The sequence below is a fragment of the Burkholderia sp. BE12 genome, from assembly GCF_002959955.1.
Lineage (GTDB): Bacteria > Pseudomonadota > Gammaproteobacteria > Burkholderiales > Burkholderiaceae > Burkholderia.
The window spans coordinates 57,518-111,834 of sequence record NZ_PREY01000011.1 but is presented as its reverse complement, the minus strand read 5'-3'; the positions used below and the strand labels follow the sequence as shown (position 1 = coordinate 111,834).

Genomic DNA, 54,317 nt, shown 5'->3' with positions numbered 1-54,317 from the left:
TGCTCGCCGATTGAAGCCCCTGCTCGAAGCCGAGCACGAACCGCTCGTTGATCGCCTTCGACACCAGCACGACCTGCGAATCGGTCAGGCCGACTTCGCTGCGGCCGACCGAGACCTCGTCGAGGCCGAAGGTCTGCGCGACGCGCTTGCCGGTCACGCTGCCGAGCAGCCCGAGTGCCGCCGTCATCGCCCCCTGCTGGCCGACGTTGTTGCCCTGGTCCGTGCCGTGCCCGAACAGCAGCCACGACAGCTTTTCGTTGTCCGTGACGTTCGGCTCCGACACGAGCTTGACCGTCGCCGACTGGATCGTGCCCGTCACCTGCACGCCGGCCTCGACCTCCTGGTTGCGCCGCATCGCGAGGATGTTGACGCCCGGGTTCGACACGGGGCCGTTGAACGTGAAGAAGCCGTTCTCGACCGCGAGCTTGCGGCCGAACGTCGTGTACGTCGAGCCTTCGGTCACGCGCACGTTGCCGACCGCGCGCAACGGCACGCCCGGCGCGCTCATCACGGTGATCGTGCCGCGCAGCCCGAGATCCGCGCCGTGGCCCTTGAAGCGGAAGTTGTTGCCGAGGCCGACGTCGATGTTCGCGCGCGGCGCCAGCGACGGCGCCGGTTTGTTCTCGACCGGCTTCGGCTTCGCGACCGCGGTGCCGGTCGGCGTCTCGCCGCGCACCGTGCCGTCCGGCCGCACGATCACGACGTCGTCGGACAGGTGCGGCGCCGATTGCTCGGGCAGGTCGAACAGCGCACGGTCGACCACGAACTTGCCGTCGATCGACAGCGCGCCGCGCGGCCCGTCGTTCGCGACGGTGGCCTTGCCCGACAGCGACAGCTTGCGGTCCGGCGCCGCGAACAGTTCGAGCTTGTCCGCGACGATGCTGGCGGTCAGGTCGGGCGCCTCGCCGTCCAGGCGCACGCGGCCGAGCGCGCGCAGCGTGCCGTCGCCGCCGTGAAATTCGACCTGCTCGAATTCGACGAGGTTGTCCGACAGCTTCACGCGCACGATGCCGTCCTTCAGTTGCACGCCCTGATCGATGAGCGTCGCGGACAGGTCGTCGCCCGTCAGCGTTCCCGACAGGTTCGGTTTCACCGGCGTGCCGGAGACCGTCAGCTTCAGCGCCGCGCGCCCGCCGAGCAGGTAGCTCGGCCCGAACAGGTTGCCGGTGGTCTTCAGCGTGGGGATGTCGGCGTCGATGCGGCCCGACAGCGGACCGTCGTCGACGATGCCGAACACGCCGTCGCGCAGCGCGAACGGCACCGCGACGTTCGCGTCGAGCGTGCCGATCCGGCTCGCCTTCGCGAGCGCCGTCACATTGAGCCGGTTGCCGGGCGCGAAGCTCGCGCGTGCGGACAGATCGGTCAGGCCGAGCGATGCGATGCCGCGCCCGGTCTCGATCGTCACGTCGCCGCCGCGGCGCTTCACCTGCACGTACCCCGTCGCGTTCGCACCGAGCGAGAAATCCCAATCGGCATCGAGCACGACGTCGGTCCGCACCGGCGGCCGCTGGCCGGTCAGCGCCTGGCGAACCTCGAGGAAACGCGCGACCGATGCGCCGGTCACGGCGCCCGCCGAGCGCATCTGGCCGCGATCGAACACGAACGATTTCAGGTCGATCGACGCGCCTTCGAGCGTGAGCCGCGTCGCGCCGAGCGTCACGCGCCCGGCGCCGGCCGATATCGTCAGCGGCGCCTGCAGCGCGAGCGCCGGCGTGCCGCGATTCGCAAGCCGCGTGACGGTGCCGTTCCAGCTCATGCCGTCGCGGTTCTCGACCACGCCGCCGTTCGCCGCGAGCGTCAGGTCGATCACGCGGCCGCCGGCATTCCCGAGCGCCGATGCGTCGAGCGTGTGCTTCGCGCGCGTGCCGTCGAGGTTCGCGCGCAACGACTTCAGCTTGAACGAGCCGAGCGCGACGTCGGCCGCGTCGGTCGTGAACACGAGCGCGCCGTGCGCGCCGTCGCGGATGTCCGCGCGGCCCTGCGCCGAGCCGATCCGGTTCGAACCGACGACGACGTGCTCGGCCTTGTAGCTGGCCGTCACGTTCGGATGCGCGAAGCTGCCGGTCAGGTCGCCCTGCGCCTGCACGAGCCCTTCGACGCCGAAGCCGAGCCGGTCGAGCTGCGGCGCGTCGACGACGAAGCGCAGCCGGTCGCCGGGCGCGCCGAAGCTGCCGCGCAGGTCGACGTGATTGCCGGCAATCGACAGGTTCGCGTTGCTCGGCAGGATCCGCGAGCCGGCGAGCTGCACGACGCCGGCGCCGGTCAGCGGCACGCCGTCGTACAGGCTGTCGCCAAGCTTGAAGGTCGCCTTCGTCGAGACCTGCGGCGCGAACGCGCCCGATGCCGTCAGCGTGCCCGACACGCGCGTCTCGCCGCGCTTGGCCGGCGCCTTGACCGCCTTCGCAGGCGCCTTGCCGCCGCCCGCCTTCGGTGCGCTCATCGCGGCGAGCAGCAGCGGATCGAACGCCGTCAGCGTCGCCTTCGCGTCGTAGCTCGAATGCGCGTCGTGGCGGAACACGCCGGTCAGGTCGATGCGCCCCTTGCCGGCCGTCACGCGCGTGTCGGTCAGCACGGTCTGCTTCTGCGTCAGCGCGACCTTGGCGCGCGCGCCGAGCGCGAGCTTGGGGTCATTCAGGTCGAAATCGACGGTCGTCACGTCGCGCGCGAGCGTGACGCCAAGCGGGCCGCCGAGGCGCATCGGCCGCAGCTCGGCGACGAACGCGTTCAGGTCGAGGTTCGCGACCTTCAGGTCGAAGCGGCCCTTGCCGCCCGCGAGCGTGCCGCCGCCGGTCACGCTGCCGTCGCGGATCAGCTTCAGCGCGAGGCCGTCGATCCGTTGCGCGTGCGCGTCGAGATGCACGTTCGCGTGCGCGTCGATCAACGGCAGCAGATGGTCGCCGAGCGTGCCCGGCTTCGCGTTGACGATCGACACCGGGCCCGTCACCGCGAACCCCTTCGCCGGCGCCGAACCGGCCGGCGCGCTCACCGGCGCGAGTTCCGCGCGCACCGCGAGATCGGCCGCCGGGGCGCCGGGCGACAGCGCCTGCGGGTTCACGTGATCGAACGCGAGCGACGCGCGCGTGAGCGGCACGGCGCCGAACGGCGCGGCCTCGACGTGTGCGCGCCCGTTCAGCTTCATCCCGCTCGCATCGACCTCGGCGACGAGCGCCTCGAGCGAGCCCGACACGCGGGCCCGCGCATCGACCGCTTCGTCGGACAGCTTGCCTGCATAGGTGGCTTCGCCCGTCAGCGCGAACGGCTTCACGCCGTCGAGCTTCGCCCGCGCGGTCAGCGCGCCGTACGGCGTATCGACGCCGTCGAGCACGAGTTCATGGTGCCGGCCGTCGCTGCGGCCGTTCAGCGCGAGATGGTCGAGCTGCGTCGTCGATGCGCCTTCGTGAATGGCGAGGCGGTCGACGCGCAGGTCGTCGATCCGCACCTGCAGCGGCAGGCTCAGGTCCTGCGGCGTCGTACCGGGCGTCGACGGCCCCGGCGCGATCCGCACGTCGATCGTGCCGGCACGCAGATAGGCGACGGACAGCCGCCACGGCGCGCGCGTCAGTGCCCAGCGGCCGTCGAGCCGGTCGATGCGAACTTCGGTGCCGGTGCCGTCGGGGCTGGTCCATGCGAACCCGCGCAAGCGCACGCCGGTCGCGAGCGAGCCCCCCTCGAGCGTGCCCGCGAGCCGCGTGCCGAGCACCTTGCCGGCCGCCTGCCACGCGAGCCGCGTCCCGCGTTCGGTCGTCACCGCGCCCAGCACGAGCCCCGCCGCCAGCACGACGAGCAGCACGACCGTCGCGAGCGTCCACGCGACGACCCGCCACGCGCGGCCGCGGCGCGGCCCGCGCGGCGGCGTGTCGGGCGCGCCGTCGGGCGAATCCGGATCGTGAGGCGGCGGCGTGTCGTTCGGGTCCTTCGTCATGCGGTTCGTCGTGGATAGGACGGCAGGTTCAGAAAGCGATGCCGAGCGTCAAATACGGGCGCACGCTGTGATTGCGCAAGCCGTACGCGACGTCGACGTTGATCGGGCCGACCGGGCTGCGCCAGCGCGCACCGACACCCACGCCCGGGTAAAACACGCGCTCGCCCCATGCATCGGTCGCGGTACCGATGTCGAAGAACGTCGCGGCGCCCCAGTCGCGGTTGAACCAGTGCTGGTATTCGGCGGTGCCCGTCACCAGGTACTTGGTCGGCAGGACGGAGCCGTCGACGCTGTTGCCGATGCTCTGGTAGCCGTAGCCGCGCACCGAATTCGAGCCGCCCGCGCGGAACAGCAGCGACGCCGGCACGCCGGTCGAGCTGCCGCTCGTAAACACGCCGCCGAGCTCCGCGCGGAACACGAACAGGTCGCGCTTGCCGATCGGCAGGTACTGCTGCCCGCGCGCGTAGCCGCGGACGAAGGTTTCGTCGGCCAGCGCGCCCTTGACCGCGAAGCCGGCCTCCGCATGAATCAGGTTGCCCGAGCGCGGAAACAGCGGATCGTCGACGTTGCGGCGGGTCCACGCCCACTGCGGCACGAGCGCGCGGCTCGTGGTCGGCCCCGCGCCGTTCTGGTCGAGTCGGTCCTGGTAGTACATCAGCGAATACGAATAGTCGATGAACTGGCCGGTGCGCGCGCGCTGCACGCCGACCCGCGCGCTGTAGATGCGCGTGTCGGACACGTTGGTGTTCGTATACGACGCGAGCACGCTGTTGGTCCAGCCCTTCTCGCCGGGCGGCATCGACAGCTGGACCTGCCCGTACTGCTGGATCTGGTCGAGCCGGCCCGACACGGTCAGCGGCCATGCGGCGCCGAAGGTGTCGAGATACGTATAGGAACCCTGCACGTGCGGACCGGTATCGGTGGCGAAGCCGACGCCGCCGCGAATGTTGTTGTACGGGAACTCGCTGACCTTCACGTGCACGGGCGTGCGCTCGGGCTTCGACGTATCGTCGCCGACGTCGATCGCGACGCTCGCGTAGTACGGCGTGTTCTGCAACTGCCGCTGCAATTCGTTGATCCGCCGCACGTCGTAGATCTCGCCTTCCGACAGCGGATTGACGTTCGTGACGATCTTTTCCGGATAACGGCGCACGCCGTCGACGTCGACCTTGCCGATCGTAAACGTCGGGCCGCTGTCGAACGTGACCGCGAGCGTCGCACGCTGCGTGCGCGGATCGATGCGCGCCTCGGACGACACGATCTTCGCGCCGAGATAGCGGCGCGACTGCAGTTGCCGCAGCGCCGCACCCTTCGCGTCGTCCCAGTCGGACTGCGTGAACGGGTCGCCCGGCTTCATCGAGAACGCGAAACGGGTGGCGGTCTCCTGCTTCGGCTCCTCGGTTTCGACGGGCCCCTTGAACGTCAGGTCGACCGTCGACACGATGGTCTGCTTCCCCGGATCGACCGCGATGCGCACGTCGCGCTTGCCGTCGCGGGTGCGCACGTCGGTACGCACGACCGGCGAGAAATAGCCGGCCGTCGCGGCCAGGTCGCGGACCTGCTGCGGCGTGGCGGTCACGAGGAAGTCGAATTGATCGTCGCTGATGTCGTCGCGCTTGGCGAAGCGGGCGATATCGAGATGGGTCTTGAGGAGCTTGCGGATCGAGCGCGGCGCGTCGATGTCGACGTCGTACTTCGCGTGGGCCGGCAGCGCGAAGCACGCGGCCAGGCAACCCGCGAGGGCCGCCCGCGCGACGCGGGCCGCGGCGCCGGCGCGATCGCGGGCCGCGCGCGAGCCCGCGTCATGCGCCATGTGTGCTTGCTGGTTCGACTGCCCCGCCAAATATGACCTCGCCGTCCTGGATCGTTACGGTTTCGTGGAAAACCCTGTATTTGACCACAGGGCGCGGGCGTCGCAGCCAAACGATTGTGAAAGAATGCCAGCGCCCGACAGGGCCGCCGCCCCATGCCCGCCGGCACCGCCAGCGGATTCGACGCGCGATTGGCGCCGGCTGTTCCCCGCGATGCGGTAAAATCCCGCCATCGCGAATCCGGCGCATCGTGCGCCGCCCGAAACGGAAGATCCAGCCATGCCGTACCAGTCCGACGTCACGCAGTTCCTGAACCAGCTCAAGCAGCAGAAGCCGACGCTCGAGGAAGAGCAGCGCAAGGGCCGTTCCCTGCTGTGGGACAAGCAGCCGATCGATCTCGAAGAGCGCGCCGAGCAGCAGGAATCGCGCGTGAAGCAAACGTCGTACGTCTACTACCAGAACTTCTGACGACGTGAGCGCCGCCGACGAGGCCAGCGCCGCCCGGCAGGACGACGCGATCGCCGCGCCCGCGGGCGCCGATTCGACGCCCGACACGGTCGACGGTGTCGCGGCGTTCGCTCGCCTGTACGGCGAGCCGCTCTTCAAGCTGCCGCAGGATCTCTACATCCCGCCCGATGCGCTCGAAATCTTTCTCGAGACCTTCGAAGGCCCGCTCGACCTGCTGCTCTACCTGATCCGCAAGCAGAACTTCAACGTGCTCGACATCCCGATGGCGCAGGTCACCGCGCAATATCTGGGCTACGTCGACCAGATCCGCACGTCGAATCTCGAGCTGGCGGCCGAGTACCTGCTGATGGCCGCGATGCTGATCGAAATCAAGTCGCGGATGCTGCTGCCGGTCAAGAAGGCCGACACGGGCGAGGAGGCCGAGGATCCGCGTGCCGAACTCGTGCGCCGGCTGCTCGAGTACGAGCAGATGAAGCTCGCCGCGCAGCGGCTCGACCAGTTGCCGCAGCTCGGCCGCGATTTCCTGCGCGCCGAGGTGTATATCGAGCAAAGCGTCACGCCGCGCTTTCCCGACGTGAATTCGGACGATCTGCGCGCCGCGTGGGCCGACGTGCTCAAGCGCGCGAAGCTCGTCCAGCACCACAAGATCTCCCGCGAGGAGCTGTCGGTGCGCGAACACATGAGCCTGATCCTGCGCCGGCTGCAGAACGCGCGCTTCATGGAGTTCGCCGACCTGTTCGACACGTCGCGCGGCGTGCCGGTCGTCGTCGTGAACTTCATCGCGATGCTCGAACTCGCGCGCGAATCGCTGCTCGAGATCACGCAGGCCGAGCCGTTCGCACCGATCTACGTGCGCCTCGCGTACCTGCCCGCGTAAGAGCCGCCCCCGCCGCTTCCCGCTCCCCGGTTCGTTCGGACACTCACCGCTTCGCCGCGGCCGATGGCCGTCCGGCGGGTGTCCGGCACGCGTCAATAAAAAGTGAACGATCGTTCTTTTATCGATGCGTGCCGCGGCCAAATCCTCTACAATCCGCCGACGCCCGATGCGCCGCCCGCGCGCCGGCGTTCTCCGCTTCGACCCCGACGCCGCTGTTGCGGCGTCAACGCGCGCCTGCGCGAGGAACCCGCTACCCGATCATGAAAGTCATCAGCTCGATCCAGGAACTGCGCGACCAGCTGCGCGGACAGAACCGCACGGCGTTCGTGCCGACGATGGGCAACCTGCACGAAGGGCACCTGTCGCTGATGCGCCTCGCGCGCCAGCACGGCGACCCGGTCGTGGCGAGCATCTTCGTCAACCGGCTGCAATTCGGCCCGAACGAGGATTTCGACAAGTATCCGCGCACGCTCCAGGACGATATCGAGAAGCTGCAGCAGGAAAACGTGTACGTGCTGTTCGCGCCGACCGAGCGCGACATGTACCCCGAACCGCAGGAATACCGCGTGCTGCCGCCGGACGATCTCGGCGGGATTCTCGAAGGCGAATTCCGGCCCGGCTTCTTCACCGGCGTGTGCACGGTCGTGTCGAAGCTGATGGCCTGCGTGCAGCCGCGCGTCGCCGTGTTCGGCAAGAAGGACTACCAGCAGCTGATGATCGTGCGCCGGATGTGCCAGCAGCTCGCGCTGCCGGTCGACATCATCGCGGCCGAAACCGTGCGCGACGAGGACGGCCTCGCGCTGTCGTCGCGCAACCGCTACCTGTCGGTCGACGAGCGCAAGGAAGCGCCGGAGCTCGCGAAGACGCTGCAGCGCGTGCGCGACGGCGTGCTCGCCGGCGAGCACGATCTCGGCAAGCTCGAACAGCAGGCCCGCACGCACCTGGCTGATCGCGGCTGGGCGCCCGACTACCTGTCGATCCGCCGCCGCGCGAACCTGATCGCACCGAGCGCCGCCGAGCTCGAAGCCGGCGAGCCGCTCGTCGTGCTCGCCGCCGCGAAGCTCGGCGCGACGCGCCTCATCGACAACCTCGAAATCTGACGGGCGGCCCGCCCGCGCCTCTCACGACGCATCACGGAGACACCATGCAGCGCCACATGCTCAAATCGAAGATCCACCGTGCGGCGGTCACGCACTGCGAACTGCACTACGAAGGTTCGTGCGCGATCGACGAAGACCTGCTCGAAGCGGCGGGCCTGATCGAAAACGAACGGATCGACATCTGGAACATCAACAACGGCGAACGCTTCTCGACGTACGCGATCAAGGGCGAGCGCGGCAGCGGGATGATCTCGCTGAACGGCTCGGCCGCGCGCCGCGCACAGCTCGGCGACCTCGTGATCATCGCGGCGTTCGCGATGGTCGACGAAGCCGAACTGCAGGCCGGCTGGAAGCCGAAGCTCGTGTTCATCGACGACGGCAACAAGATCAAGGGCCACCGGGACCACGTCCCGACGCAGAACTGGACGTAAGCTGAGCGGCACGGCCGCGTGCCGTGGCGCACGGGCCGCCGCGCGGCACTCCCGCTCGCGACCGAAGGCACGGACGCCGTTCGCCACGGAATCCGTGCCTTTCTCTTTGCGTGTCACGCCGGGCCCGGGCGGCCGGGCGCTCAGGACGTCTTGGCGGCCTTGTCGGCCTTCGGCACGCGGCGCTCGGCCCATTCGACGATCGGCCGCCACTGTTCGAGATCCTTCTCGACCCGGCTTTTCGCGACATCCCACAGCGTCAGGCCGTGCGCGGCGATCTGCACGTAGTTCTGCGTGTCGCGCACGTAGCCGAGCACCGGCAGGCCGAGCCCTTCGACGAACCGGTGCAGCTGATCGGACGAGCGCGTGCGCGCATCGACCCGCATCCCGACGATCCCGACCTCGACGCTGCCCTTGCGCACGGCCTTCTCGCCGGCGAGGCGCTCCAGAAACTGCTGGGTCGCGAGAATATCGAACATCGACGGCTGCAGCGGCACGATCACCTTGTCGGCCAGTTGCAGCGCGACGTTGAGCCGCGTGCCGTGCAGGCCCGCCGGCGTATCGATCACCGCATATTCGAGGCCGCGCGGCGGCTTCGACGGCGCGTCCGGATCGAGATCCCACGCCTCGATCGCCGGCAGGCCCGCCGGCCGCAGGTCCAGCCACGCATGCGCGGACTGCTGCCGATCCAGGTCGGCCAGCGCGACCCACGCGCCCTGCGCCGCGAAATAGCCGGCTAGATTGGTGGACAGCGTGCTCTTGCCCACGCCGCCCTTCGGATTCGCCACCACGATGACCGTCATGAATTCCCCCGAAAATGCCGCGCGGCGCCGGCCGCATGGCAGGCGCCGCTCGATTGCGGATACAGGGAGCGATGATATCGGCAAAGGGGTGTCACCGGAACCGGTCGCGGCGAACCGCGGGCCGCTTTCGTGCGCTTCCTTCCCCTTTCCTTCACATTACGCGCGCTGGGCCGTGCCCTCCCGCGCGCCGATCGCGAGCGCGCCGCCGCCCAGCAGGGCCTGTACGGCCAGCGTGACGGCCCAGAACGCCGGATATTCCCAGCCGCCGTGCGGCGACGAGAAGCTCCAGCCGTTCGGCAGATGCGCGGCGAGCGCGCCGAGCATGAACGGCAGCAGCACCAGCGCGGCGATACGCACGCGGAACCCCGCGAGCAGCGCCAGGCCGCCCGCCAGCTCGACGAACGTGGTCAGGTACGCGAGCCACGACGGCAGGCCGATCGACGCGAAGAACTGCGCGGTGCCGGGCAGCGTGAAGACGAATATTTTCTGCGCGACGTGCGCGAGGTACAGCACGCCGAGGGCGACGCGCAGCAGCGTCGCGGCGAAATCATTCAGGCGGTTGGGGTTCATGACGGATTCCTTCGGGAGTGGACGGGGAATGGACGCACTCTATTCGAATCGATTCGACCGATAAACACGCCACGTCGATTAAATTGATTCCATTCAGGAACGAATAGAAGCAAAAAAAGGGCATGACCAATCATGCCCCGCATCCAGTTCAGTAACCGCTCTTGCCTTGCGTTGCGTCACCGCCGGACTGCGCGCCGCCCGGCGCAGACGAATCGCAGGCATACGCCGCCGCCGCGCCCAGCAGCGCCGCAAGCAGCATGCTCCACCACCATCGAGCCCTCATCGTCGCTCTCCTTCGGGCGGACCCCCGCCCTCCTCCGTTGTACGCGATCGGGCGAAAAAAGCGAGGGCGGACCGGCTCGCCGTCAACGAAACTCGGCGTACAGCGCGTCGAGGTCGAGATGCTCGGCGAACGTGTCGGCCAGCCGCTCGAGCGACGCCTCGCGCAGCGCCGGGTAGTCGATGCGGGCCGCCCCGTCGAGCCCCGCCCACGCGAGCAGCGCCGCGCATGCGTCGGGCGCGTCGAACAGCCCGTGCACATAGGTCGCGAGAATCTGGCCGTCGGCCGACATCGCGCCGTCGGGACGCACGCCATCCCGCGCGGCATCGGCATCCAGCGTCAGCGCGGGCGTCGCGAGCGCCGGCCCGCGCGTGTCGCCCATGTGGATCTCGTAGCCGCGTACGGCCGCGTCACCCGGCAGCGCGAGTTGCCCGGTCACGTTCTTCAGCGTCTTGTCGGGTTGCAGCGTCGTGTCGAAATCGAGCAGCCCGAACCCCGGCACGCTGCCGGGCGCGCCTTCGAGGCCGAGCGGATCGTCGAGCGTGCGGCCGAGCATCTGCATGCCGCCGCAGATGCCGATCACCTTGCCGCCGTAGCGCAGATGGCGCCGGATCAGCGCTTCCCAGCCCGCGTCGCGCAGCCACGCGAGGTCGCGCTGCACGCTCTTCGAACCGGGCAGGATCAGCAGGTCGGCGTCGGGCACGGGGCCGCTCTTCCAGTACGTGAATTCGACCTGAGGATGCGCGCGCAGCGGGTCGAAATCGGTGTGGTTGCTGATGCGCGGCAGCGCGGGCACGACGACGCGCAACACGCCGGCCTCGCCCCGCGCGGCGGCGCTGCGCGCCTGTGCGGGCAACATGTCCTCCGCGTCGAGCAGCAGCCCGTGCAGGTACGGCAGCACGCCGAACACCGGCTTGCCCGTCCGGGCACGCAGCCAGTCGAGCCCCGGTTCGAGCAGCTCGAGATCGCCGCGGAAGCGGTTGATCACGAAGCCGCGCACGCGCGCGCGCTCGCTGTCCGACAGGCATGCGAGCGTGCCGACCAGGTGCGCGAACACGCCGCCGCGATCGATGTCGGCGACGAGCACGACCGGGCAGTCGACGCGCTCCGCAAACCCCATGTTCGCGATGTCGCCGTCGCGCAGGTTGATCTCGGCCGGGCTGCCGGCGCCTTCGACGATCACCGTGTCGTACCCGGCGCGCAGGCGCGCATACGACTCGAGTACCGCCTCGAACGCGACCGGCTTGTAGTCGTGATACGCCCGCGCGTCGAGATTCATGCGCGCCTTGCCATGAATGATCACCTGCGCGCCGCGGTCGCTCGTCGGCTTCAGCAGCACCGGATTGAAATCCGTATGCGGCGCGACGCCGGCGGCCAGCGCCTGCAACGCCTGTGCGCGGCCGATCTCGCCGCCGTCGACCGTCACCGCGCTGTTGAGCGCCATGTTCTGCGGCTTGAATGGCGCCACGCGCGCGCCGCCGCGGCGCGCGAGGCGGCATAGGCCCGCGACGAGCGTGCTCTTGCCCGCGTCGGACGTCGTGCCCTGGATCATCAGCGTGCCGCGCGGCCGCGGCTCGGGTGCATTCATCGTGTCAAAGGTCGTCGCGAAGCAAAGGCGGCATTATCGCCCGCGGCGGGTCGCCCGCACCGTTACAATCACGCGATGATTCCGCACGACCTCACCTTCGTCCTCGGCGGCGCGCGCTCGGGCAAGAGCGCGCATGCCGAGCGGCTCGCCGCCGACAGCGGCCGCCCCGTCACCTACATCGCGACCGCGACCGCCGCCGATGCCGAATTCGCTCAGCGCATCGCGCATCATCGCGCGCGCCGGCCGGCCGACTGGGGGTTCGCCGACGCGCCCGTCGATCTCGCGGGCACGCTCACGCGGCTCGACGATCCGCACGCCTGCCTGCTCGTCGACTGCCTGACGCTGTGGCTCACGAACCTGCTGTGCCCCGCCGACGGCGAACCGCTCGACGACGCGCGGTACGCGGCGCACGTCGAACGGCTCGAGCACGCGTTGCGCGGCGCGCGCGCGAAGGTGATCGTCGTCAGCAACGAGATCGGGCTCGGCGTCGTGCCGCTCGGGTCGGTCACGCGCCGCTACGTCGACGAGCTCGGGCGCCTGAACCAGCGCATCGCCGCGCTTGCGACGCGCGTCACGCTGCTGGTTGCCGGGCTGCCGCTCGACCTCAAGGCGGGCACGCAGCCATGCTGATGCTGTCGTTGCCCGTCGTCGCGATGCTCGCGGTCGCGGCCGCGCTCGTCGACCGCGCAATCGGCGAGCCGGCCGGCTGGCATCCGCTCGTCGCGTTCGGCCGCGTCGCCGCGCGCATCGAAGCCGCGCTGAACACGGGCCGGCGCGGCCGCGTGGTCGGCGTCGCCGCGTGGCTCGCGGCGGTCGTGCCGCCGGTGGCCGTCGCGGCCTGGCTCGTCTGCGTGCTGCCGTGGCCGTTCGCGGCTGCGCTGCACGTCGCGCTGCTGTGGTTCGCGCTCGGCGCGAAGAGCCTCGCCGACCACGTCGCGCCGATCGCCGCCGCGCTGCTGCGGCGCGACCTCGACGCGGCGCGCGCGCTGACCGCGCGCATCGTGTCGCGCGACACCAGCAGCGCGGACGAAGGTGCGCTGTCGCGCGCCGCCGTCGAATCGGCGCTCGAGAACGGCAACGATGCAATCTTCGGCGCGCTCTTCTGGTTCGTCGTCGCGGGCGGTCCCGGCGCGTTGCTGTTCCGGCTCGCGAACACGCTCGACGCGATGTGGGGCTATCGCACGCCACGCTTCCTGACCTTCGGCTGGGCTGCCGCACGCATCGACGACGCGCTGAACTGGATTCCCGCGCGCCTCACCGCCGCGAGCTACGCGCTGCTCGGCGACACGGCCGCCGCGTGGCGCTGCTGGCGCACGCAGGCGCGCCACTGGGACAGCCCGAACGCGGGCCCCGTCATGGCCGCGGGCGCCGGCAGCCTGAACGTGCAGCTCGGCGGCCCGGCCGTCTATCACGGCGAGATCGAGGATCGCCCGGCGCTCGGCACCGGCGCCACGGCCACGGCCGTCCACGTCGTCGCCGCGCTGTCGCTCGTCACGCGCACGCTCGCCTTGTGGCTCGCGCTGCTGGTCGCGAGCGGCGCACTCGTCATGGCCACCCATCATGTCTGACTCATCCATCGCGCACGGCGGCAACCTGCATGAAGCCGCCCGCCGCCACGGCATTCCGTACGACGCGTGGCTCGATCTGTCGACCGGCATCAATCCGGCGGGCTTTCCGGTGCCGCCCGTCCCGGCCGACGCATGGCGCCGGCTGCCCGACGACGGCGACGGCCTCGCGGCCCGCGCCGCGCAGTACTACCACGCGCCCGATGCCGCGCACGTGCTGCCGGTCGCCGGCAGCCAGGCCGCGATCCGCGCGTTGCCCGGCTTGCTGCCGGCCGGCGACGCCGGCGTCGCGGCGCTCGCGTACGGCGAATACGCGCCCGCGTTCGCGCGCCACGGCCATCGCGTCGTCGCGCTTGACATCCGCGCCGACACGCTGCCCGCGACGCTGCGCCACGTCATCGTCGGGAATCCGAACAATCCGACCGCCGAATTCGTGCCGACCGGGCGCCTGCTCGGCTGGCATGCGCAACTGGCGGCACGCGGCGGCACGCTGATCGTCGACGAAGCGTTCGCCGATACGGGCGCCACGCCATCGCTCGCGCCGCGGGTCGATCATCCGGGGCTCGTCGTGCTGCGCTCGGTCGGCAAGTTCTTCGGGCTCGCCGGGATCCGCGCGGGCTTCGTGCTCGCGTGCCCCGACCAAATCGTCGCGTTGCGCGACAGGCTCGGCGCGTGGACGGTGAGCGGCCCCGCACGCCACGTCGTCGCCGCGGCGTTCGCCGATCGCGCGTGGCAAGCGGCCGCCCGCGAGCGGCTCGCGGCCGACGGCGAACGACTGGCCGCGCTGCTGCGCACGCACGGCTTCGCGGTTCGCGCGACGCCGCTCTTCAGCTGGACCGACGACCCGCGCGCCGCGGCGCTGCATGCGGCGCTCGCGACGCGCGGCATCTGGACGCGGCACTTCCCGATGCCGTCGAGCGTGCGCGTCGGCCTGCCGGGCAGCGAAGCCGAATGGCGGCGCCTCGGCGACGCGCTCGCGCATTGCGTGCCGCTGCTGCCGCGGGCCGCCGCATGAGTCCGCCCATGTTCCGCCGGCTCGCGCCGGCCGCGCTGCTGGCGGCGCTCGCTCGCGCGCCGCTCGTCCACGCCGACGTCACGACGCGCGACGACGCCGGCAATACGGTCACGCTGCCCGCGCCCGCGCAGCGGGTGATCAGCCTCGCGCCGCACGCGACCGAACTCGTCTACGCGGCCGGCGGTGGCGCGAAGCTCGTCGGCACCGTCACGTACAGCGACTACCCGGCCGCCGCGCAAGCGGTGCCGCGCGTCGGCGACAACAAGGCGCTCGATCTCGAACGAATCGCCGCGCTGAAGCCCGACCTGATCGTCGTCTGGCGGCACGGCAACGCCGAGCGGCAGACCGATGCGCTGCGCGCGCTGCACATCCCGCTGTTCTTCAGCGAGCCGAAGCATCTCGACGACGTGTCGTCGTCGCTGCGCCGGCTCGGCATGCTGCTCGGCACGCAACCGATCGCCGATGCCGCCGCGGCTGCCTTCACACGGGACCTCGCGACACTACGCGCACGCTACGCGGCACGCCCGCCCGTCACGCTGTTCTTCCAGGTGTGGGACCGCCCGCTGACGACGCTCAACGGCACGCACCTGATCGACGAAGTATTCGAACTCTGCGGCGGCCGCAACGTGTTCGCGTCGCTCAAGCCGCTCGCGCCGACCGTGACCGACGAGGCCGTGCTCGCGGCGAATCCGGAAGCGATCGTGACGACGAGTGCCGGCGCGACCCGTTCGAACGAACCGCTGCCGAGCCTCGCGCGCTGGCGCGCGTGGCCCGCGCTGACGGCCGTGGCGCGCCACAACCTGTTCGCGATCGACGGCGATCTGCTGACGCGGCCGTCGCCGCGGATCGTGCAGGGCGCGGCCGCGCTGTGCGAGGATCTGGATGCCGCGCGTGCGCGGCGGCCGGCGCGCTGATTTCCGGCGGCCGGCGCGTTCGTCGCGCACCGACGCCGGATGCGTCCGGCGCTCGAGACGGACCGATCGTGCGCAGCGTCGTCGTTCACCTGCGGACGCACGTACGCCTATGCATCCCAGTGCACGACTTCCCATGTTTGCGCGCCGTCGTGCGTGCGCAGCCAGACGGCCCCGCCCGTCGGCACGGGCCGCGACAGCAGCGTGTCGAGCGGCATGCGCAACACATGCGACGCGAATGCGCGGATCACGCCCGCATGCGTGACGACCCATTGCGAGCCGTCGAGCTCCGCAAGCGTATCGGCCTGCCGCGCCACGCGTTCGACGAATCGCGCCACGCTTTCTCCGCCGTGCGCGCATGCATGCATCAGGTCGGCCGCCCACGCATCGAGTGCCGCGCGGTCGATATCGTCCCAGCGCTGCATTTCCCACGCGCCGAAATCCATTTCCTGCCAGTCGGCATCGCGCCGCAGCGGCACGTCGAATGCCCGCGCGAGCCGTTCGGCAATCGACGCGCAACGCGTGAGCGGGCTCGTCCAGACCCGTTCGGGCATCGGTGCGCCCAGTGTCGACACATGCGCACGCACGGCCTGCGCGCCGCCCTCGGCCGAATCGGCGAGCGGCACGTTGCTGCGCCCATAGCAGATGCCGGGCTCGATGCCGACGGCCGGATGGCGGATCAGGACGATGTCCATCCGAGCACCACGAGATAGATCGCCAGTTCGCCCAGTTGCTGCGCGAAACCGAGACAGTCGCCGGTATAACCGCCGATCCGCTTCACGAAATAGCGGGCCAGCCCCGCGCGCACCAGGACGAGCGCCACGCATGCGGCAACGCCCATGCGCCAGTCGGGCCAGAACAGCCACGGCAGTCCGAACACCGCCGCGACGCACGCGGCACGTGCGCTCATCCGTTGCGCGACCGGCTTCGCCTTGCCTTCGGGCCGCACGTAGTCGAGCGACATCAGCAGGCTCACGGCCATCGTGCGGCTCGCCGCGTGCGCGGCGATCATCGTCCATGCGGCGCGCAACGGCAGCATCGACGTCAGCGCCTGCCATTTCAGCCCGAGCGCGATCACGAGCGCGACCGCGCCGAACGTGCCGATCCGCGAATCGTGCATGATGCGCAGCACGTCGTCGCGCGTGTAACCGCCGCCGAACGCATCGCAACTGTCGGCAAGGCCGTCTTCGTGGAATGCGCCGGTCGCGAGCAACGTCGCGGCCATCGACAGCCCGACCGCGATCGACGCGGGCAGCGCGCGCAGCGCAACGAGATAGACCAGCGCGCCCCATGCGCCCACGCATGCGCCGACGAGCGGGAAATAACGCGCGGCCTGGTCAAGGTCGCCGGCCGCGTAGCCGATCGAGCGCGGCATGGGCACGCGCGTGAAATAGCCGAGCGCGACGAAGAAGTAGCGCAGTTCGGCCCGCATGCCGCGCGTGCGCTCAGGCGTCACGATTGTCGACGCCGGCGGATTCGAAGCTCGCCATCTCGCCGAGGAACGCGGCCGCGGCGCGCACGAGCGGCAGCGCGAGCGCGGCGCCCGTGCCTTCGCCGAGCCGCAGATCGAGCGCGAGCAGCGGCTTCGCACCGAAATGCTCGAGCATGCGCCGGTGGCCGGCCTCGTGCGACGTATGCGAGAACACGCAGTAGTCGCGCACGCCGGGCGCGATGCGCTCGGCGACGAGCAGCGCGGCGGTCGCGATGAAGCCGTCGACCAAGATCGTCATCCGCTCGCTCGCGGCCGCGAGGTACGCGCCCGTCATCATCGCGATCTCGAAGCCGCCGAACGTCGCGAGCACGTCGAGCGGCGCAAGCGCATGCGAGTGCTTGACGAGCGCGCGGCCGAGCACCGCGCGCTTGTGCGCGAGGCCCTGGTCGTCGAGCCCCGTGCCGCGGCCGACGCAGGCATCGATCGGCACGTCGAGCAGGCGGCTCATCAGGCAGGCGGCCGACGACGTGTTCGCGATCCCCATCTCGCCGAAGCCGATCACGTTCGTGCCGAGCGACGCGTGCAGGCGGACGCGCGCCGCGCCGGCCTCGAGCGCCGTCATCGCTTCTTCACGCGTCATCGCGGGTTCCGCCGCGAAGTTGCGCGTGCCGCGCGCGACCGGCAGCGACACCAGCCGGTCCGACAGCGGCAGCGGCGACGCGACGCCCGCATCGACGATCTCGAGCGTGCTCTGCGCGACGCCCGAGAACGCGTTGATCGCCGCACCGCCGGCCAGGAAGTTCGCGACCATCTGCGCCGTCACCGCCTGCGGATAAGGACTGACGCCTTCGGCCGCGATGCCGTGGTCGCCCGCGAACACGATCGTCACGGGACGCTGCACGACCGGCCGCTCGGTGCGCTGGATCAGGCCGAGCTGCAGCGCGAGCGCCTCGAGCTGGCCGAGGCTGCCGGGCGGCTTGGTCTTGTGGTCGATCACATGTTGCAGGCGCGTGCGCAGCGCGTCGTCGAGCGGCGCGATCGCGGGCGGGAAATGGGTCGGAGTCGTCATCGAGGAGCCGTGTCGTGCGCGCGGCATGCGCCGCGCATCGGAAAAATCGGAACAGGAAGGGTCATTGTCGCGCAGGCCATGCCGGCAGCAACGCATCGCGGCCGTTCTCGCGGATCAGCACGAGCGGATAGCCGAACGCGTCGCTCGCGCGCTCGGGCGTCAGCACGTCGTGCACGGGGCCGGCCCACGCATGGCCGCGACCGTCGAGCAACAGCGCATGCGTCGCGAAACGCCGCGCGAGGTTCAGGTCGTGACACGAAAACATCACCGCGCGCGGGCCTGCCGCGAGCCAGGCGGCCAGCGCGGTCAGGCAGTCGATCTGGTGATGCAGGTCCAGATGCGCGAGCGGTTCGTCGAGCAGCATCAGCGGCGCATCCTGGCACAGCGTCGCGGCCAGCGCGACCCGCTGCCGCTCGCCGCCCGACAGCGACATCACGTCGCGCGACGCGAGCGCGGTCAGGTCGAACGTCGCGAGCGCATCGCGCGCCGCTGCGCGATCGCCGTCGCGCTCCCAGCCCCAGCCGCCGAGATACGGAAAGCGGTTCAGCAGCACTGTGTCGAACACGGTCGCGCTGAACGCATCGTGCAATTGCTGCGGCATCAGCGCGCGACGCTGCGCGAGTTGCTCGGGGCGCCACGCGGCAAGCGGCCGACCGTCGATCTCGACGTATCCGCCGACGGGCGGCTGCAATCCCGCGAGCGTGGCGAGCAGCGTCGTCTTGCCCGCGCCGTTCGGTCCGGCGACGCACCAGATCTCGCCGGGGCGGAACCCCTGCGTGAAGCGGTCGAGCAACGTGCGGGCGCCGGCCTTCAGCGTCAGGTCCACGGCCGTACAGGACATGTCGCCGGCAGCGGCGTGCGGTGCGGTGGTGCCCGTCATCACATCGGCCTCCTCAGCAACATCCACAGGAACACCGGCACGCCGATCAACGCGGTCATCACGCCCACCGGCAATTGCGCGGGCGCGATCGCGGTGCGCGCGAGCAGGTCGGCCGCCATCACGCCGCCGCCGCCCGCCAGCATCGCGGCCGGCAGCAGCATCCGCTGGTCGTTGCCGAACGCGAGCCGCAACGCATGCGGCACGACGAGCCCGACGAAGCCGATCGTGCCGGCCGTCGTCACGGCGGCCGCGGCAGCCAGCGACGCGACGAGATAGATCCGCACGCGCAGGCGCGCGACCGGCACGCCGAGCGCGAGCGCGGTCGCGTCGCCGCGCAGCAGCACGTTCAGTTGCGGCGCGGCCGGCAGCGCGACGCATGCGCTCAGCAACAGCGCGCCCCACGCGAACCACGGCGCCGTCGCGCCGTTCAGGTCGCCCGTCAGCCAGAAGATGATGCCGCGCAGCCGCGCGTCGGGCGCGAGCGACAGCAACAGCGTGACGAGCGCGCCCCACCCCGCCGCGATCACGACGCCCGTGAGCAGCAGCCGCGGCGATGCGTCGCGCGATTCGCCGCGCCACAGCTCGCGCCTCGCGAGACCGAGCACGAGCGCGACCGATACGAGCGAACCGGCGAACGCCGACGCGTCGACGAGCCACCATGCGCCGCCCGCGATCATCGCGACGAGCGCGAAGCCGGCCGCGCCGCCGGACACGCCCAGTACGTACGGCTCCGCGAGCGGATTGCGCAGCAGCACCTGCAACAACGCGCCGGCGAGCGCGAGCAGTGCGCCGCACGCGAAACCCGCGAGCGAGCGCGGCAGGCGCAGCGTCCGGACGATATCGGCAAACAGGGTATCGCCGCCGTGCGGCACGAGCGACGCGAGCGCCTGCCACGGCGACATCGGCACGCTGCCGATCGACAGCGACGCGACGAACAGCAGCGCGACCACAGCGGCCAGCGCGGCCCAGATCGCGACGGCGCGCGCGGCGCTCATGCCGCGCACGGCCGCGCGCACGACGCGCGGCACATCCGCTTGCGGGAGTCGGCCGGGCGCGACAGCGGCGCAGGGCGGACGATTGGGGTCGGCATCGAAGAACGTTCCGTGAAACATTGCGCGCCCCGCTTCCCCGCAGGCCGCGCGTCATGGAGCCCGTGCGGGCTCCCCGTCTCGGCCGGTATCCGGGCTGGCGGCGGTCCGGCTCGCCTTCCCGCGCCATGACGCGCAGTGGCCCGCGCCCGCATGCGACCTGCACGCGAAACGCGCCCGAGCCGGCCTGCGTCACGCGACGCGGCCGCTTACCGTTGCGGGGGCAGCGCAGGTTGGCGCGCTCCTGGAGCCCGCACCCTGCTTCCCGTTTAACCGCGCGTCCTGCGCGCGAGCACCGAGGCGGCGCCAGTTTAGGAGCCGGTCGCGCGAGCGTCAAGGAAGCGTCCGGACCCGCGCGGGACGCGCTTATTCGCGGCAAGAAGCAGGGGTGTTACGACTGGAAACGTTACAGATGTCGGATTGCGCGTTATTCCGCGCTAAAATGCTGGGTCTTTAGAGGACGCAGCAAATGCTCAACGAACTCGAAACCCTGTCTCAAAATATTGGCCGTCTGATTTCGCTGAACAAGCGCTATCACTCGGAACGGCTCGCGCTCGAGGAGCAGGTCGCGCAATTGCGCGCGGAAGCGGACACGGTCCGCGCGGAACTCGCGCAACTGCGCGACGAACGCAATGCGCTCGCGGCCGAGCGCGACACGTTGTCGGCGAAAATCGACGACGCCCAGGTGAAACTGAACGCGATTCTCGAAAAGCTGCCGCGCTCGAAGAGCGCGGAGCAAGCCGACAACCAGCTCGACCTGCTGGATGCGCAGGCGCGCGCGGATGGCGATGACGCGGCCAGCCACGGAGAACATGCATGAGCACCAAGCAGATCGAAGTCTCGATTCTCGGTCAGCCCTATCGGCTCGCCTGTTCGGCCGAGACCGAAGCGGCGCTGCTCGAAGCGGTCGCGCGCGTCGACGCCGAAATGTCGAAAATCCGCTCGAACAGTTCGGTGCGCGGCACCGATCGCATCGCGGTGATGGCGGCGCTGTCGCTTGCATCGGAATTGCTGCGGCTGCAAACGAGCGTGCGGCATGGTGAAGCATTTCCGGCGGAGGAAATCCGTCGTACAATGCACCAGATGAACGAACAGCTCGGCGCGGTGCTCGCACAGCACGAGACGCAGTAACGTTTCAAACGGTGCGTCGATTTCCCTTGATCTCGACGGTCAACGGTGGTCAAATTGGCGCATCGAATCACAGTTCAGTCAGCTTCCCTGCCTGGTTCGCCAAGGTCATATATTCCTTGAACCAATGCCATGTGCACGGTTGCGGAAATTTGTAGCACGGGCGCGCGCGTCACACTGTCTGATGTACCCGAAGTGCTGCTAACTGCGACCAACTCTGAACCTCAGGTTCAGGATGCCGGCCTAGCGGCCAAGGTGGGGGCCTATCCAACGGCATCGGGCAAGTCCCGGTGCCGTTTTCTTTTGTGGCAGCCTTTTCTGCGTCGATCACGACCATGCAATACTGGCTGATGAAGTCCGAACCGGACGAAGCAAGCATCGACGATCTCGCCCACGCACCGCAGCGCTCGCTGCCGTGGACCGGCGTACGCAACTATCAGGCGCGCAATTTCATGCGCGACACGATGAAGATCGGCGACGGCGTGCTGTTCTATCACTCGAGCTGCCCCGAGCCGGGCATCGCCGGCCTCGCCGAAGTATCGTCGACGCCCTACCCCGATCCCACGCAGTTCGATCCGAAAAGCCCCTATTACGACCCGAAATCGACGCAGGAAGCGCCGCGCTGGCTGCTCGTCGACGTGCGCTTCGTGAAGAAGTCGCCGCTCGTGCCGCTCGCCGCGCTGCGCGAGCACGACGAGCTCGCCGACATGCGCGTGCTCGCGCGCGGCAACCGGCTGTCGATCACGCCCGTCACGCGTGCGGAATGGCGATTCATCACCGAAAAGTTGATGAAGTAGACGCGCGTCAAAGGTCAAATCCGGTCAGGACGCGCTGCCGTAACGGAACTCGCGGCACTTTCGCGCAGCCTAAGCAACCGCTGTCGGCCGATCGGGCCGGCTGTCGTTTTTTCGTCGCGCGGTACGCCCGCGTCGCGCACGCGTGACCCGCGTGCGCGCCCTCGCACAAGGAGTCCAACAATGACCAAGAAAACCGCACTCGCGCTGTCGCTCGCCCTCGCCGCCGCCGTTCCCGTCGCGCTGACGCTCGCGTCGCCCGCCGCGCACGCCCAGGCGGCGAACCCGCACTTTCCGGAGCCGGCGGGCGTGCTGTCGCTTTCGTCGCAGGCCAGTGCCGACGTGCCGCAGGACATCATCCACATCACGCTGTTCTACGAGCAGCAGGCCAAGGATCCGGGCAGCCTCACCGCGCAGTTGAACCAGCGCGCGGACGCGGCCCTGTCGCAGGCGAAGGGCGTGTCGGGCGTCACCGCGCACACGGGCGCGTTCTCCGTGTATCCGAGCACCGATCGCGACGGGAAGATCTCCGCATGGCGCGGGCGCACCGAGGTCGCGCTCGAATCGCGCGATTTCGCCGCGGCGTCGAAGCTGGCAGGCCAGTTGTCGAACCTGATGCAGGTCGCGAACGTCGAGTTCTCGCTGTCGCCGGAAGCGCAGCGCACGGCCGAGCAGAAGCTCACGACCGACGCGATCAAGTCGTTCCGCGCCCGCGCGGACGAAGCCGCGAAGGCGTTCGGCTACAGCAGCTACACGATCCGCGACGTGAACGTCGGCAGCGGCCGCAACGTGCAGCCGTACACGCGCATGATGGCGATGGCCGCGGCGCCGATGGACAGCGCGAAGATGAGCGCGCCGATCGCGGTCGAAGGCGGCAAGGCCACCGTGTCGGTCACCGTCAACGGCTCGGTGCAGATGAAGTAACGCGCATCGCGCGGCTGTCGGAAACGAAAAACGCCGGCCCGAGGGCCGGCGTTTTTCATGCGCGTCCGGGTAGCCGATGCACGCGTCGATCACGCGTACATCGATACCCCGTCATGCAGTCGCATTCGCGTTCGCCGCGCGGCGGCGATACGCCCAGACCATCAGCGCGATACCCGCGAGAATCATCGGCAGCGACAACCACTGTCCCATCGACAGGCCGAGGGCGAGCAGCCCGAGGAAGTCGTCCGGCTCGCGCGCGAACTCGACCGTGAAACGTGCGAGGCCATAACCGATCAGGAACAGCGCGGATATCGCGCCCATCGGCCGCGGCTTGCGCGCGAACAAGAACAGCACGAAGAACAGCGCGATCCCCTCGAGCGCGATTTCATAGAGCTGCGAAGGATGGCGCGGCAGCATCTGGTATTGCATGAACACGTCGGCGAGATGCCACTTCTCGACGAGCTCCGGATGTTTCGGCAACCATGCCGCATCGTCGCGCATCGCGCCCGGGAACAGCATCGCCCAAGGCGACGTCGGGTCGGTCACGCGGCCCCACAGCTCTCCGTTGATGAAGTTGCCGAGGCGCCCGGCCGCAAGCCCCGTCGGCACCATCGGCGCGACGAAATCGGTGACCTGGAGCCAGTGCCGCTTGCGCTGCCACGCGAACAGCATCATCGCGAGCGTCACGCCGAGGAAGCCGCCGTGAAACGACATGCCGCCTTCCCACACCTTGAACACGTCGAGCGGATGCGAGAAGTAGAAATCGGCCTTGTAGAACAGCACGTAGCCGAGCCGGCCGCCGAGCACGGTGCCGAGCACGCCGTAGAACATCATGTCGTCGATGTCCTTCGCGGTCCAGCCCTGCGCCGCGACATGCGGCAGCTTCAGGCGGATCCGGCCGACGACGATCGCCGCGATGAAGCCGACGAGATACATGAGGCCGTACCAGCGCACGGCCAGCGGCCCGAGATGGATCGCAACGGGGTCGAAATTCGGGTGAATGATCATGGATTAGCGAAGAAGTTTTCGAATACGGTACGGCCGTCGCACGCGCGCAGCACCGCGCGTTGGACGGCGCCGGCACGCCATCGTTCACGTCACGCGGCAAGACCCTGCGCGCGCACGACGTCGATGAACCCGGCGAGCACGGGGCTCACGTCGCCGGTGCGCCACACGAGGCCCGTCTCGACGACCGGCGCATGGCCGGCCAGCGGCCGGTAGACCACGCCGGTGCGCCGCAGGTTACGCAGCGATTGCGGCACCAGTGCGACGCCCATGCCGGCCGACACGAGGCTGACGATCGTCTGCATCTGGATGGCCTCCTGGCCGATGCGCGGGGTTTCCCCCGCCGCGCCGTAGCAGCCCGTAATGATGTCATAAAAGCCGGGCGCCAAACGACGCGGAAAGATCACGAGCGGCAACGCGGCGACGTCGGCAAGCTGCACGGGCTCATCCTCGGGCGCGTCGGAGGCCGTACTCGGCATCGCGACCACCAGCGGCTCGCGCACGACGGGCAGGTACGACAACCCGGCCGCGTGACGCGGCGGCACGGGCGGAATGACGAGCCCGGCGTCGATGCGCCCGGCGACGAGTTCGTCGATCTGCACGTCGCTCGTCGCTTCCACCAGTTGCAGCCGCACCTGCGGATAGCGCGCGCCGAAGGCACGCAGCAACGACGGCAACAGCCCGTAATCGGCGGTCGACACGAACGCGAGCGACAACGAACCGGCCTCGCCGCGCGCGAGCCGCCGCGCCAGCGGCGGCAGCGCATCGGCCGACGCCAGCAGCCGGCGCACGTCGGGCAGCAGCGCCGCGCCGACCGCCGTGAGCGCCACCGAGCGCTTGGTGCGCACGAACAGCGCGACGCCCAGCGCGTCCTCGAGCGCGCGGATCGCCTGCGACAGCGGCGGCTGCGTCATCGACAGGCGCTCGGCCGCACGGCCGAAATGGCGCTCGTCGGCGACGGTCACGAAATAGCGCCACTGGCGCAGGTCGGGGATCAGATCGGCCATGTTCGACTCATTCGCAAAACGACTTAATAGGCGACAAATAATATATTGGACATCCCAATCGGGAAACTCCATGCTTGTTCGACCCGAACCGGCGCGCCCTCCCGAGCGACGCCCACACAACGATGGAGTCCCCCATGTCGTACAACCGTCGCTCGAAGCACATCACGCAAGGCGTGGCCCGTTCGCCGAACCGCTCGATGTATTACGCCCTCGGCTACCAGAAGGACGATTTCGACAAGCCGATGGTCGGCATCGCGAACGGCCATTCGACGATCACGCCGTGCAATTCCGGTTTGCAGCGCCTGTCGGACGCAGCCGTCGACGCCGTCAAGGCGGCCGGCGCGAACCCGCAGATCTTCGGCACGCCGACGATTTCGGACGGCATGTCGATGGGCACCGAAGGGATGAAGTACTCGCTCGTGTCGCGCGAAGTGATCGCCGACTGCATCGAGACCTGCGTGCAGGGCCAGTGGATGGACGGCGTGGTGGTGGTCGGCGGCTGCGACAAGAACATGCCCGGCGGCATGATCGCGCTCGCGCGCCTGAACGTGCCGGGCATCTATGTCTACGGCGGCACGATCCGCCCCGGCAACTGGAAGGGCCGCGACCTGACGATCGTGTCGTCGTTCGAAGCCGTCGGCGAATTCACCGCGGGCCGGATGTCGCAGGAGGACTTCGAAGGCGTCGAAAAAAACGCGTGCCCGACGTCCGGTTCGTGCGGCGGCATGTACACCGCGAACACGATGAGTTCATCGTTCGAGGCGCTCGGCATGTCGCTGCTGTATTCGTCGACGATGGCGAACCCCGATCAGGAGAAGGTCAATTCGGCCGCCGAATCGGCGCGGGTGCTGGTCGAGGCCGTGAAGCGCGACCTCAAACCGCGCGACATCATCACGAAGGCATCGATCGAGAACGCGGTGTCGGTGATCATGGCCACCGGCGGCTCGACCAATGCGGTGCTGCACTATCTCGCGATCGCGCACGCGGCCGAGGTCGACTGGACGATCGACGACTTCGAGCGCATCCGCAAGCGCGTACCGGTGATCTGCGACCTGAAGCCGTCGGGAAAGTACGTCGCGACCGACCTGCACCGGGCCGGCGGGATTCCGCAGGTGCTGAAGATCCTGCTCGATGCGGGGCTGCTGCACGGCGACTGCATGACGATCACCGGCCGCACGATCGCCGACGAGTTGAAGGACGTACCGAGCGTGCCGCGCGCGGATCAGGACGTGATCTTCCCGATCGACCGCGCGCTGTACAAGGAAGGCCATCTCGCGATCCTGAAGGGCAATCTCGCGGAAGACGGCGCGGTCGCGAAGATCACCGGCCTGAAGAACCCGGTGATCACGGGCCCGGCGCGCGTGTTCGACGACGAGCAGAGCGCGATGGATGCGATCCTCGGCGACCGGATCCGCGCGGGCGACATCCTCGTGCTGCGCTACCTCGGCCCGCAGGGCGGCCCCGGCATGCCGGAAATGCTCGCACCGACGTCCGCGATCATCGGCAAGGGGCTCGGCGAATCGGTCGGCTTCATCACGGACGGCCGCTTCTCGGGCGGCACCTGGGGCATGGTGGTCGGCCACGTCGCGCCGGAGGCGTTCGTCGGCGGCACGATCGCACTGGTGCAGGAAGGCGATTCGATCACGATCGACGCGCACCGGCTGCTGCTGCAACTGAACGTCGACGATGCGGAACTCGCGCGCCGCCGCGCTGCGTGGCAGCAGCCGGCGCCCCGCTATACGCGCGGCGTGCTCGCCAAATTCGCGGCGCTCGCCCGGCCGGCGAACCTGGGGGCGGTCACGGGTTGATGCACAGGCGCCACGGCATGCGGCCCCGATAATCGGGCCGCCCGGGGGGAACGCGCAAAACGTGCTTCCCCTTTGCTTCTATAATGCGCGGACCATGAAGCCGGCCGTCCCCGCCGGCGGAGAACCGCATGAAACAGACGATATCGCGCGTGCTGCTCGCCATGCTGCTGACCGGCAGCGCGGCGGCGGCGCATGCTGACCAGGCCGACGGGCTCGCGCTGGCGCAGCGCAAGAATTGCATGGCCTGCCATGCGATCGGCAAGCCGCTGATGGGTCCGTCGTTCCGCGACATCGCCGGCAAGTACGCGACGCGCGGCGACGGCGCCGATTACCTGGCGCAATCGATCGTGAAAGGCAGCGTCGGCGTATGGGGCAGCGTGCCGATGCCCGCCAATACGCAACTGACGAGCACCGAGGCCCACACGCTCGCTCAGTGGGTGCTGTCGGTACGCTGAAGCGGATACCCGCGCGGCGTACCCGCATTGGGTGCAGGACGTCGCAAGAGGACGGGCCGGCCCGACCAACCAGCGCGCCTCCCCGGCGGGCTTAGCAGGCGCTTACCGAACCTGCACCCTCTTTTTCGCCACCGCGAACGATTGCGCGTTCAGCCGGAATGGCCGGCGCGACGACGGGCGATCTCTTCATCGACCGCATCGCGCACCCAGTCCATCACTTCGGTTTCCAGCGCGAGTGCGACTTCGCGCGTGACCTGGCCGACCAGCCAGGCCGAATGCTCGTGCAGCGCATCGCGACAACGCGCTTCGATGGCCTCGCGCCCTGCCCCGGTCAGATAGTTCGTCAGGCGATTGCGAAGCCGTTCGGCGATGTGCTGCGCATCTTCCGGTGTCAGCGCGACTGCGGCCTGCGCATCCGGCTGCGGCGCTGCGCTCGGCAGGGCCGCCTCCGGCATCGCCGGCTCGGGCACGTATGCGGCCGCCTCGCGCGCCATCGCGGCGAACGTGTGCGGCGGCGTGTCGTCATCGACCAGCGACGAGCGCAGCGGCGCCGTCATCGCCGCCGCGTCTTCGGCGACCACGTGCTCCGCGGCGCCGGGCTCGGCCGGCGCATCGGTCTCACCCGCGGCGGTTGCCGTTGCCGCATCGCCCGGCAGCTCCACGGTCGGCACGTGCGGTGTCGGCACGGGTTCGACCATGACGGAATCGGGGTCGGCTTCGGTTTTATCGGATTCAGCCGGCGCGGCACCGGCGGCGGCCGGCGTGATCACGTCGGTGAGCACCGGAATCGCCGCGTCATCGTGCGGCCGGGGGGCGGCGGACGCGGGCGAGCGCGCCGGCGCCGGCTTGCCCGGCACCAGCACGTCGGTCAGCGTCGGGATCGAGGATGAATCGGCTTCTGTCACGGGAACACTCCGTCGACGGTTGCGGCTAGCCGCCCTGCTTGTAGTTGTTCAGCGCATAGCCGCGGTCACGGTAGAACCGGTAGCGCTCGCGGCCCGCGGCCAGCTCGTCCGGCACGTTGCCGACCACTTCGAGCAGGCGCTCGAAGCGGGCGAACTGCGCGGGCACGGTCGCGCCGAGGTTCAGCAGCACGTGATGATGCGGCACGCGGTCGAGATCGGCGGCCAGCACGATCGGCGTGCCGGCGGCGTGCTCGCTGTCGACGCCGCAATGCGGGATGAAATCGAGCGGCGAGAACGTCCAGAGCCGCTCGTCGAGCGCGCGCAGGCGCGCGGGCTCGGCGAGCACGACGACCGGCTGCCCGGCCTGATAGGCCTTGCGCAGCAGCCGGCACGCGTACGCGAGCGAATCGCCGACGTTCGAGTGGAAATCGATTCGCGTCATTGCCCGCGCACCCGCAGCGTCGTCAGCCCCGCCATCACTGGCCGGCGCGGTCGATCAGGAACTGCGCGAGCAACGGCACCGGACGGCCCGTCGCGCCCTTCGCGGCGCCGCCCTTCCATGCGGTGCCCGCGATGTCGAGGTGAGCCCACGGATAGCTCTCGGTGAAGCGCGACAGGAAGCACGCGGCCGTCACGGCGCCGGCCGGACGCCCGCCGATGTTCGCGAGATCCGCGAAATTCGACTTCAGCTGATCCTGGTACTCGTCGTCGAGCGGCATGCGCCATGCCGGGTCGCTCGCCTCGCGCGACGCGTCGAGCAGTTCGCCCGCGAGCGCGTCGTTCGTCGAGAACAGCCCGCTGTTGTGGCCGCCCAGCGCGATCACGCATGCGCCCGTCAACGTCGCGACGTCGATCACGGCGGCCGGCTTGAAGCGCTCGGCATACGTGAGTGCGTCGCACAGGATCAGGCGGCCTTCGGCGTCGGTGTTCAGCACCTCGATCGTCAGCCCCTTCATGCTGGTGACGATGTCGCCCGGCTTCGTCGCGTTGCCGCCCGGCATGTTCTCGCAGGTCGGCACGATCGCGACGACGTTGATCTTCAGGCCCATCTCGGCCACCGCACGGATCGTGCCGAGCACCGAGCCCGCGCCGCACATGTCGTACTTCATCTCGTCCATGGCTTCGCCCGGCTTCAGCGAGATGCCGCCCGTATCGAACGTGATGCCCTTGCCGACCAGCACGACCGGCGCGGCCTTCGCGGCGGCGCCCTGGTAGTGCAGCACGATGAATTGCGGCGGCTCGACCGACGCGCGCGCGACCGACAGGAACGACCCCATCTTCAGCGCCTGGATCTGCTTGAGCCCGAGGACTTCGGCCTTCAGGCCCCAATCCTTCGCGATCTTCTTCGCGGTGTTGCCGAGATAGGTCGGCGTGCAGACGTTACCGGGCAGGTTGCCGAGATCGCGGGTGAGATCCATCCCGTTCGCGAGCGCGACGGCCTGCTTGACCGCGACCTTCGCGGCCTTTTCGTCCGCCGGGTCGACGCTGAACACGACGCGCTTGAGCGTGTGCGACGCCGGTTCCGGCTTGCTCTTCATCTGCGTGAAGCGGTAGGTCTCGTTGCGCAGCGCGAGGATCGCGGCGCGCACGCCCCAGTCGGAGCTGCGCTCGTCGACCGGCAGTTGCGCGAGCGAGAACGTGACCTGGACGACCTTGGTCGCCAGCAGCGCGCGCCAGGCGGCCGTCACGGCGTCGTTGTAGGCTTTCTGATTGAAAGCATCCTGCTTGCCGAGCCCGACGAGCAGCACGCGCGACGCGCCGATGCCCGACACTTCGTGCAGGAACAGCGTCTTGCCGCGCTTGCCGTCCATGTCGCCGGCCTTCACGACGCGCGAGATCAGCCCCTTGGTGGCCGTGTCGATGTCGAGCGCCGCGCCCGACAGGGTTTGCGCCTCGAAGATGCCGAGCACGATGCAGTCGGACTTCCCGGTCAGGAACCCCTTGGCCTCGCCTTTGCTCCAATCACAGCCTTTTATGCTAAAGTCCATCGCGCTTGTCCTCGGATAAAATCTGGGCTAAGGATGAAAGCCGCAATTATCCGCTATTTTTCCCGTGGCGGCGCGAGCGCTCCACCACGCGTGCGCAGCCTCCCGCCCTCTTCTCATCAAGAATGATCTTCGAACGCTCCCTCCAGCGCGAGCTTGCGTATACGGCTGGTGCCGTGTTCATGGTGCTGCTCACGATCATGCTCACGACGATGATGATTCGCATCGTCGGCTACGCCGCGTCCGGCGAAATCGATCCGCGGGACGTACTCGTGCTGATCGGCCTCACCGTGATCGGCTACCTCGCCGTGATGCTCGTCGTCACGCTGTTCGTGTCGATCCTGTTCGTGCTGACCCGGTGGTACCGGGACTCCGAAATGGTGGTGTGGCTCGCATCGGGCGTGAGCCTCACGCGCCTCATCAAGCCGATCGGCGTGTTCGCCGCGCCGATCATCCTGCTGATCACGTTCTTCGCGTTCGTCGGCTGGCCGTGGTCGAACCAGCAGAGCAAGATGATCCGCGCGCGCTTCCAGCAGCGCGACGAAATCTCGCTGCTCGCGCCGGGCCAGTTCCGCGAATCGGCCGCGAACCATCGCGTGTTCTTCATCGAGAAGATGACGCCCGACCAGAGCAAGGTCCAGAACGTATTCGTCACGTCGACGGAAAACGGCAAGCTCAACGTGGTCGTGTCGCAGACGGGCCATACGGAAACCTCGAAGGACGGCGATCGTTTCGTCGTCCTCGAAGACGGCCGCCGCTACGACGGCACGCCCGGCCAGCCGAACTTCAAGATCATGGAGTTCGAGCGCTACGGCGTGAAGATCACCAGCAAGCCGGTCGTCAACGTCCAGACCACCAACAGCACGCCCACGCCCGACCTGCTGCGCAACCCTACGCGCGACAATCTCGCGGAATTCGCGTGGCGCGCGGGGCTGCCGCTGATCGCGCTGAACCTGATGGTGCTCGGCATCCCGCTCGCGTACCAGAACCCGCGCCGCAGCCGCACGATCAACCTCGTGATGGCCGTGCTGATCTACCTCACGTATTCGAACCTGCTGAACGTCGTGCAGGCGCAGATCGAGCAGGGCAAGATGTCGTTCGGCGTCGGTCTCGTCGGCTTGCACGTGCTCGTCGCGGCGATCGTCGCGTTCATTTTCTGGTTGCGCGTGCGCAATCGTCCGTTGTTGACACGCGCGCTGTTCGGCCGCTCGGGAGCATGATCGATGCGGCTCTATGAAAAGTACTTCGCGCGGCAGATCTACGTCACGTTCATCTTCATCCTGTTCGCGTTCTCCGGTCTGTTCTTCTTCTTCGACCTGATCAGCGAGCTGAACTCGGTCGGGCACGGCAACTACAAGTTCGGCTACGCGGTGCTGCGCGTCGCGCTGCAGACGCCGTCGCGCTTCTACGAGATCATCCCGGTCGCCGCGCTGATCAGCGCGATCTACGTGTTCGCGCAGATGGCCGCGAACTCGGAATTCACGATCTTCCGCGTGTCTGGCCTCGCGACCAACCAGGCGCTGCGTTCGCTGCTGAAGATCGGCGTGCCGCTCGTGATCGTCACCTACCTGATCGGCGAATTCGTCGGCCCGTACGCCGACCAGTTGTCCGAACGCGTGCGGCTGCAGGCGCTCGGCGCATCGGTGTCGTCGAACTTCCAGTCGGGCGTGTGGGTGAAGGACACGCTCGCGGCCCGCGAGAACGGCGAGCAGGTCACGCGCTTCGTGAACGTCGGCAGCCTGTCGCCCGACTCGACGATCAGCAACGTGCGCATCTACGAATTCGACTCGAAATTCCAGCTGCAGAACGTGCGGATCGCGCAAACCGGCCGCTACGAGCCGCCCGGCCACTGGCTGCTGACGGGCGTCACCGAGACGGAGCTGACGCCGATCAAGCCGATCAGCGGCCAGCCGGCCGACGCGCTGAACCCCGTGTTCCGGTCGCAGCAGGTATCGCTGCCCGAATACCGGCTGCGTTCGGACCTGACGCCGCAGATCCTGTCGGTGCTGCTCGTGTCGCCGGAGCGCATGTCGATCGTCAACCTGTTCCGCTACATCCAGCACTTGAAGGAAAACCAGCAGGACACGCAGCGCTACGACATCGCGCTGTGGCGCAAGCTGCTGTATCCGTTCGCCGTATTCGTGATGCTCGTGCTGTCGCTGCCGTTCGCGTACCTGCACACGCGGGCGGGCGTGGTCGGCGTGAAGGTGTTCGGCGGGATCATGCTCGGCATGAGTTTCCAGCTGCTCAACACGCTGTTCTCGCACATCGGCACGCTGAACACGTGGCCCGCGCCGCTCACCGCGGCGACGCCGGGCCTCATCTATCTCGCGCTCGGCCTGTTCGCGCTCAAGTGGGTCGACCGGCACTGAGCGCCGCGTCGCGACGGAGGCTTCGACATGCATTCGCACGGTATCGTCCTGTTCGGCCACGGCGCCCGCGACCCGCGCTGGGCCGAGCCGTTCGAGCGGCTCGCCGCGCGGCTGCGCGGCGCCGGCTCCCCTGCCGCGCAGGTGTCGCTCGCGTTCCTCGAACTGATGACGCCGTCGCTCGCTGAGGCCGTCGCCGCGCAAGTCGCGGCCGGCTGCGCCCGCATCACCGTGGTGCCCGTGTTCTTCGGCCAGGGCGGCCATGTCCGCCGCGACCTGCCGCAGCTCGTCGACGCATGCCGCGCCGCACATCCGGGCGTCGAGATCCGCTGCGCGACGGCCGTTGGCGAAGACGACGGCGTGCTCGACGCGGTCGCGCGCTATTGTGTCGACCAGCTCGGCGACGACGCGTAGCGGCCGACGCATTCGCCGCCCCCAACGCAAAAGCGCCGGCATCTGCCGGCGCTTTTTTCGTTTGGGACCGCGCTCGAGCCGCGCTCAGGCGGCATTGCGCATCGGATCGCCCGCCTGTGCCTGCCGCGTGCGTTCGGCGAATGCATCGCCGATCATCAGCAGGCTCGGTTCCGCGGGATCGAGCCACGCCTGCGCGTCGCCGGCCGCCATCCGCGCGAGCGTCAGCGTCAGCGTGCGTTCGCGTGCGGTGCTGCATGCCTCGACGATCGCCACCGGCGTCGTCGGCGCACGGCCGGCGTCGATCAATTCCTGCGCGATGCCGGGCGCGCTGTCGCGGCCCATGTAGTAGACGATCGAATCGGCGCGTGCGGCCTCGCGGATCTCGTCGCTGCCCGGTGCGCGGCTGTGCGTCGCGAACGCGACGCTGCGCGACACGCCGCGCAACGTGAGCGAACGCTTCAGCGTCGCCGCGCCGGCCAGCGCCGCGGTGATGCCCGGCACGACCTCGTAGTCGATGCCGGCCGCGTCGAGCGCGCGCATTTCCTCTTCGGCGCGGCCGAACAGCATCGGATCGCCGCCCTTCAGCCGCACCACGCACGCATGCTCGCGCGCCGCGTCGACGATCTGCTTGTTGATGAAATGCTGCGCGGTCGAGCGCTGCCCGCAACGCTTGCCGACCGCGATTTTCCGCGCGTTCGGCGCATAGTCGAGCATCGCGGGCTCGACGAGCGCGTCGTGCAGCACGACGTCGGCCTGCTCGAGCAGCCGCATGCCGCGCACCGTAATGAGGTCCGCCGCGCCCGGCCCCGCTCCGATCAGATATACCTTGCCCATGTTTGTCGCTTCGCTAGGGTCCTGCCGCGGCGGCCGGTTCGCCGCCGCGCGGATTGACGATTACGCCGAGAACGCGCGGATCATGCCTGCGGCGACCGTGTGATGCGTCGCCTCGTCGATCAGCACGAACGCGCCCGTACCGGGGTGCGCATCGTACGTGTCGCAGACGATCGGCTTCTGCAGCGTCAGCGCCACGCGGCCGATGTCGTTCATCTTCAGTTCCTGACGGTCGGTCGCGTGCGACAGCGTATGCACGTCGAGCACCTGCTTGACCGAGCCGATCTTCGCGAACACCGTGCTGGTGGTCTGCTTCAGCAGGTACTTGCGCTGCTGCGACAGCGGCGTCTCGTCGAACCAGCACAAGTCGGCCTCGAGCTTCTTGGCCGGCTCGACCGGCTCGGCGGTCGTGACGAACATGTCGCCGCGCGACACGTCGACATCTTCCGCGAGACGGAGCGTCACCGTCTGGCCCGCCAACGCGTGCGCGACGGACGCGGTACCGCCCGGCACCGGCGCGACGATCTCCGCAACCGTCGCGGTGCGGTTCGACGGCAGCACGACGATCGCGTCGCCGACCTTCACTTCGCCCGACTCGATCCGGCCCATGTAGCCGCGGAAATCGTCGGCCGAGCTGCCGTCCTGGCGCGCGACCCACTGCACCGGGAAGCGCAGCGCGTCATGCGCCTGCGTCTCGACCGGCAGCGACTCGAGCACGTCGAGGAGCGGTTCGCCCGCGTACCACGGCATGCGCTCGCTCGCGCCGACGATGTTGTCGCCCTTCAGCGCCGACACTGGCACGAAGCGCACGTCGGTCAGGCCGAGCTGCTTCGCGAGCGCGACGTACGCGTCGCGGATCTCGTTGAAACGCGCCTCGCTGTAGTCGACGAGGTCCATCTTGTTGATCGCGACGATCACGTGCTGCAGCCCGAGCAGCTTGACGATCGCGCTGTGGCGCTTGGTCTGCGGCAGCAGGTCCGCGATGCCGTTCTCGATCGTCACGCGCGTCGCGTCGATCAGGATGATCGACGCGTGCGCGGTCGACGCGCCCGTCACCATGTTGCGCGTGTACTGCTCGTGGCCCGGCGTGTCGGCGATGATGAACTTGCGCTTCGCGGTCGCGAAATAGCGATACGCGACGTCGATCGTGATGCCCTGCTCGCGCTCGGCTTCCAGCCCGTCCGTCAGCAGCGCGAGATCCAGCTCGTCGCCGACCGTGCGCTTGTTCTTCGCGCGCGACAGCGCGGACAGCTGGTCGGACAGCACGGCCTTGCTGTCGTACAGCAGGCGGCCGATCAGCGTGCTCTTGCCGTCGTCGACGCTGCCCGCGGTGATGAAGCGCAGCACGCCGAGGTCTTCGTGATTTTCGATGATGCTCATGATGTGAATGTCCTCGTGTGCTTCAGAAATAACCTTGCTTCTTGCGCTGTTCCATCGCCGCTTCGGACGCCTGGTCGTCCATTCGGGTCGCGCCGCGCTCGGTGATCTCGGTCACCGCCGTTTCGGCGATGATCTTCTCGACGTCGTCCGCGTCGCTCTCGACCGGGCACGTGCAGCTGATGTCGCCGACCGTGCGGAAGCGCACCTGCGCAAGCTCGCTTGTCTCGCCGTCACGCATCGGCGTGAGCGGCGTGACCGGCACGAGCAGCCCGTTGCGGCGCACGATCTCGCGCTGGTGCGCGTAGTAGATCGACGGCAGTTCGAGGTTCTCGCGCGCGATGTACTGCCACACGTCGAGCTCGGTCCAGTTCGAGATCGGGAACACGCGCAGATGCTCGCCCTTGTGCAGGCGGGCGTTGTACAGGCTCCACAGTTCCGGGCGCTGCGCCTTCGGGTCCCATTGGCCGAATTCGTCGCGGAACGAGAAGATGCGCTCCTTCGCGCGCGCCTTCTCTTCGTCGCGGCGCGCGCCGCCGATCAGCGCCGTGTAACCGTGCTGCTCGATCGTTTCCAGCAGCGTGACGGCCTGCGCGGCGTTACGCGAATCGGTTTCGCGGCGCAGGACGACCGTGCCGCGCTTGATCGAATCCTCGACGTGGCCGACCACCAGCTCGGCGCCGAGTTCTTGCGCACGGCGGTCGCGGAAGTCGATCACTTCCTCGTAGTTGTGGCCCGTGTCGATATGCACGAGCGGGAACGGCAGCGTCGTCTTGCGGTTCGCGCCGAGGCCGAACGCCTTCAGTGCCAGATGCAGCACGACGACCGAATCCTTGCCGCCCGAGAACAACAGCGCCGGCTTGCTGCATTCGGCAACGAGTTCGCGCAGGATGTGGATCGACTCGGCTTCGAGCCAGTCGAGGTGGCCCATGCGGCTGTCGGCGCCGGTGGGCGGGGCAAAGGCGGATTGCTCGAGCGTCGTGCTCATGATTTCAGTCCTTCTCTTCCGGGTTCGTGCCGCCCGCTGTCGCAGGCGGCGCAATATTCAGTTTCTTGTCTGCTTTCAGTGCGCGGCGCCGGTTTCGGCATTCGCGGGAATCGGCGTGATCGTCGTGATGTGCAGCCCGCATTCCTTCGTGTCGCGCGATTCCCACCACCAGCGGCCCGCGCGGCTGTCCTCGCCGGGACGGATCGCGCGCGTGCACGGCTCGCAGCCGATGCTCGGGTAGCCGCGCGCATGCAGCGGGTTGACCGGCACGTCGAACGCGTTAAGGTACGCCCACACGTCGGCTTCCGTCCAGTCGGCGAGCGGGTTGTACTTCGCGATCCCGCGCGCTTCGTCCTGTTCTTCCTCGTGCAGCTCCGCACGCGTGACCGACTGCTCGCGGCGCTGGCCCGTCACCCACGCGCCGACGTCCGACAGCGCGCGGTTCAGCGGCTCGACCTTGCGGATGTGGCAGCACGACTTGCGCAGCTCGATGCTCTCGTAGAACGCGTTCAGGCCGTGCTCGGCGACGTACTGATCGACCGCATCCTGCTGCGGATGAAACTGCTCGATCTCGTAGCCGTAGCGCTCGCGCACGCGGTCGATCATGCCGAGCGTTTCCGCGTGCAGGCGCCCCGTGTTCAGCGAGAAGATGCCGATCGACACGCCCTTCGACAGGATCGCGTGCGTGAGCAGCATGTCTTCCGCCGCGAGGCTGCTCGCGAATTTCACCTTGTCGTGACGGGCGCCGATTTGCGCGAGCAGCGTGTCGAGGCGCTCGACCTTCGCGGCGAGTTCCGGCGTCAGTTCGGTGGCGGTCGCGGTGCTCATGCGCTCACCTTGCTGTCGGCCGCGGCCTCGCGGCGGCGGAACAGCGGCGCCGGCTCGTCGAACGCGCCCTGGTAACGCTGCGTGAATTCCGTGAACGCATTCAGCGCGTCGTGAATGTCCTTGTCGGCACGCACCGCGAAGGCGTCGAAGCCGCAACGCGACATGTACAGCAGTTGGTCGCGCAGCACGTCGCCGATCGCGCGCAACTCGCCGGTCCAGCCATGACGTTCGCGCAGCAGGCGCGCGATGCTGTAGCCGCGGCCGTCCGCGAAGCGCGGGAACTCGACGGCGATCAGCGAGATCGCGCCGAAGTCGGCCGCGAGGTTCGCCGGTTCGCTGTCCGGCGCGAGCCACACGCCGAGTTCGTCCTTCGTCTTCGCGGCGACGAGCGCCGCGCGCTCGGCCTGCCACAACGCGAACGGCACCAGCACCTTGCCGGCCGGCAATGCGTCGACCGCGGGCAGCGCACCGTCTTCCGCCGCGCGCACGACCTGCCATGCGTCGTCGATCACTGCGCGGTTCTTGATAATCGAAGCCATCTGCAAATTCCTTCTAGCCGGTTGGTTACGCGTTCACTGCCTGGCGCGCCGCATACACGCGCTCCTTGAACGGCGCGATGCCGATGCGATCGTAGGTGTCGACGAAGCGCTCGCCGTCGATGCGCGCTTCGACGAACGTGTCGATCAGCTTGGCGATCACGTCCGGCACTTCTTCCGCGGAGAACGACGGCCCGATCACGCGACCGAGGCGCGCGCCGTTGCGGCCCGTGCCCTGCTCGCCGCCGAGCGACACCTGGTACCACTCGGCACCGTCCTTGTCGACGCCGAGGATGCCGATGTTGCCGACGTGGTGATGACCGCACGAGTTCATGCAACCGGAAATGTTCAGCGACAGGTCGCCGAGGTCGTACACGTAATCCAGATCGTCGAAACGCTGCTGGATCGCGAGGGCGATCGGGATCGACTTCGCGTTCGCGAGCGAGCAGAAGTCGCCGCCCGGGCACGCGATGATGTCGGTCAACAGGCCGATGTTCGGCGTCGCGAAACCGGCTGCCTTCGCCTTTTCCCACAACGCGAACAGGTCGCGCTTCTTCACGTTCGCGAGAATCAGGTTCTGCTCGTGCGACACGCGCAGTTCGCCGAGCGAGTACGCGTCGGCCCAGTCGGCGACCAGATCCATCTGCGCGTCGGTTGCGTCGCCCGGGGCCACGCGGTGATCCTTCAGCGACAGCGTGACCGCGGCGTAACCGGGCACCTTGTGCGGCGCGACGTTACGCTCGACCCAGCGCGCGAACGCCTTGTTCTCGAGCAGATGCTGTTCGAACGATGCGTCGGTGTCGGCCAGCTTCTCGTAGACCGGCGGCTTGAAATACTGCGACACGCGGTCGAGCTCGGCCTGCGTGAGCGTCGACGGGCCGTCCTTCAGGTGCTGCCATTCTTCCTCGACCTGCTGCGCGAACTTCGCCGGCGACAGCGCCTTCACGAGGATCTTGATGCGCGCCTTGTACAGGTTGTCGCGGCGGCCGTAACGGTTGTACACGCGCAGCACGGCTTCGCAGTACGTGATCAGGTGCTGCCACGGCAGGTCTTCCTTGATCACCGCGCCGACGATCGGCGTACGGCCGAGGCCGCCGCCCGCGAGGATGCTCGCGACCACCTCGCCCTGCGCGTTCTTCTTCAGGTACACGCCGAGGTCGTGGATCTGCACGGCCGCGCGGTCATGCTTCGAACCCGACACCGCGATCTTGAACTTGCGCGGCAGCCAAGCGAATTCGGGATGGAACGTCGACCACTGGCGCAGGATCTCGGCCCACGGGCGCGGATCGATCTCTTCGTCCTGCGCGACGCCGGCGAACTGGTCGGCCGTGATGTTGCGGATGCAGTTGCCCGACGTCTGGATCGCGTGCATCTGCACCGACGCGAGCTTCGCGAGGATCTCGGGCGTCTCTTCCAGCTCGATCCAGTTGAACTGGATGTTCGAGCGGGTCGAGAAGTGGCCGTAGCCGCGGTCGTGTTCGCGGGCGATGCGGGCCAGCATCCGGAGCTGCTCGCTGCGCAGGTTGCCGTACGGAATCGCGATGCGGTGCATGTACGCGTGACGCTGCATGTACAGGCCGTTCTGCAGACGCAGCGGACGGAATTCGTCTTCGCTCAACTCGCCCGACAGCCGGCGGCGCACCTGGTCGCGGTACTGCGCGACTCGCTCGTCGACGATCGTCTGGTCGTATTGGTCGTACTGATACATTCGGGGACCCCAGGGTTTTCGTGTTGACCGCGCGACGTCCTAGCCACGTCGCGCCCGAATTTCCGTTCCGTCGTCACCGCCGCCGGCCATCCGCTGCCGGCTGGATTGCTAATGACGAAAACAGATATCCATATTTGAAAAACTCCGGTGAATCGTAATAAACTCCCCTTATATTTCAAACGACTAAAAAATTCTTTTGATATGCCAAGGGGTTATAAATGAACCTGCACCAATTCCGCTTCGTGCGCGAGGCCGTCCGGCAGAATTTCAACCTCACCGAGGCCGCCAAGGCGCTCTATACGTCGCAGCCGGGGGTATCGAAGGCGATCATCGAGCTCGAGGACGAGCTGGGCGTGGAGATCTTCACGCGGCACGGCAAGCGCGTGCGCTCGCTCACCGAGCCGGGCCGGATCATTCTTGCTTCGGTCGAGCGGATTCTTCAGGAGGTTGAAAGCCTCAAAAGGGTCGGAAAAGATTATGCAGCGCAGGACCAGGGCAACCTGACCATCGCGGCGACCCACACGCAGGCCCGCTACTCGCTGCCGGCCGCGATCGCCGAGTTCAAGAAACGCTTCCCGAAGGTGCACCTGTCGATCCTGCAGGGCAGCCCGACGCAGGTGGCCGAGATGGTGATCCACGACCAGGCCGATCTCGCGATCGCGACCGAGGCGATCTCCGACTACAAGGAACTCGTGTCGCTGCCCTGCTTCCAGTGGCATCACGCCGCCGTCGTGCCGGCCGACCATCCGTTGCTCGAACGCAAGCCGGTCACGCTGGACGATCTCGCGCAATATCCGCTGATCACGTACGACGACGCGTTCGCGGGCCGCAAGAAGATCAATCACGCGTTCGCGCTGCGCGGGCTGTCGCCGGACATCGTGCTCGAGGCGATCGACGCCGACGTGATCAAGACCTACGTCGAACTCGGCCTCGGCGTCGGCATCATGGCCGACATCGCGTTCAATCCCGAGCGCGATCGCGGCCTGCGGCTGATTCCGGTCGGCCACCTGTTCGGCAGCAACGTGACGCGCGTCGCGCTCAAGCAGGGCGCCTACCTGCGCAGCTATGTGTATACGCTGGTCGAACTGCTGTCGCCGACGCTGAACCGCAAGCTGATCGAGCAGGCGCTCAAGGGCGAATCCGAATCGTACGAGCTTTGACGGACAGGTATAAACACAGGGGCGCATATTGCGCCCCTTTTTGTTGCCCGACGGAGATGGAGATTCCCGCATGACGCTTCCCGCCCTGTTGCGCCGCGCCGCCGGCGCCGCCCTCGTGCTGGCCTGCGCGGCCGCGCATGCCGACCTGAAGGTCGGCGTCGACCTGTCGTCGACCGGCCCGGCCGCCGCGATCGGCATCACCAGCAAGAACGCGATCCTGATGTGGCCGAAGACGATCGCCGGGCAGCCCGTGCAGGTCACGGTGCTCGACGACGCGTCCGACCCGGGCGCCGCCGTGCGCAACATCCGCAAGCTGGTCGACGAGGATCACGTCGACGTCGTGGTCGGGCCGAACATCACGCCGGCCGCGCTCGCGGCGCTCGACGCGGTGGCCGCCGCGCAGACGCCAATGATCACGCTGGTCGGCTCGGGCGCGATCGTCGAGCCGCAGGAAGGCGCGCGGACCTGGGCGTTCAAGATGGCGCAGAGCGACAGCGCGATGGCCGACGTGATGACGCGCTACATGGCCAACCACGGCGTGAAGACGGTCGGCTTCATCGGCTTCGCGGACAGCTACGGCGACAGCTGGCTCAACGAATTCACGCGCTTCGCGGACCTGCGCAAGATCCGCGTGATCGCGACCGAGCGCTTCAACCGCACCGACGCGAGCGTCACCGGCCAGGCGCTGAAGCTGATCGCGGCGAAACCCGATGCGATCCTGATCGCGGGCTCGGGCACGCCGGCCGTGCTGCCGCAGCGCACGCTGATCGAGCGCGGCTACAAGGGTGCGATCTACCAGACCCACGGGATCGCGACGCCGGAATTCATCAAGCTCGGCGGCAAGGACGTCGACGGGACGCTGTTCCCGACCCAGCCGGTCGTCGTCGCGCGCACGCTGCCGGCCGACCATCCGGCGCGCAAGGCCGCGCTGGCATTCGTCGACGCGTATGAAGCCCGATATGGCGCAGGCACCGTCACGCAGTTCGCGGGCGACGCGGCGGGCGTGTACCTGCGCCTCGCGGACGCGGTCGGTCGCGCGCTGAAGGCCGCGCAGCCCGGCACGCCGGCCTTCCGTGCCGCGCTGCGGCGCGAACTCGAACGCGCACATGAGCTCGTCGTGCCTAACGGCGTCGTCAATACGAGCGACAAGGATCACGTGGGGCTCGATCAGCGCGCGAGCGTGATGGGGATCGTCAAACATGGCCAGTTCGTCTACCTGAGCCAGTAAGTCGTATGCGGCCGGGTGCCGGGCTGCTTGCCGGGTGCGCGGTTTTCCGCCATAATCCGCGTTTCGCCGCGCACAATCTGCACATCGCATGCGCGGCCAGGATCAAGCCCAGGTGGTGAAATTGGTAGACGCAGGGGACTCAAAATCCCCCGCCGCAAGGCGTGCCGGTTCGATTCCGGCCCTGGGCACCAGTATTTCGCAGCGTCATGCGCTGCAACTGTCGAAACCCGCGCAAGCTCGCCGCTTCGCGGGTTTTTTGTTTTTGCGCCGCGTTCGCCGCAACAGGTATCCCGCCCGGCAGTCCAAGCATCAGGGAATGCCGACCACGGAGGCCACCCATGTTCATGCGCACGATTTCATGCCGGATCTGCCGCGGCGTGCTCGCCGCGGGGCTGGCGCTCATGCTTGACGGGTGCGACGTGCTGAGCGCGCCGCCGGTACCCGACTGGCCCGGGCCGCATGCGCCCTATCCGTTCCCGGACAACATTCCCCATCGCACCGAATGACCTGCCGGCCGCCCTTCGCCGTGCAGACACTCAGACCGTCAACTCGCGGACGAAGTCGAGAAACACGCGCACCTTCGCGGCAACGAGATTGGACGCGTGGTGATACGCGTAGAGCGGAAATGTCTCGTCCGTCCACTCCGGCAGCAGCAGGACCAGCTTCCCGTCGGCAACGATGTCCCGCGCGTAGAGTTCCAGCAATTGCGCGATGCCCGCGCCGCCGAGGCACGCGCCGAGCAGCCCGCCTGTGTCGTTCACCATCAGCCTGCCGGCGGCGTCGATCGGCACGACCTCCTTGCCCCGATGAAACTCCCATTCATACGGCCGCCCCGTCACCGGGTCGCGAATCAGCACGCAACGATGCCCGTGCGCGAGATCGCGCGGATGACGCGGCTCGCCGTGACGTTCGACATAGGCCGCCGACGCGCAGGTCAGCACGCGCGTCTCGAGCAGCAGTCGCGCACGATATGACGACGGCTCCGGGATGCCGAAGCGCACCGCCACGTCGAAGCCGTCGGCGACGAGGTCGCCCATCCGGTCGCGCACGCTGATCTCGACGGACAGATCGGGAAAGCGATCGAGAAATTCCGCCATCCGCGGCGCCAGCACGTAATGACCGAACGTGCCGTCCACGTTGACCCGCAACCGCCCCCTCACGCGCGCCTTCGACTCGCCGGCGTCGAGCGCCGCCTCCTCGATGCCGGCCAGCAGCGGCGCGACCGCCTCGTAAAAGCGTCGTCCTTCGTCGGTCAACGTGATCGCGCGCGCCGTCCGGTTGAAGATCCGGATGCCGACCCGCTCTTCCAGCCGGGCGACGGCGCGGCTCACCGCCGGCTGAGTCAGCCCCATCGCCTCGCCCGCCCGCGCGAAGGTGCCGGCCTCGATCACCGCGGAGAGCACGCCGATACCGCTGAGCAGCCTGCTGTCGAATCCCATGAGACATACTTTTAGTCATTCATTGGCTGATCATTATTCATTATTTTTATTCACCGAGGAAGCCTACAGTAGTCCTGTCGCCGGATCGAACGGCACCCATCCATTCACCAGGAGCAGGACATGAGCACATCGGAACAGGTCGCCCTCGTCACGGGTTCGTCGCGCGGCATCGGCGCGGAAATCGCCCGCCAGCTCGCCCGGGACGGCTTCCGGGTCGTCGTCAACTATGCCGGGAGCGCCGGCCCGGCCCGCGAGGTGGTCGACGCGATCGTCGCCGACGGCGGCCATGCCGTCGCGGTGCAGGCGAACGTCGCCGACCCGGCCGCCGTGGCCGCGCTGTTCGACGCCGCCCGCGACGCATTCGGCGGCATCGACGTGGTGGTCAATTCCGCGGGCGTGATGAAGCTGGCGGCCATCGCCGACTGCGACGATGCGCTCTTCGACGAAACGATCGCCATCAACGTGAAAGGCACGTTCAACGTATGCCGCGAAGCGGCAAAACGGGTGCGCGACGGCGGACGCATCATCAACCTGTCGACCAGCGTGATCGGCATGCGCATGCCGACTTACGGCGTGTACGTCGCCAGCAAGGCGGCGGTCGAAAGCCTCACGCAGGTGCTCGCGCAGGAAATGCGCGGGCGCGGCGTCCGCGTGAACGCCGTCGCGCCGGGGCCGGTCGCGACCGAGTTGTTCCTGCAGGGCAAGAGCCCCGAACTCGTCAATCGGCTCGCGAAGCTGAACCCGCTCGAGCGGCTCGGCCAGCCCGACGACATCGCGCGCGTCGTCGCGTTCCTCGCGAGCCCCGACGGCGCGTGGATCAACGGCCAGATCCTGCGCGCCAACGGCGGCATGTGCTAACGGACCGCCCGCTGCCCCTCGTCTTTCCACCAGGAGATCGCTCATGAAGGAAGTCGTCCTCGTCACCGGCGCGTCCAGCGGCTTCGGCTTGCTGACGGCCCAGGCGCTCGCCCGCGCCGGTCACACGGTCTACGCATCGATGCGCGAGAGCGCCGGGCGCAACGCACCGCGCGTCGCCGCCGTCGCCACCTATGCGCAAGAACACGGCGTCGACCTGCGCAGCCTCGAACTCGACGTCGGCGACGACGCATCGGTCGACGCCGCGATCGATCGCGTGATCGCCGACCACGGCCGCCTCGACGTCGTCGTTCACAACGCCGGCCACATGGTGTTCGGGCCGGCCGAAGCGTTCACGCCCGAGCAGTTGGCGCAGCTCTACGACATCAACGTCGTGTCGACCCAGCGCGTGAACCGCGCGGCGCTGCCGCACCTGCGCGGCCAGGGCCGCGGCCTGCTCGTATGGGTATCGTCCTCGTCGGCGCGCGGCGGCACCCCGCCGTTCCTGGCCCCCTACTTCGCCGCGAAAGCCGCGATGGACTCGCTCGCGGTGTCCTACGCTGCCGAGCTCACCCGCTGGGGCATCGAAACGTCGATCGTCGTGCCGGGCGCATTCACCAAGGGGACGAATCACTTCGCCCATGCGGGCAAGCCGGCCGATGCGGCGGCTGAGGCGCTCTACGACAGCGGCCCTTATGCGGGCGTTGCCGATCAGGCGCTGAAGGGCCTCGCTGCGCTCGAACCCGCGGACGCCGATGCCGGCGCGGTCGCGACGGCGATCGTCGATATCGTCGCCGCTCCGCACGGCAAGCGCCCATACCGCGTCTTCGTCGATCCGTCGCAGGACGGCGCGGAGGAAGTATTCCGCGTCGGCGATCGCATCCGCCGCGAGATGTTCCGGAACCTCGGCCTCGGCGACCTGCTCGCGCCGCGCGCGGGCGGCTGATCCTTCCCGCGCCGGGCCGGCCGGCGCGGGTCAATCCCGCTCGCAGAACCCGAGGATCGCGTCCGCGACCGCCGCCGGAGACTCGCGCTGCGGGAAGTGCCCCACTCCGTCGAGCACCTGCCGCTCGTAGCGCCCGGCGAAGAACCGTTCGCGCCCGGCCGAGCTGTCCGGATGATTGCAGGCGTCCGCGCCGCCATGCAGCACGAGCGTCGGCACCGTCAGCACGGGCGCCGGGTTCAGCCGCGCGTCGTCGGCGGCATAGGCCGGCGTACCCGCCGCGAAGCCCCAGCGCTGCCGGTACGAATGCAGCACGACGTCGATCCAGTCGGGTCCGTCGAACGCAACGGCCGCCGCGTCGAAATCGCTGTCGCGATACCAGCCCGGCGGCGACCACGTATCCCACATCAGGCGCGCAAATGCACGGCGGTCGTCGCGCAGCGCCTGCTCGCCGCGCGGCGTCGCCATGAACCAGTGATACCAGTAGTTGCGCGCCTGCTGCAGCGACAGCGGCTGAGCGGGATCGTTGGTGCCGTACCCGACCGACAGCATCACGAGCTGCGATGCGGCACCGCCGCGCAGCCCGCAGGCGTTCGCGGCCGCGCGGGCGCCCCAGTCGTGCCCGACCAGCACGGGCCGCTCGATACCGAGCACGTCGACGAATTCGAGCAGGTCGCGCCCGAGCGCCGCGAGCTGGCCGCTGCGCGGCACGGACGCGTCGCGAAAGCGCGTCGGCGCAAAACCGCGCAGCGCTGGCGCGAGCACGCGGTAGCCGCGTGCGACGAGTGCCGATGCCACCGCCTCCCAGCCGACCGGGCTGTCCGGCCATCCGTGCAGCAGCACGGCCACGTGTTCGCCGTGCGGATTCCATTCGAGATAGGCAATGTCGAGCGACGCGGTCGTCGCATGTGCATAGGTCGTCATCGGGTACTCCGTCAGTCAGCATGAACCTACGATGGTAGGTCGGCCTTTCATCACGATTCACGGAGTATCATGATTTACTCTTTAGATATCGCGTTGAATCGATCCATGGAACCGCCGACCAATCCTGCGTCGACCGCGCTCGACATCGGGCTGCTGCGCACCTTTCTCGAAGTGGTCGACAGCCGCGGATTCGCGCCGGCCGCGGAACGCCTCGCGCTGACGCCGTCCGCCGTCAGCGGCCACATCAAGCGGCTCGAACAGGCGGCCGGCACCGTGCTGCTCGCGCGCACGACACGCCGTATCGCGCTGACGCCGGCCGGCGACACGCTGTACGCGTACGCGCGCAACATCGTCGACATGGAGCGCGAAGTGCGCGCGCGGCTGCGCGGCGCGCCGGCGCACGGGCCGCTGCGGGTGGGCGCATCGGAGGATTTCGCGGGCACGTGGCTGCCGCAGGTGCTGCGCACGTTCCGCGACAGCCATCCGCGCACCTCGATCGAACTGAAGGTCGGCATCACCGCGTCGCTGCTGCGGGAGCAATCGCTGGGCCGGCTCGACGTCGTGTTCGGCAAGCAGTGCCGACAGGTCGACACGCCCGGCGAATTGCTGTGGGAGGAGCCGCTCGTGTGGGCATTCGCGGCCGATACGGCGCTCGATGCCGAAGAAGGCGTGCCGCTCGCGCTGTTTCCGGAGCCGTGCGTGTATCGGCAAGCCGCGGTTTCCGCGCTCGCCGCGGCGCTGCAGCCGTTTCGCGTGCTGTTCGAAAGCGGGAGCATGGCCGGGTGCATGTCAGCCGCGCTCGCCGGTTTCGCGGTCACGGCGCTCGCGCGCAGCCAACTACGCGACGGCCTGCGCGAGTGCGGGCCGCACGACGGCCTCCCGGCGCTGCCGGCCGCACGCTTTTACGCATTCGCGTCGAAACCCTCGGGCGTCGGCGCCGCGCTGATCGACGCGGTTCGGGCCACCGGGCGCACGCGGCAGTTCGCTGCCTGAGCACGCGCGGCGCAGTCGCCGCAGTCGCCGCAGGTGCCACGTCGCGCCGGTACCGATCGGGCGGCGTCACGAGCCGGAGAACGGCGCGGGACGGCCCGCAGGCACCGGCACGATGCCGCTTTCAGTCGCCGCTGCCGCTCGCACCCGCGTCGTTCAATGCCTCCGCCATCAACTCGCCGAACCACTCGATGAACGCGTTGAGCCGCCTCGAACGATGCCGGCGGTGCGGATACACGGCCGCCACGTCCATCGGCTCGGCGCGGTGGCCGGACATCACGTCGACGAGTGCGCCGCTTGCCAGCAGATGCTCGACGTCGAAGCGCGGAATCTGGATCAGCCCCATTCCCGCGATGCAGCTGGCGATATAGGTCTCGGCGTTGTTGACGATCACGCGGCTCGGCAGCGTCAGCATGTGCCGCCGTCCGTCCGCGCAGTATTCCCAGCCTAGCTCGCGCCCCGTCGTCGGAGACGCATAGCCGATCGCCCAGTGCCCGTGCGCGAGTGCATCCGGATGCTCGGGCACGCCGCATTCGCGCAGGTAGTCGGGGCTCGCGCAATTGATCAGCGTGAACTGCCCGAGCGGCCGCACGACGAGGCTGCTGTCCGCGAGCCGCCCGACGCGGATCGCGCAATCGACGCCCTCCTGCACGAGGTCGATCGTGCGGTCGGTCGAGCCGAGCGACAGTTGCAGCTTCGGGTGGCGGCGAAACAGCGACGGCAGCGCGGGTGCCACGACGCGGCGCGCGATCCGGCTCGGCACGTCGACGTTCAGCCGCCCGACCACGTCGCGGTCGCGGCGCCGAAACAGACGGTCGAGCTCGTCGGCCTCCGCGAGCAGGCGCCGGCCGCGTTCGAGCAGCAGCGCGCCGTCGGCGGTCAGCTGCACCTGACGCGTCGTGCGGTGCAACAGACGCGTGCCGAGCGCCGTCTCGAGTTGCTGGACGGCCGCCGACACGGTCGCGCGCGGCACGCCGAGCGCATGCGCGGCCTTGATGAAGCTGCCCATCTCGGCAACCTGCAGGAAGATCCTGACCTGATCCAGCTTGTCCATCGGCGGGAAACCCGGGTTCGAACGGCAGTCGCCAGCCGGCTGGCGCGCATCGCGGCCGGCCGGCTTCGGCGACACGGAGAAAACGGACGCGCGGCCTCGTGGCCACGCGCCCGTCCATTGTCCACGCAAACGCGCCATTGCGGTGCGCCGCGCTGCCGCAAACGGGCCGGTTACTTGGTCGTATAGCCGCCGTTGATCAGGATCGTCTGGCCCGTGATCCACCAGCCGTCGGTCACGAGATGACGGATGAACGGCACGACGTCCTCGATGTCGGTCAGCCCTGTCTTGCTGAACGGCGACAGCGCGGCGGCCGTCTTGTGATATGCGACCGCATCGGCGCCTTCGGCCGGATAGAAGAACGGCGTGTCCATCGGGCCCGGCCCGACGGCCGTCACCGAGATTCCACGCGCGCCGTATTCCTTCGACGCCGCGCGCGTGAAGTGCTCGACCGGCGCCTTCGATCCTTCGTACGCCGCGTAGAACGGTGTAAACGCGCCGAGCAGCGACGTCACGAGCGTGACGAGCTTGCCGTGATCCTCGAGGTGCCGCCCGGCTTCCTTGATGAAGAAGAACGCCGACTTGCTGTTGACCGCGAACATCTCGTCGTACTCGGCTTCGCTGATCTCGGTGAACGGCTTCTTCAGCACCTTGCCGACCGTGTTGATCGCGATGTCGATCTTGCCGAAGCGCTGCTTCGCGTCGTCGAACAACTTCTCGACCGCGGCGGCGGTCGTCAGGTCCGCCTGGAACGTCGCCGCTTGAGCACCGGCCGCACGTACCGCGGCGGCGGTCTCCTCGGCCTGCGCCTGCGACGCCGCGCTGTTGTAGTGAATCGCCACCGCCTTCGCGCCGTGGCCCGCCAGGTCCCGGGCGATCAGGCCGCCGAGATTCTTTGCGCCGCCTGCGATCAGGACGACCTTGTCTGCGAGCGTATGAGTTGCCACGGTTGACTCCTTTTTCGTTGAACGAAGCTAGGAGTGTAGGCATGCGCGCCGCGCCGGTCAGCCGGCCGCGGCTGGATGGATTATCCAGAAAATCGATCCAATCGAAGCCGTGCAATGTGGTCTGCCGCACCGACGGCGGCACCCGATTCCGCTATCGAAGCGCGGCCGCCGGCCGGCTCAGCGCGCGTACAGCGCCGCGTCGATCTTGCCGAGCAGCCACTGCATGCCGGCCAGATGCTGCTGGTCGTGGCTGCACAGGTAATGGACGAGCCCGCGCACGGTCAGCGAACCGTAGCCGTCGAACTCGCCGGTACGCTCGAACTGTTCGGGCGTGAGGCTCGACAGCAGCGCCAGCGTCTCGCGTCGTGCGTCGCGAATCGCCGCGAGCACGTCGGACGCGTACGCGTCGTTGTAGCGCCGCTCGGTCGCGAGCGCGTCGCCGTCGATCGAGACGAGCAGCGGCCGGTCCTCGTCGAGCATGCGCCGCAGCCGTACGTGATAGCCGTCGATCTCGATGTCGCGCACATGGCAGAGCTGCCCGAGCGGCGAGAAATGCTCGCTCGGGATGCCGGCCCAGTCGTCGGGGGTCCAGCGCGCATAGCCGTCGGGCACGGCCGCGAAATGCGCTTCGAGCTGACGGGGGAAATCGGCGAGTGCGTCGAGCGTCGTCGGATTCATGCAGGACTCCTGGTCGGATAAGGCGGGCGGCAACCCTGGCACGGGCCTGCCGCCGCCGTTGCGTCACTTCACGCTGAAGCCGTAAGCGCCCTGCGTGCGATGCCCGTCGGTCGCGACGGCCACCCACTTCACCATGTACGCGCCCGTGCCGAGCGCCGCGAGCGGCACCGTCATCCGCTTGCGCATCGACGCGTCGATCCGCGCTCGGCCGTCCGACACCGTCTTGCCCTCGCCATCGACGACGACGATCGAGCTGAATGCCGGCTCCAGCGGCTCGGTGAAGTCGAGCGTGACGGCCGCCGGTGCGGCAGCCAGCGCGGCGCCCGCCGCCGGGTCGCTCTTCGCGAGATGCGCATGCGCGAACGCGGTCGACGAAACGGTCGCGGCGACGATGACGGCGGCAGCCTGGCGGCCGAACGGGAATGAATCGAAAGGCATGGACTTTCCGTGAAGAATGAACGGCGCCGCGCGCCGCGCAGCGTTCCGGCAGCTTACCAGCGCATGCGGGTTCATGCCGGCCATGCGCCGGTGCTTGATAGAATGCGCGCGCTATGGATCTCGAAAGCATTCTCTACACTCAGGGCTTCGGCTCGCGCCGCCAGTGCCGCGGCCTGATCGAAGCGGGCCGCGTCGCCGTCGCGGGCGCCGCCGCGACCGACCCGGACGCCGCCTTCGACACCGACGGCCTCGTGTTCTCGGTCGACGATACGGCATGGCCGTTCCATGCGCGCGCGTATCTCGCGCTCAACAAGCCGGCCGGCTACGAGTGTTCGCGCGATCCGCAGCACCATGCGAGCGTGTTCAGCCTGCTGCCCGCGCCGCTCGTCGCGCGCGGCGTGCAATGCGTCGGCCGGCTCGACCAGGACACGACCGGCCTGCTGCTGCTGTCCGACGACGGCCAGTTCGTGCACGCGTACACGTCGCCCAAGCGCAAGGTGCCGAAGACCTACGTCGCGACCGTGCGCCACCCGCTCGACGACGCGCAACTGCACGCGCTGCGCACCGGCGTGCAATTGCATGGCGAGCCGAAGCCGATCGCGGCCGTCGCCGCCGACGCCCGCGACACGCACGCGCTCGCGCTGACCGTGCTCGAAGGCAAGTACCACCAGGTCAAGCGGATGGTCGCGGCGGCGAGCAATCGCGTCGAGTTGCTGCACCGCGAAAGCATCGGCGGCTTCGTGCTGCCGGCCGACCTCGCACCCGGCGCATGGCGGTGGCTCGACGAAGCCGACCTTGCCGCGCTGCGCAATCCCGTCCAAACCCTGTAAGGGAAAATCCGCACGACCGCTCGGTGTCCGGCCGCCCCTGCGCCGCAGGTTCCCCCGCTATACTGAAATCACAAGCTGCAAGAGCAGCGATGCAGGGGGAGACATCATGAACATCAACCATTCTTTCGCACTGTCGTCGGCGATGATCGCGTTCGCGGTCATCGGCGTCATCGTGATCGGCGGCCTGCTGGCCACGATGCATCTGAAGCACAAATATCATCCGAACCTGATCGGCGCGCTGATCGGTGCGCTGCTGTGCTTCCTGCTGATCGAGGCGTTACCGGCGCTCACCTGACGCGCTGCCCGGCGCGAGCGTTTGAAGGAAATCGTCTACGGTCGGATAGCGCAACGTCACGCACAATTCGGCCTTGAGCCGTGCGTTGGACAGGCGCCGCGACTCGCGCATGAACGACAGCAGCGTCGGCTCGAGCAGGCGCTCCGCGTCCGCGCGGCTGACGCGCGGCGGCCTCGGCAGGCCGAGCCCCTGCGCGACCCGGTCGAAATACTCCCCCATCCGCAGTTCGGTGTCGTCCGACGCGTGCACGACGCGCGCCGGCTTGCCGCGCTCGGCCGCACGGCGCAGGATCGCCGCGAGATCGTCCGCGTGAATGTGGTTCGTGTACACGTCGTCGGCCGGCTCGAGCGCCGGCGTGCCGCGCTCGAGCCGCGCGACCGGCAGGCGGTTCGCCGCGTAGATGCCGGGAATGCGCACGATGCGCGCGGACAGCACGCCGCGCACCGTCGCCGCGCGCAGTTGTCGCTCGGCCGACACGCGCCGGAACGCGCGCGGATTCGCGGGGCGCAGCGGGTGCGTTTCGTCGATGCGCGCGCCGCCGCAGTCGCCGTAGACGCCCGTCGTACTGGCGTAGACGAGCCTCGGCGCGCGAAGACCCTCGGGTACAATACGCGCTGCCCGAACGGGCGCGCCGGCCTGTCGCGCCGCGATGCGCAGCGTTCGGAGCCGGCCGACCGCCGATGCCGGCGGTGCCGCCGGCCGACGCGCGGGCATGGACGTTGCGGCGATCAGCGCACGCGTGCGTCGATCGTCGCGGCCGTCGGATTGCGGCGGCGCGAGATGCAGGATCGTGCGGGCGAGGCCCGCGAGACGGCCGAGCGTCGCCGGGCGATCGAGATCGCCGACGATCGGCGTGGCGCCCGCGGCGCGCAATTCGTCGCAGCGGGCCGGGTGGCTCGTCAGCGCGAGGATGCGCAAGTCGCGGCGCGCGTCACGCCATTGCGCGACGCAGCGCATGCCGACGTCGCCGCAGCCGACGATCAGTACGCGCGGCCGGCGCAGGATTCGTGTCGCGATCATGTTGGTTGCGAAATCAGTAGCCGCCGTTGCGCGACGCGCAACGGTTTTGCATTGTAGCTGCCGTGCGCGACATGCACGGTTCCCCCATTTTGTTCTAGTTTGGTTCTATGGCATTCAACGTCACTCTCAAGCAAAGCGGCCGGCAATTCCAGGTCGAGTCGGACGAAACCGTGCTGGCGGCCGCGTTGCGTCAGAACGTCCATCTGCCGTACGGCTGCAAGAACGGCGCGTGCGGCTCCTGCAAGGGCCAGATCGTGTCGGGCCAGATCGAACAGGGCCCGCACGCCGCGTCGGCGCTGTCCAACGACGAACGCACGCGCGGCCTCGCGCTGCTGTGCTGCTCGAAGGCGCAATGCGATCTCGAGATCGACGTGCGCGAGATCGCCGGCGTCGACGGCGTGCAGGTCAAGAAGCTGCCGTGTCGGATCGCCGCGCTCGAACGCAAGGCGGACGACGTGATGGTCGTGAAGCTGCAGTTGCCAGCCAACGAACGCCTGCAGTACCTCGCCGGCCAGTACGTCGAATTCATCCTGAAGGACGGCTCGCGCCGCAGCTACTCGATGGCGAACGCGCCGCACGAGGAAGGCCCGATCGAGCTGCACATCCGCCACATGCCGGGCGGCAAGTTCACCGACCACGTGTTCGGCGCGATGAAGGAGCGCGACATCCTGCGCTTCGAAGGCCCGCTCGGCACGTTCTTCCTGCGCGAGGACTCCGACAAGCCGATCGTGCTGCTCGCGTCGGGCACCGGCTTCGCGCCGATCAAGGCGATCATCGAGCATGTGAAGCACTCGGGCATCACGCGCCCGATGACGCTCTACTGGGGCGCGCGCCGCAAGAAGGACATCTACCTCGCCGAGCTCGCCGAGCAGTGGGCGCGCGACATCCCGAACTTCAAGTACGTGCCGGTGCTCTCCGAGCCGGACGACGCCGACCAGTGGACGGGCCGCACCGGTTTCGTCCATCGCGCGGTGATCGATGATCTGCCCGATCTGTCCGGCCACCAGGTGTACGCGTGCGGGGCGCCGGTGATGGTCGAATCCGCGCAGCGCGACTTCACGCAGCACCACGCGCTGCCGGCCGAGGAGTTCTACGCGGACTCGTTCACGAGCGCCGCCGATCTCGCGCATCCGGTCTGAGCACCGGGCGCGCCCGCGTCCCCGCCGCGCGCCGCCCGTGTCACATCCGTGGCATCGCGGCGGTTTACAGTGGGGCGCGGGATGCCTTATGCTTGCGCACATGAACCGCTTCCTGTCCGCTCTCCGACGTCGCCGCTCGCCGCTCCGCCCGGATGCCGCCGGCTCGTCACGGACTCGCGCGTAACCCTCCTCCGCTTCACCGGTTACGCACAAGCTGTTCGACCCACCAGCCACGGCCTTCCGTGGCTTTTTTATTGCCCGTTTCCCTTTCAACGCCCGCTGGAGTCTGCTGCCATGCCCCTGAACGATTATCCGATCGACTCGCTGATGTACATCACGAACCGCCCCGACATCGTGTTTACGCACGGCAAGGGTTCGTGGCTCTACGATCACACGGGCAAGCGCTATCTGGACTTCATCCAGGGTTGGGCCGTCAACAGCCTCGGCCATTGCAACGACGGTGTCGTCGAAGCACTGAAAACGCAGGCCGAAAAGCTGCTGAACCCGTCGCCGGCGTTCTACAACGAGCCGATGGCGAAGCTCGCGGCCCTGCTCACGCAGCAGAGCGTGTTCGACAAGGTGTTCTTCACGAACAGCGGCGCCGAGGCGAACGAAGGCGCGATCAAGCTCGCGCGCAAGTGGGGCCGCAAGTTCAGGAACGGCGCGTACGAGATCATCACGTTCGACCACAGCTTCCACGGCCGCACGCTCGCGACGATGTCGGCCAGCGGCAAGCCGGGCTGGGACACGATCTACGCGCCGCAGGTGCCGGGCTTCCCGAAGGCCGAACTGAACAACATCAACTCGGTCGAGAAGCTGATCACCGACAAGACCGTCGCGGTGATGCTCGAACCGATCCAGGGCGAAGGCGGCGTGATTCCGGCCACGCGCGAATTCATGCAGGAGCTGCGCGCGCTGACGAAACAGCACAACCTGCTGCTGATTGTCGACGAAGTGCAGAGCGGCTGCGGCCGCGCGGGCACGCTGTTCGCGTACGAACTCGCCGATATCGAGCCGGACATCATGACGCTCGGCAAGGGCATCGGCAGCGGCGTGCCGCTCGCGGCGCTGCTGTCGAAGGCCGATGTCGCGGTGTTCGAGGCCGGCGACCAGGGCGGCACGTACAACGGCAACCCGCTGATGACGGCGGCCGGTCATTCGGTCATCTCGCAGCTCGTCGCGCCCGGCTTCCTGGAAGGCGTGCGCGAGCGCGGCGAATACCTGAAGCGCAAGCTGCTCGAGCTGTCGGAGGAGCGCGGCTTCGAGGGCGAACGCGGCGAAGGCCTGCTGCGCGCGCTGCTGCTCGGCAAGGACATCGGCCCGCAGATCGTCGAGAAGGCGCGCGACATGCAGCCCGACGGCCTGCTGCTGAACGCCGCACGGCCGAACCTGCTGCGCTTCATGCCCGCGCTGAACGTGACGACCGAAGAAATCGACCGGATGATGGCGATGCTGCGGTCGATCCTCGACACGCTGTAAGGAGACCCCGCGATGGATGCCGCCGCCGATGC

Annotated in this window: 57 protein-coding genes, 1 tRNA gene, 1 other RNA gene and 1 riboswitch (2 of these 60 running past the window's edge); of the genes, 30 read left to right on the top strand and 29 right to left on the bottom strand. The window is 68.6% G+C overall.

Annotated features, from left to right (window positions below; genetic code table 11):
• Both C4B30_RS14670 and C4B30_RS14665 read right to left on the bottom strand, forming a co-directional pair.
• Nucleotides 1-3,922: the 5' portion of a translocation/assembly module TamB domain-containing protein gene (locus C4B30_RS14670; RefSeq protein WP_027785139.1), read on the bottom strand. It extends 122 nt beyond the left edge of the window; only the first 3,922 of its 4,044 coding nucleotides appear in the window; its start codon is at nt 3,920-3,922; its stop codon lies off the left edge, out of view.
• 28 nt (nt 3,923-3,950) lie between these two features.
• Entirely contained in the window at nt 3,951-5,765 is a 1,815-nt protein-coding gene (locus C4B30_RS14665) for an autotransporter assembly complex protein TamA (protein ID WP_027785140.1), read from the bottom strand.
• Between the two features lie 247 nt (nt 5,766-6,012).
• Between C4B30_RS14665 and C4B30_RS14660 the strand changes: the two genes are divergently transcribed.
• From C4B30_RS14660 to panD, 4 genes are all read left to right on the top strand, one after another.
• On the top strand, nt 6,013-6,201 hold the full coding sequence (locus tag C4B30_RS14660; RefSeq protein WP_006478107.1) for a DUF3460 family protein: 189 nt from the start codon (nt 6,013-6,015) through the stop codon (nt 6,199-6,201).
• Between the two features lie 4 nt (nt 6,202-6,205).
• Nucleotides 6,206-7,078 carry a segregation and condensation protein A gene (locus tag C4B30_RS14655; protein WP_027785141.1) on the top strand — a complete coding sequence of 291 codons (873 nt, stop codon included), beginning with the start codon at nt 6,206-6,208 and terminating at the stop codon, nt 7,076-7,078.
• A 260-nt stretch (nt 7,079-7,338) separates the two neighbouring features.
• Entirely contained in the window at nt 7,339-8,178 is an 840-nt protein-coding gene (gene panC, locus C4B30_RS14650) for a pantoate--beta-alanine ligase (protein WP_027785142.1), read from the top strand.
• 44 nt (nt 8,179-8,222) lie between these two features.
• A complete protein-coding gene (gene panD, locus C4B30_RS14645; protein WP_011545962.1) occupies nt 8,223-8,609 on the top strand; it encodes an aspartate 1-decarboxylase in 387 nt (128 codons plus the stop codon).
• A gap of 140 nt (nt 8,610-8,749) precedes the next feature.
• Here panD and C4B30_RS14640 read toward each other — a convergent pair whose 3' ends face one another.
• The 4 genes from C4B30_RS14640 to C4B30_RS14630 all read right to left on the bottom strand — a co-directional run bounded on the left by C4B30_RS14640 (nt 8,750) and on the right by C4B30_RS14630 (nt 11,847).
• The gene (locus tag C4B30_RS14640; RefSeq protein WP_027785143.1) at nt 8,750-9,409 is read right to left on the bottom strand and encodes a ParA family protein; all 660 of its coding nucleotides are present in this window, start codon (nt 9,407-9,409) and stop codon (nt 8,750-8,752) included.
• A gap of 156 nt (nt 9,410-9,565) precedes the next feature.
• Nucleotides 9,566-9,979 (bottom strand): DoxX family protein, encoded by a 414-nt coding sequence (locus tag C4B30_RS14635; RefSeq protein WP_027785144.1) that lies wholly within the window; start codon nt 9,977-9,979, stop codon nt 9,566-9,568.
• A gap of 148 nt (nt 9,980-10,127) precedes the next feature.
• Complete coding sequence (locus C4B30_RS36060; protein ID WP_256980616.1) at nt 10,128-10,262, bottom strand: hypothetical protein; 135 nt, start codon at nt 10,260-10,262, stop codon at nt 10,128-10,130.
• 82 nt (nt 10,263-10,344) lie between these two features.
• Entirely contained in the window at nt 10,345-11,847 is a 1,503-nt protein-coding gene (locus tag C4B30_RS14630; RefSeq protein ID WP_027785145.1) for a cobyric acid synthase, read from the bottom strand.
• Between the two features lie 75 nt (nt 11,848-11,922).
• Here C4B30_RS14630 and cobU point away from each other — a divergent pair, with 75 nt between their 5' ends.
• Genes cobU through C4B30_RS14610 form a run of 4 tightly spaced genes read left to right on the top strand, consistent with a single transcriptional unit; the run spans nt 11,923 to nt 15,341 of the window.
• Complete coding sequence (gene cobU / locus C4B30_RS14625; RefSeq protein ID WP_027785146.1) at nt 11,923-12,477, top strand: bifunctional adenosylcobinamide kinase/adenosylcobinamide-phosphate guanylyltransferase; 555 nt, start codon at nt 11,923-11,925, stop codon at nt 12,475-12,477.
• Nucleotides 12,471-13,415, top strand: coding sequence for an adenosylcobinamide-phosphate synthase CbiB (cbiB, locus tag C4B30_RS14620; RefSeq protein ID WP_027785147.1), 945 nt, complete (start codon nt 12,471-12,473; stop codon nt 13,413-13,415). Before cobU ends, cbiB begins: the two co-directional genes overlap by 7 nt.
• Complete coding sequence (gene cobD, locus C4B30_RS14615) at nt 13,408-14,427, top strand: threonine-phosphate decarboxylase CobD (RefSeq protein ID WP_027785148.1); 1,020 nt, start codon at nt 13,408-13,410, stop codon at nt 14,425-14,427. The genes cbiB and cobD overlap by 8 nt, the downstream gene beginning before the upstream one ends.
• Nucleotides 14,424-15,341, top strand: a complete 918-nt coding sequence (locus C4B30_RS14610; protein ID WP_027785149.1) for a cobalamin-binding protein — start codon at nt 14,424-14,426, stop codon at nt 15,339-15,341. Before cobD ends, C4B30_RS14610 begins: the two co-directional genes overlap by 4 nt.
• Before the next feature lie 107 nt (nt 15,342-15,448).
• On the opposite strand, the gene cobC is transcribed toward C4B30_RS14610, so the two are convergent.
• From cobC to C4B30_RS14585, 5 genes are all read right to left on the bottom strand, one after another.
• Nucleotides 15,449-16,033, bottom strand: coding sequence for an alpha-ribazole phosphatase (cobC, locus tag C4B30_RS14605; RefSeq protein ID WP_027785150.1), 585 nt, complete (start codon nt 16,031-16,033; stop codon nt 15,449-15,451).
• A complete protein-coding gene (locus tag C4B30_RS14600) occupies nt 16,018-16,770 on the bottom strand; it encodes an adenosylcobinamide-GDP ribazoletransferase (protein WP_034185434.1) in 753 nt (250 codons plus the stop codon). Before C4B30_RS14600 ends, cobC begins: the two co-directional genes overlap by 16 nt.
• 13 nt (nt 16,771-16,783) lie before the next feature.
• Nucleotides 16,784-17,839: a nicotinate-nucleotide--dimethylbenzimidazole phosphoribosyltransferase gene (gene cobT, locus C4B30_RS14595; protein ID WP_027785152.1), complete on the bottom strand. Its 1,056-nt coding sequence runs from the start codon at nt 17,837-17,839 to the stop codon at nt 16,784-16,786.
• 61 nt (nt 17,840-17,900) lie between these two features.
• Nucleotides 17,901-18,719 (bottom strand): ABC transporter ATP-binding protein, encoded by an 819-nt coding sequence (locus C4B30_RS14590; protein ID WP_027785153.1) that lies wholly within the window; start codon nt 18,717-18,719, stop codon nt 17,901-17,903.
• Entirely contained in the window at nt 18,719-19,831 is a 1,113-nt protein-coding gene (locus C4B30_RS14585) for a FecCD family ABC transporter permease (RefSeq protein ID WP_034185435.1), read from the bottom strand. Before C4B30_RS14585 ends, C4B30_RS14590 begins: the two co-directional genes overlap by 1 nt.
• A 42-nt stretch (nt 19,832-19,873) precedes the next feature.
• A riboswitch (cobalamin riboswitch) is annotated at nt 19,874-20,122 on the bottom strand.
• Between the two features lie 154 nt (nt 20,123-20,276).
• Here C4B30_RS14585 and C4B30_RS14580 point away from each other — a divergent pair.
• The 5 genes from C4B30_RS14580 (at nt 20,277) to C4B30_RS14560 (ending at nt 22,653) form a co-directional block, all read left to right on the top strand.
• Entirely contained in the window at nt 20,277-20,627 is a 351-nt protein-coding gene (locus tag C4B30_RS14580; RefSeq protein ID WP_027785155.1) for an ATPase, read from the top strand.
• Nucleotides 20,624-20,938 (top strand): cell division protein ZapA, encoded by a 315-nt coding sequence (locus C4B30_RS14575; protein WP_006478091.1) that lies wholly within the window; start codon nt 20,624-20,626, stop codon nt 20,936-20,938. The genes C4B30_RS14580 and C4B30_RS14575 overlap by 4 nt, the downstream gene beginning before the upstream one ends.
• 81 nt (nt 20,939-21,019) lie before the next feature.
• A non-coding RNA gene (gene ssrS / locus C4B30_RS14570) (6S RNA) lies at nt 21,020-21,201 on the top strand.
• A gap of 69 nt (nt 21,202-21,270) precedes the next feature.
• Nucleotides 21,271-21,732, top strand: a complete 462-nt coding sequence (locus C4B30_RS14565) for an EVE domain-containing protein (protein ID WP_027785156.1) — start codon at nt 21,271-21,273, stop codon at nt 21,730-21,732.
• A gap of 180 nt (nt 21,733-21,912) precedes the next feature.
• Nucleotides 21,913-22,653 (top strand): SIMPL domain-containing protein, encoded by a 741-nt coding sequence (locus C4B30_RS14560; protein WP_027785157.1) that lies wholly within the window; start codon nt 21,913-21,915, stop codon nt 22,651-22,653.
• A gap of 111 nt (nt 22,654-22,764) precedes the next feature.
• Here the strand turns inward: C4B30_RS14560 and lgt are convergent, their stop codons facing one another.
• A complete protein-coding gene (gene lgt, locus C4B30_RS14555) occupies nt 22,765-23,661 on the bottom strand; it encodes a prolipoprotein diacylglyceryl transferase (RefSeq protein ID WP_027785158.1) in 897 nt (298 codons plus the stop codon).
• An 89-nt stretch (nt 23,662-23,750) separates the two neighbouring features.
• Nucleotides 23,751-24,665: a LysR substrate-binding domain-containing protein gene (locus tag C4B30_RS14550; protein ID WP_027785159.1), complete on the bottom strand. Its 915-nt coding sequence runs from the start codon at nt 24,663-24,665 to the stop codon at nt 23,751-23,753.
• A gap of 134 nt (nt 24,666-24,799) precedes the next feature.
• Between C4B30_RS14550 and ilvD the strand changes: the two genes are divergently transcribed.
• Both ilvD and C4B30_RS14540 read left to right on the top strand, forming a co-directional pair.
• A complete protein-coding gene (gene ilvD / locus C4B30_RS14545; protein ID WP_027785160.1) occupies nt 24,800-26,473 on the top strand; it encodes a dihydroxy-acid dehydratase in 1,674 nt (557 codons plus the stop codon).
• 128 nt (nt 26,474-26,601) lie between these two features.
• Nucleotides 26,602-26,928: a c-type cytochrome gene (locus tag C4B30_RS14540; RefSeq protein WP_027785161.1), complete on the top strand. Its 327-nt coding sequence runs from the start codon at nt 26,602-26,604 to the stop codon at nt 26,926-26,928.
• A gap of 149 nt (nt 26,929-27,077) precedes the next feature.
• Here C4B30_RS14540 and C4B30_RS14535 read toward each other — a convergent pair whose 3' ends face one another.
• From C4B30_RS14535 to C4B30_RS14525, 3 genes are read right to left on the bottom strand one after another with little or no spacing between them, the layout of a single operon-like run.
• The gene (locus C4B30_RS14535) at nt 27,078-27,833 is read right to left on the bottom strand and encodes a DUF2486 family protein (RefSeq protein ID WP_027785162.1); all 756 of its coding nucleotides are present in this window, start codon (nt 27,831-27,833) and stop codon (nt 27,078-27,080) included.
• 25 nt (nt 27,834-27,858) lie between these two features.
• On the bottom strand, nt 27,859-28,275 hold the full coding sequence (locus tag C4B30_RS14530) for a DNA polymerase III subunit chi (protein WP_027785163.1): 417 nt from the start codon (nt 28,273-28,275) through the stop codon (nt 27,859-27,861).
• A gap of 34 nt (nt 28,276-28,309) precedes the next feature.
• On the bottom strand, nt 28,310-29,821 hold the full coding sequence (locus tag C4B30_RS14525; protein ID WP_027785164.1) for a leucyl aminopeptidase: 1,512 nt from the start codon (nt 29,819-29,821) through the stop codon (nt 28,310-28,312).
• 122 nt (nt 29,822-29,943) lie between these two features.
• Between C4B30_RS14525 and lptF the strand changes: the two genes are divergently transcribed.
• The 3 genes from lptF to C4B30_RS14510 are packed head-to-tail and all read left to right on the top strand — an operon-like array spanning nt 29,944 to nt 32,601.
• Nucleotides 29,944-31,038: an LPS export ABC transporter permease LptF gene (gene lptF / locus C4B30_RS14520; RefSeq protein WP_027785165.1), complete on the top strand. Its 1,095-nt coding sequence runs from the start codon at nt 29,944-29,946 to the stop codon at nt 31,036-31,038.
• A 3-nt stretch (nt 31,039-31,041) separates the two neighbouring features.
• On the top strand, nt 31,042-32,190 hold the full coding sequence (gene lptG / locus C4B30_RS14515) for an LPS export ABC transporter permease LptG (RefSeq protein ID WP_027785166.1): 1,149 nt from the start codon (nt 31,042-31,044) through the stop codon (nt 32,188-32,190).
• 27 nt (nt 32,191-32,217) lie between these two features.
• The gene (locus C4B30_RS14510; RefSeq protein ID WP_027785167.1) at nt 32,218-32,601 is read left to right on the top strand and encodes a sirohydrochlorin chelatase; all 384 of its coding nucleotides are present in this window, start codon (nt 32,218-32,220) and stop codon (nt 32,599-32,601) included.
• An 84-nt stretch (nt 32,602-32,685) separates the two neighbouring features.
• Here C4B30_RS14510 and cobA read toward each other — a convergent pair whose 3' ends face one another.
• From cobA to C4B30_RS14480, 6 genes are all read right to left on the bottom strand, one after another.
• Complete coding sequence (gene cobA / locus C4B30_RS14505; RefSeq protein WP_027785168.1) at nt 32,686-33,435, bottom strand: uroporphyrinogen-III C-methyltransferase; 750 nt, start codon at nt 33,433-33,435, stop codon at nt 32,686-32,688.
• Nucleotides 33,436-33,495: 60 nt separating this feature from the next.
• Nucleotides 33,496-34,812 carry a sulfate adenylyltransferase subunit 1 gene (locus C4B30_RS14500; RefSeq protein WP_027785169.1) on the bottom strand — a complete coding sequence of 439 codons (1,317 nt, stop codon included), beginning with the start codon at nt 34,810-34,812 and terminating at the stop codon, nt 33,496-33,498.
• A gap of 22 nt (nt 34,813-34,834) precedes the next feature.
• Entirely contained in the window at nt 34,835-35,797 is a 963-nt protein-coding gene (cysD, locus tag C4B30_RS14495) for a sulfate adenylyltransferase subunit CysD (RefSeq protein WP_006478076.1), read from the bottom strand.
• 75 nt (nt 35,798-35,872) lie between these two features.
• A complete protein-coding gene (locus C4B30_RS14490; protein ID WP_027785170.1) occupies nt 35,873-36,625 on the bottom strand; it encodes a phosphoadenylyl-sulfate reductase in 753 nt (250 codons plus the stop codon).
• Entirely contained in the window at nt 36,622-37,164 is a 543-nt protein-coding gene (locus C4B30_RS14485; protein WP_027785171.1) for a DUF934 domain-containing protein, read from the bottom strand. Before C4B30_RS14485 ends, C4B30_RS14490 begins: the two co-directional genes overlap by 4 nt.
• Before the next feature lie 25 nt (nt 37,165-37,189).
• Nucleotides 37,190-38,869 carry a nitrite/sulfite reductase gene (locus C4B30_RS14480; protein WP_027785172.1) on the bottom strand — a complete coding sequence of 560 codons (1,680 nt, stop codon included), beginning with the start codon at nt 38,867-38,869 and terminating at the stop codon, nt 37,190-37,192.
• A gap of 218 nt (nt 38,870-39,087) precedes the next feature.
• Between C4B30_RS14480 and C4B30_RS14475 the strand changes: the two genes are divergently transcribed.
• The 4 genes from C4B30_RS14475 (at nt 39,088) to C4B30_RS35655 (ending at nt 41,763) form a co-directional block, all read left to right on the top strand.
• Nucleotides 39,088-40,029 carry a CysB family HTH-type transcriptional regulator gene (locus tag C4B30_RS14475; protein WP_027785173.1) on the top strand — a complete coding sequence of 314 codons (942 nt, stop codon included), beginning with the start codon at nt 39,088-39,090 and terminating at the stop codon, nt 40,027-40,029.
• Between the two features lie 70 nt (nt 40,030-40,099).
• The gene (locus tag C4B30_RS14470) at nt 40,100-41,257 is read left to right on the top strand and encodes an ABC transporter substrate-binding protein (protein ID WP_027785174.1); all 1,158 of its coding nucleotides are present in this window, start codon (nt 40,100-40,102) and stop codon (nt 41,255-41,257) included.
• Between the two features lie 106 nt (nt 41,258-41,363).
• Nucleotides 41,364-41,448, top strand: a tRNA-Leu gene (locus tag C4B30_RS14465).
• A gap of 147 nt (nt 41,449-41,595) precedes the next feature.
• Nucleotides 41,596-41,763 carry a hypothetical protein gene (locus tag C4B30_RS35655; protein ID WP_175888615.1) on the top strand — a complete coding sequence of 56 codons (168 nt, stop codon included), beginning with the start codon at nt 41,596-41,598 and terminating at the stop codon, nt 41,761-41,763.
• Between the two features lie 30 nt (nt 41,764-41,793).
• On the opposite strand, the gene C4B30_RS14460 is transcribed toward C4B30_RS35655, so the two are convergent.
• Nucleotides 41,794-42,696 carry a LysR family transcriptional regulator gene (locus C4B30_RS14460; protein WP_027785175.1) on the bottom strand — a complete coding sequence of 301 codons (903 nt, stop codon included), beginning with the start codon at nt 42,694-42,696 and terminating at the stop codon, nt 41,794-41,796.
• Nucleotides 42,697-42,816: 120 nt separating this feature from the next.
• On the opposite strand from C4B30_RS14460, the gene C4B30_RS14455 reads away from it, so the two are divergent.
• Nucleotides 42,817-43,554, top strand: a complete 738-nt coding sequence (locus tag C4B30_RS14455) for an SDR family oxidoreductase (RefSeq protein WP_027785176.1) — start codon at nt 42,817-42,819, stop codon at nt 43,552-43,554.
• Nucleotides 43,555-43,597: 43 nt separating this feature from the next.
• The gene (locus C4B30_RS14450) at nt 43,598-44,497 is read left to right on the top strand and encodes an SDR family oxidoreductase (RefSeq protein ID WP_027785177.1); all 900 of its coding nucleotides are present in this window, start codon (nt 43,598-43,600) and stop codon (nt 44,495-44,497) included.
• 30 nt (nt 44,498-44,527) lie between these two features.
• On the opposite strand, the gene C4B30_RS14445 is transcribed toward C4B30_RS14450, so the two are convergent.
• Entirely contained in the window at nt 44,528-45,418 is an 891-nt protein-coding gene (locus C4B30_RS14445; RefSeq protein ID WP_027785178.1) for an alpha/beta fold hydrolase, read from the bottom strand.
• A 105-nt stretch (nt 45,419-45,523) separates the two neighbouring features.
• Between C4B30_RS14445 and C4B30_RS14440 the strand changes: the two genes are divergently transcribed.
• A complete protein-coding gene (locus C4B30_RS14440) occupies nt 45,524-46,411 on the top strand; it encodes a LysR family transcriptional regulator (protein ID WP_034185436.1) in 888 nt (295 codons plus the stop codon).
• 121 nt (nt 46,412-46,532) lie between these two features.
• On the opposite strand, the gene C4B30_RS14435 is transcribed toward C4B30_RS14440, so the two are convergent.
• The 4 genes from C4B30_RS14435 to copC all read right to left on the bottom strand — a co-directional run bounded on the left by C4B30_RS14435 (nt 46,533) and on the right by copC (nt 49,522).
• On the bottom strand, nt 46,533-47,462 hold the full coding sequence (locus C4B30_RS14435) for a LysR family transcriptional regulator (protein ID WP_027785180.1): 930 nt from the start codon (nt 47,460-47,462) through the stop codon (nt 46,533-46,535).
• Nucleotides 47,463-47,632: 170 nt separating this feature from the next.
• Nucleotides 47,633-48,406, bottom strand: coding sequence for an SDR family oxidoreductase (locus tag C4B30_RS14430; RefSeq protein WP_027785181.1), 774 nt, complete (start codon nt 48,404-48,406; stop codon nt 47,633-47,635).
• A gap of 177 nt (nt 48,407-48,583) precedes the next feature.
• On the bottom strand, nt 48,584-49,084 hold the full coding sequence (locus C4B30_RS14425; RefSeq protein ID WP_027785182.1) for a DinB family protein: 501 nt from the start codon (nt 49,082-49,084) through the stop codon (nt 48,584-48,586).
• 63 nt (nt 49,085-49,147) lie between these two features.
• Nucleotides 49,148-49,522: a copper homeostasis periplasmic binding protein CopC gene (copC, locus tag C4B30_RS14420; RefSeq protein ID WP_027785183.1), complete on the bottom strand. Its 375-nt coding sequence runs from the start codon at nt 49,520-49,522 to the stop codon at nt 49,148-49,150.
• A gap of 113 nt (nt 49,523-49,635) precedes the next feature.
• Between copC and C4B30_RS14415 the strand changes: the two genes are divergently transcribed.
• Both C4B30_RS14415 and C4B30_RS14410 read left to right on the top strand, forming a co-directional pair.
• A complete protein-coding gene (locus C4B30_RS14415; RefSeq protein ID WP_027785184.1) occupies nt 49,636-50,352 on the top strand; it encodes a 16S rRNA pseudouridine(516) synthase in 717 nt (238 codons plus the stop codon).
• Between the two features lie 106 nt (nt 50,353-50,458).
• Nucleotides 50,459-50,647, top strand: coding sequence for a hypothetical protein (locus C4B30_RS14410; protein WP_027785185.1), 189 nt, complete (start codon nt 50,459-50,461; stop codon nt 50,645-50,647).
• On the opposite strand, the gene C4B30_RS14405 is transcribed toward C4B30_RS14410, so the two are convergent.
• A complete protein-coding gene (locus tag C4B30_RS14405; protein WP_027785186.1) occupies nt 50,630-51,667 on the bottom strand; it encodes an NAD-dependent epimerase/dehydratase family protein in 1,038 nt (345 codons plus the stop codon). The two genes, C4B30_RS14410 and C4B30_RS14405, sit on opposite strands and share 18 nt — an antisense overlap.
• A 107-nt stretch (nt 51,668-51,774) precedes the next feature.
• Between C4B30_RS14405 and C4B30_RS14400 the strand changes: the two genes are divergently transcribed.
• From C4B30_RS14400 to C4B30_RS14390, 3 genes are all read left to right on the top strand, one after another.
• A complete protein-coding gene (locus C4B30_RS14400; RefSeq protein ID WP_027785187.1) occupies nt 51,775-52,806 on the top strand; it encodes a CDP-6-deoxy-delta-3,4-glucoseen reductase in 1,032 nt (343 codons plus the stop codon).
• Nucleotides 52,807-53,100: 294 nt separating this feature from the next.
• Entirely contained in the window at nt 53,101-54,285 is a 1,185-nt protein-coding gene (locus tag C4B30_RS14395) for an acetylornithine transaminase (protein WP_027785188.1), read from the top strand.
• A 12-nt stretch (nt 54,286-54,297) separates the two neighbouring features.
• Nucleotides 54,298-54,317: the 5' end (the start) of a GNAT family acetyltransferase gene (locus tag C4B30_RS14390; protein WP_027785189.1), read on the top strand. Its footprint extends 436 nt past the window's final position; only the first 20 of its 456 coding nucleotides appear in the window; the start codon lies at nt 54,298-54,300; its stop codon lies off the right edge, out of view.

Excerpts from the sequence above, each read along its gene's own strand:
- C4B30_RS14660 (WP_006478107.1), top strand. The coding sequence starts at position 6,013 with ATGCCGTACCAGTCCGACGTCACGCAGTTCCTGAACCAGCTCAAGCAG.
- panC (WP_027785142.1), top strand. The coding sequence starts at position 7,339 with ATGAAAGTCATCAGCTCGATCCAGGAACTGCGCGACCAGCTGCGCGGA.
- panD (WP_011545962.1), top strand. The coding sequence starts at position 8,223 with ATGCAGCGCCACATGCTCAAATCGAAGATCCACCGTGCGGCGGTCACG.
- C4B30_RS14640 (WP_027785143.1), bottom strand. The coding sequence starts at position 9,409 with ATGACGGTCATCGTGGTGGCGAATCCGAAGGGCGGCGTGGGCAAGAGC.
- C4B30_RS14635 (WP_027785144.1), bottom strand. The coding sequence starts at position 9,979 with ATGAACCCCAACCGCCTGAATGATTTCGCCGCGACGCTGCTGCGCGTC.
- C4B30_RS36060 (WP_256980616.1), bottom strand. The coding sequence starts at position 10,262 with ATGAGGGCTCGATGGTGGTGGAGCATGCTGCTTGCGGCGCTGCTGGGC.
- C4B30_RS14630 (WP_027785145.1), bottom strand. The coding sequence starts at position 11,847 with ATGAATGCACCCGAGCCGCGGCCGCGCGGCACGCTGATGATCCAGGGC.
- cobU (WP_027785146.1), top strand. The coding sequence starts at position 11,923 with ATGATTCCGCACGACCTCACCTTCGTCCTCGGCGGCGCGCGCTCGGGC.
- cbiB (WP_027785147.1), top strand. The coding sequence starts at position 12,471 with ATGCTGATGCTGTCGTTGCCCGTCGTCGCGATGCTCGCGGTCGCGGCC.
- cobD (WP_027785148.1), top strand. The coding sequence starts at position 13,408 with ATGTCTGACTCATCCATCGCGCACGGCGGCAACCTGCATGAAGCCGCC.
- C4B30_RS14610 (WP_027785149.1), top strand. The coding sequence starts at position 14,424 with ATGAGTCCGCCCATGTTCCGCCGGCTCGCGCCGGCCGCGCTGCTGGCG.
- cobC (WP_027785150.1), bottom strand. The coding sequence starts at position 16,033 with ATGGACATCGTCCTGATCCGCCATCCGGCCGTCGGCATCGAGCCCGGC.
- C4B30_RS14600 (WP_034185434.1), bottom strand. The coding sequence starts at position 16,770 with ATGCGGGCCGAACTGCGCTACTTCTTCGTCGCGCTCGGCTATTTCACG.
- cobT (WP_027785152.1), bottom strand. The coding sequence starts at position 17,839 with ATGACGACTCCGACCCATTTCCCGCCCGCGATCGCGCCGCTCGACGAC.
- C4B30_RS14590 (WP_027785153.1), bottom strand. The coding sequence starts at position 18,719 with ATGACGGGCACCACCGCACCGCACGCCGCTGCCGGCGACATGTCCTGT.
- C4B30_RS14585 (WP_034185435.1), bottom strand. The coding sequence starts at position 19,831 with ATGTTTCACGGAACGTTCTTCGATGCCGACCCCAATCGTCCGCCCTGC.
- C4B30_RS14580 (WP_027785155.1), top strand. The coding sequence starts at position 20,277 with ATGCTCAACGAACTCGAAACCCTGTCTCAAAATATTGGCCGTCTGATT.
- C4B30_RS14575 (WP_006478091.1), top strand. The coding sequence starts at position 20,624 with ATGAGCACCAAGCAGATCGAAGTCTCGATTCTCGGTCAGCCCTATCGG.
- C4B30_RS14565 (WP_027785156.1), top strand. The coding sequence starts at position 21,271 with ATGCAATACTGGCTGATGAAGTCCGAACCGGACGAAGCAAGCATCGAC.
- C4B30_RS14560 (WP_027785157.1), top strand. The coding sequence starts at position 21,913 with ATGACCAAGAAAACCGCACTCGCGCTGTCGCTCGCCCTCGCCGCCGCC.
- lgt (WP_027785158.1), bottom strand. The coding sequence starts at position 23,661 with ATGATCATTCACCCGAATTTCGACCCCGTTGCGATCCATCTCGGGCCG.
- C4B30_RS14550 (WP_027785159.1), bottom strand. The coding sequence starts at position 24,665 with ATGGCCGATCTGATCCCCGACCTGCGCCAGTGGCGCTATTTCGTGACC.
- ilvD (WP_027785160.1), top strand. The coding sequence starts at position 24,800 with ATGTCGTACAACCGTCGCTCGAAGCACATCACGCAAGGCGTGGCCCGT.
- C4B30_RS14540 (WP_027785161.1), top strand. The coding sequence starts at position 26,602 with ATGAAACAGACGATATCGCGCGTGCTGCTCGCCATGCTGCTGACCGGC.
- C4B30_RS14530 (WP_027785163.1), bottom strand. The coding sequence starts at position 28,275 with ATGACGCGAATCGATTTCCACTCGAACGTCGGCGATTCGCTCGCGTAC.
- C4B30_RS14525 (WP_027785164.1), bottom strand. The coding sequence starts at position 29,821 with ATGGACTTTAGCATAAAAGGCTGTGATTGGAGCAAAGGCGAGGCCAAG.
- lptF (WP_027785165.1), top strand. The coding sequence starts at position 29,944 with ATGATCTTCGAACGCTCCCTCCAGCGCGAGCTTGCGTATACGGCTGGT.
- lptG (WP_027785166.1), top strand. The coding sequence starts at position 31,042 with ATGCGGCTCTATGAAAAGTACTTCGCGCGGCAGATCTACGTCACGTTC.
- C4B30_RS14510 (WP_027785167.1), top strand. The coding sequence starts at position 32,218 with ATGCATTCGCACGGTATCGTCCTGTTCGGCCACGGCGCCCGCGACCCG.
- cobA (WP_027785168.1), bottom strand. The coding sequence starts at position 33,435 with ATGGGCAAGGTATATCTGATCGGAGCGGGGCCGGGCGCGGCGGACCTC.
- C4B30_RS14500 (WP_027785169.1), bottom strand. The coding sequence starts at position 34,812 with ATGAGCATCATCGAAAATCACGAAGACCTCGGCGTGCTGCGCTTCATC.
- cysD (WP_006478076.1), bottom strand. The coding sequence starts at position 35,797 with ATGAGCACGACGCTCGAGCAATCCGCCTTTGCCCCGCCCACCGGCGCC.
- C4B30_RS14490 (WP_027785170.1), bottom strand. The coding sequence starts at position 36,625 with ATGAGCACCGCGACCGCCACCGAACTGACGCCGGAACTCGCCGCGAAG.
- C4B30_RS14485 (WP_027785171.1), bottom strand. The coding sequence starts at position 37,164 with ATGGCTTCGATTATCAAGAACCGCGCAGTGATCGACGACGCATGGCAG.
- C4B30_RS14480 (WP_027785172.1), bottom strand. The coding sequence starts at position 38,869 with ATGTATCAGTACGACCAATACGACCAGACGATCGTCGACGAGCGAGTC.
- C4B30_RS14475 (WP_027785173.1), top strand. The coding sequence starts at position 39,088 with ATGAACCTGCACCAATTCCGCTTCGTGCGCGAGGCCGTCCGGCAGAAT.
- C4B30_RS14470 (WP_027785174.1), top strand. The coding sequence starts at position 40,100 with ATGACGCTTCCCGCCCTGTTGCGCCGCGCCGCCGGCGCCGCCCTCGTG.
- C4B30_RS35655 (WP_175888615.1), top strand. The coding sequence starts at position 41,596 with ATGTTCATGCGCACGATTTCATGCCGGATCTGCCGCGGCGTGCTCGCC.
- C4B30_RS14460 (WP_027785175.1), bottom strand. The coding sequence starts at position 42,696 with ATGGGATTCGACAGCAGGCTGCTCAGCGGTATCGGCGTGCTCTCCGCG.
- C4B30_RS14455 (WP_027785176.1), top strand. The coding sequence starts at position 42,817 with ATGAGCACATCGGAACAGGTCGCCCTCGTCACGGGTTCGTCGCGCGGC.
- C4B30_RS14450 (WP_027785177.1), top strand. The coding sequence starts at position 43,598 with ATGAAGGAAGTCGTCCTCGTCACCGGCGCGTCCAGCGGCTTCGGCTTG.
- C4B30_RS14445 (WP_027785178.1), bottom strand. The coding sequence starts at position 45,418 with ATGACGACCTATGCACATGCGACGACCGCGTCGCTCGACATTGCCTAT.
- C4B30_RS14440 (WP_034185436.1), top strand. The coding sequence starts at position 45,524 with ATGGAACCGCCGACCAATCCTGCGTCGACCGCGCTCGACATCGGGCTG.
- C4B30_RS14435 (WP_027785180.1), bottom strand. The coding sequence starts at position 47,462 with ATGGACAAGCTGGATCAGGTCAGGATCTTCCTGCAGGTTGCCGAGATG.
- C4B30_RS14425 (WP_027785182.1), bottom strand. The coding sequence starts at position 49,084 with ATGAATCCGACGACGCTCGACGCACTCGCCGATTTCCCCCGTCAGCTC.
- copC (WP_027785183.1), bottom strand. The coding sequence starts at position 49,522 with ATGCCTTTCGATTCATTCCCGTTCGGCCGCCAGGCTGCCGCCGTCATC.
- C4B30_RS14415 (WP_027785184.1), top strand. The coding sequence starts at position 49,636 with ATGGATCTCGAAAGCATTCTCTACACTCAGGGCTTCGGCTCGCGCCGC.
- C4B30_RS14410 (WP_027785185.1), top strand. The coding sequence starts at position 50,459 with ATGAACATCAACCATTCTTTCGCACTGTCGTCGGCGATGATCGCGTTC.
- C4B30_RS14405 (WP_027785186.1), bottom strand. The coding sequence starts at position 51,667 with ATGATCGCGACACGAATCCTGCGCCGGCCGCGCGTACTGATCGTCGGC.
- C4B30_RS14400 (WP_027785187.1), top strand. The coding sequence starts at position 51,775 with ATGGCATTCAACGTCACTCTCAAGCAAAGCGGCCGGCAATTCCAGGTC.
- C4B30_RS14395 (WP_027785188.1), top strand. The coding sequence starts at position 53,101 with ATGCCCCTGAACGATTATCCGATCGACTCGCTGATGTACATCACGAAC.